Genomic DNA, 57671 nt, shown 5'->3' with positions numbered 1-57671 from the left:
GCCGGCCCGCCGGAGCGGTCCCGGGCCTGCGTGCCCTGCGGCCGTGACCGGGACTTGCCGGTCCGCGTTGTCGGTGGCGGGTCGTACGGTGGACTCGTGCGACCCATCACGAGTATCGAGCGGTCAGTGGCGCCCTTCGAGGTCGTCAGCCCCTACCAGCCCAACGGCGACCAGCCGGCGGCCATCGCCGAGCTGGAGCGCCGGATCCGCGCGGGCGAGAAGGACGTCGTCCTGCTCGGTGCCACCGGCACCGGCAAGTCGGCGACCACCGCCTGGATGATCGAGAAGCTCCAGCGTCCCACCCTGGTGATGGCGCCGAACAAGACCCTGGCCGCCCAGCTGGCCAACGAGTTCCGCGAGCTGCTCCCCAACAACGCGGTCGAGTACTTCGTCTCGTACTACGACTACTACCAGCCCGAGGCGTACGTCCCGCAGACGGACACCTACATCGAGAAGGACTCCTCGATCAACGAGGAGGTCGAGCGGCTGCGCCACTCGGCCACCAACTCGCTGCTGACGCGCCGCGACGTGGTCGTGGTGGCCTCGGTCTCCTGCATCTACGGCCTCGGCACCCCGCAGGAGTACGTGGACCGGATGGTCCCGCTCAAGGTCGGCGAGGAGATCGACCGGGACGCACTGCTGCGCCGCTTCGTGGACATCCAGTACACCCGCAACGACGTCGCCTTCACCCGCGGCACCTTCCGGGTCCGGGGCGACACCGTCGAGATCTTCCCGGTCTACGAGGAACTCGCCGTCCGGATCGAGATGTTCGGCGACGAGATCGAGGCGCTCTACACCCTGCACCCGCTCACCGGCGAGATCATCAGCCAGGACGACTCCGTCTACGTCTTCCCCGCCTCGCACTACGTGGCGGGCCCGGAGCGGATGGAGCGCGCGATCACCGGCATCGAGCAGGAGCTGGAGGAGCGCCTGGCCGCCCTGGAGAAGCAGGGCAAGCTGCTGGAGGCCCAGCGCCTGCGCATGCGCACCACGTACGACATCGAGATGCTCCGCCAGATCGGCAGCTGCTCCGGCGTGGAGAACTACTCGATGCACTTCGACGGCCGCGAGCCCGGCACGGCCCCCAACACGCTGCTCGACTACTTCCCGGAGGACTTCCTCCTGGTGATCGACGAGTCGCATGTGACGGTGCCCCAGATCGGCGCGATGTACGAGGGCGACGCCTCCCGCAAACGGACTCTGGTCGAGCACGGCTTCCGGCTGCCCTCGGCGATGGACAACCGCCCGCTGAAGTGGGAGGAGTTCCTCGGCCGGATCGGGCAGACGGTCTACCTCTCCGCGACCCCCGGCAAGTACGAGCTCTCGCGCGGCGACGGCGTGGTCGACCAGATCATCCGCCCGACCGGCCTGATCGACCCCGAGGTGATCGTCAAGCCGACGGAGGGCCAGATCGACGACCTGGTGCACGAGGTGCGCAAGCGGGTCGAGAAGGACGAGCGGATCCTGGTCACCACGCTGACCAAGAAGATGTCCGAGGACCTCACCGACTACATGCTCGGCCTCGACATCCGGGTCCGCTACCTGCACAGCGACATCGACACCCTGCGCCGGGTCGAGCTGCTGCGCGAGCTGCGGGCCGGCGAGTACGACGTACTGGTCGGCATCAACCTGCTCCGCGAGGGCCTCGACCTGCCCGAGGTCTCCCTGGTGGCGATCCTGGACGCGGACAAGGAGGGCTTCCTGCGCTCCGGCACCTCGCTGATCCAGACCATCGGCCGCGCCGCCCGTAACGTCTCGGGCCAGGTGCACATGTACGCGGACCGGATCACCCCGGCGATGGAGCTGGCGATCGAGGAGACCAACCGCCGCCGCGTCGTCCAGCAGGCGTACAACGAGAAGCACGGCATCGACCCGCAGCCGCTGCGCAAGAAGATCGGCGACATCCTGGACACCCTGGCCCGCGAGGACATGGACACCGAGGAACTGCTCGCCACCGGCTACCGCGGCAGGGAGAAGGGCAAGGGCGCTCCGGTGCCCGCGCTGGGCGCCGACCGCAAGCCGGCCAAGAGCCTCCCGGCGGCCGAACTCGCGGATCTGATCCAGCAGTTGACGGACCGGATGCACAACGCCGCGGCGGAGCTCCAGTTCGAGGTCGCGGCCCGCCTGCGGGACGAGATCGGTGAGCTGAAGAAGGAGCTGCGGCAGATGCGCGAGGCCGGGATGGCCTGACTTCTCCGCGGCGGCGAGGTCTCGTCCCCGGTGCGAGCGGGTAGGCCATCGACAGACGTGTACCCGCAGGCCCTAGGCTGGCCTGCGGGTACTCCCTCGCAGGTGCGGGGCCTGTCCGGGCGCCGGTGCCGACGGGGGAGGCGAGCACCTTGGGGGCCTCAGCCGGGGGACGGCAACGGGGTGATCCGCCGTGCAGCCGCAGCGGGCGACCTGCCCGCCGGGCTGAGGAGAGAGAGGACAGCACCGTGTCGGTGAATCTGGCCAAGGGCCAACGAGTCAGCCTGCAGAAGGGCTCGGGCGAGTCGCTGAGTGTGGTCCGGATGGGCCTCGGCTGGGCGGCGGCGCCCAGGCGCGGGCTGTTCGGCCTGCGCAGGCGGGAGATCGACCTGGACGCCTCCGCCCTGCTCTACGCCGAGAAGACCCCGTCCGACGTGGTCTTCTTCCAGCACCTGATCAGCAACGACGGCTCGGTCCGGCACACCGGGGACAACCTGGTCGGCGGGGCGGGCGCGGGCGACGACGACGAGTCGATCCTGGTGGATCTGACGCACGTCCCCGCGCACATCACCCAGATCGTCTTCACCGTCAGCTCCTACACCGGTCAGACCTTCACCGAGGTGCAGAACGCGCACTGCCGCCTGGTGGACGAGAGCACCGGCCAGGAGCTGGCCCGCTACGAGCTGACCGGCGGCGGCCCGCACACCGGCCAGATCATGGCCAAGGTCTTCCGGGAGCCCGGTGGCGGCTGGGGCATGCAGGCCATCGGCGTCCCGGCCAAGTCCCGGACGTTCCAGGACCTGCTGCCCGCGATCGAGCCCTACCTGTAGGCACTTCCCGCAGGTCCCCCCTGACAATTCTTTACCTTCTTTACCTTCTCTTGGGAGTTCTGTTAGTGTTGACGGCAGCGGAGGGGAGTATTCCCCCGCAGTTGTCCCGTCAGCACGGGTGCCCCCTTTCTGTGGTGGTGCGCCCCGGGGCGCTGGCCCGTGTGTTCTCGTGTGGGGGCACACGGGCGGAAGAGACCTCCGGCAGTGACGTGTATGACTCGCCTACTTGCCGGAGGAGCAGAGGATGGACGTTTCCGTGGGCCTTTGGGTCGGCACCATCGGTGTGCTGATCGCACTGGTCGTGGCCGATTTCTTCATCGGCGGCCGTAAGCCGCACGAGGTGTCGATCAAGGAAGCCGGGACCTGGACGGTGGTCTGGGTCGTCCTGGCGCTGCTGTTCGGCGGTTTCCTGTGGTGGCACTCCGGCTCGCAGCCGGCCGGTGAGTTCTTCGCCGGGTACATCACCGAGAAGTCGCTCAGCGTGGACAACCTGTTCGTGTTCATTCTGATCATGAGCAAGTTCGCGGTGCCCAGGATCTACCAGCAGCGGGTGCTGATGGTCGGCGTGATCATCGCGCTCGTCCTGCGCGCGGTCTTCATCGCTGGCGGCGCCGCCCTGGTGACCACCTTCTCCTGGGTCTTCTACATCTTCGGCGCCTTCCTGATCTTCACCGCCTGGAAGCTGGTCAAGGAAGCCCGCGCCGACGAGGAGGACGCGGAGTTCGAGGAGAACCGCCTGCTCAAGTCGATCGAGCGGCGCTTCCCCTCGACGGACAGGTACCACGGCACCGAGCTTCTCATCCGCGAGAACGGCAAGCGGCTGATGACGCCGATGCTGATCGTGATGCTGGCCATCGGCACCACCGACGTGCTGTTCGCGCTGGACTCGATCCCCGCGATCTTCGGCCTGACCCAGGACCCGTACATCGTCTTCACCGCCAACGCCTTCGCGCTGATGGGGCTGCGCCAGCTGTACTTCCTGATCGGCGGCCTGCTGAAGAAGCTGGTCCACCTCTCGTACGGCCTGTCGGTGATCCTCGGCTTCATCGGCGTCAAGCTGGTGCTGCACGCGCTGCACGAGAGCGGCGTGCACGTGCCGGAGATCGGTGTCCCGTTCTCGCTGGGCTTCATCGTGGCGGTCCTGGCCGTCACCACGACCACCAGCCTGATCGCCTCCCGCCGGGCGGCGCAGGAGAGCCTCGCCGAGGCGAAGGGCTAGCCGGGGGTCGGGGGCGCGGGGAACCGCGCCCCCGACCGCTCTCACCAGCCGCGCTCGCGCCACTCCCCGAGGTGCGGGCGCTCGGCGCCGAGGGTGGTGTCGGCGCCGTGGCCGGGGTGGACCCAGGTCTCGTCCGGGAGCGCGTCGAAGATCTTCTCCTGGACGTCCCGGAACAGCCGGGCGAACCGCTCCGGGTCCTTCTGGGTGCTGCCGATCCCGCCAGGGGGAGTAAAGGGCCTCCAGGGGCAAAATATGTCAGCCATGACGCCCACTCGGTTCGAGCTGCCTGAAAGCGCGTTCCTTGCCCTCGCCTACTCCCGCATCTCAGGAGATCCATTTGACCAGCGGCGCGGGGTCAAGCGTCAACAGGGAGACCTCCGCGCGCATTGCGACGCCCAGGACTGGCACCTCTACGGCGAGTACTCAGACAACGATCTGAGTGCCCTCTCGGACGAGCGACCGGACTACGACCGCCTCATGGCCGCCGCGATCGAACTCGGCCCCCGCGCGGCAGCAGCCGGCAAGAGGGTCGTTGTGTTCAGGTCCCGGGCCCGCGTCGGCCGACGGTGTTGGCGACGCCGGCCAGGATCTCCTGGTAGGTGAGCGGGCCGAGCGCGGCATCACCGGCGGGCGGCTGCTGCGCAGGGTCGGCCGCTGGGGCAGCATTCGCGAACAGCTCGCCGCCGCCACCGTCAACGACATCAGCAAGTGGCTCACCGAGGCCGCCGACCTGGCCGAGGACGAGCAGGGCCGGACCTTCGCCGCGCACGGCTGGCGCGCCTCCGGCTACAGCGCCGCCCGCACCGCCGGCGCGCCGGAGGAGAGCGCCAACCGGCACGGCCGCTGGTGGTCCGCCAGCCGGGCCGCCAGGGGCTACGACCGGGACCGCGGCGCCCCGGCCGACCACCCCATGGCCAAGGTCGCCGCACAACAGGCCGCCGCCGCTCCCCAGGACCCGGTGACCGAGGAAGTCTCCGCATGAGCCACGAACGGGACCCGGCCATCCGCCCATTGCCCTGATGCCTGGCACTGGCGAGCATCGGCCTGTAGCAGGCGCCCGGCCGCCACGAAGCCCCGCACCAGACGGTGCGGGGCTTCCGCGTTGCACCCCGGAGTCGTAGGTGCCTGTTTTCGAGGTGTGGGGTGCTACCGTCCGGGCCTCTGCGTTCAGCCGGTGCAGTCGGCGATGGAGAGCGGGCTTCCGGCGCAGTTGGTGGGGAAGTTGCCGCTGACATCGCTGGCGACGAGAGCGACGCTGCCAGCAGCGTCGCTGATGCCACCAGGCGCGTTGACCGAGGTGTTCGCGTTGACGTGGCTCTGGAAGAGGTCGGTGGCCCCGCCGCTGAAGTTGACGATCCCGCCGGCGGTGTTCGCCTGGTTGCTGTTGATCTCGCTGTCCTGCAACCGCAGGGTACCGGTATTGCCGATGCCGCCGCCCTGCAAGCCGGCCGTGTTGCCGGTGACCTGGGTGCGAATGAGGGTCAGACTGCCATCGTTGGTCAGGCCTCCGCCGTTCTGCGTCGCCTGGTTGTCCACAACCTGGGTGTTCACGAGGGTGGTGGTGGCCCCGGTGTTAGTGCCGATGCCGCCCGCGAAGTCGGCATGGCTGTTGCTGATCACGGATTCCCGGACGGTGAGGATCCCGGAGTTGGCGATGCCGCCGCCGAAGGTTCCGGTGCCGTCGCCGTTGGTGATGAAAGCCTGGCGCAGGTTGAGGTTTCCACCCGCGTCAACCACGAGCACCTGGAACGCCGGTCCGGACGACCGGGTGATCGTGCTGCGGCTGCCGTCGATGACGACACGCCCGGTGATGTGCGGCAGCGGGGTGCTCAGGGCGTAGGTGCACCCCGAGGCGAGAACGAGAGTGTCGCCCGTGGAGTTGGCGGCGGTGATCGCGGCTGCGAGGGCACCAGCGTTGCAGGGGACGGCCGTCTGCGCGGCAGCCGGGGAACTGGAGACGCCAAGGCAAACGATGCCGAGACACAGAGCTTGCGCGAGGCGCGCCGCAGGCTTACAAGCAGGCATATCTGCTCCTTCGGAAGGCGGGAGGGGGGTCGCTGTTCGTCCCAGTCATGGGCACGTGGGGAATGGCGCCCTGCCTGAGAGGACCGAGCGAGGCATTCCCCGCCTCGGGGAGAGTCAGCCAACTGCGGTCGCATTTCACCCGATCGGCTGGGCCGGCGCCTGAAATCCGTATCTACACCCTGCCCAGGGCGGCAACGTGCGCTTCGCCAAGGCCGCCGCGTCCTGGCGGACCCGCTCGGCGGCCGCTCGTGGATGCCGAGGTCGGCTCTTCAGGGTGACGGTGGTGGGTCGAGGCAGAGTCCGGTTCCGGGGGCCACCGCCGTGAGGGTCTCGGACTCGACCGGGGCGGTCAGGGCGGGGGCTCGCTTGACCTTCAGGGACGGCGCCGAGGACTTCATCGGGACCGGGCCGAGGCCGTGCTGCTTGAAGATGACGCGGATGGCGCCCAGGTCGGCGGCCCGGTTGTACTCGGCGGCGGCAGCCTCGATGTCGGCGAGGGCGGGCATGTCGTCGAGCCCGTACACGTCGGCGGGGTCTTCGGCGAGCTCGACCGGCCGGGCGGCCGGGAGCTCGAAGAGCGAGGCGGGGCGGTGACGCCGCGGACGGCGCGCGAGATGCTGCCGGCGATGTCGCGGAGCGAGGCCACGCGGGACTTGCGGGGCATGAGAAGGTAATTCACAGCTGGGCTCCCTGGCGACTCAGGTGAGTTCGGTGAGGCCCTGCCGTGGTGCGCTAACACCTTGGTGGGGCCGCCGTGCGCAGGCGGCCCCTTCAGCTGCTACCAGCCGCGAGCCCACCACTCTTGGAGCTGCGGACGCTCCGCGCCGAGAGTGGTGTCGTTCCCGTGGCCGGGGTAGATCCAAGTCTCGTCTGGCAGAGTGAAGACCTTGCCCTCCAGCGCTTCCATCAACGACTTGAAGTCTTCCGGCTGTGTCGTCCTTCCGGGACCGCCCGGGAAGAGGCAGTCACCGGTGAACACGTGCGGGTGGCCCTGCGGGTCGTCGTAGATCAGCACGATCGCGCCCGGGGTGTGGCCCGCCAGGTGGCGGACCCGCAGCTCGACCTGGCCGACCCGCAGCACGTCCCCGTCGTCCAGCAGCAGGTCGGTGGGCACCGGGATGCCCGGGGCGTCGATCCGCCCGGCCGCCGTCCGCGCACCGGTCGCGGTGACCACCTCGCCGAGCGCGGCCCAGTGGTCGTGGTGCTGGTGGGTGGTGACCACGGTGGCCAGCTGCTCGCCGACCGACTCCAGCAGCAGCGGCCCCTCGGCGGCGGCGTCGATCAGCAGCTGCTCGTCGGTGGCCCGGCAGCGCAGCAGGTACGCGTTGTTCTCGAACGGGCCGACCGCGATCTTGGTGATGATCAGGTGGGCGAGCTCCCGCACGTCCGGCGGGCCGCCGACCTTCACCGCTCCGTGGTACGTCATCGCGTCGCTGCTCCTCGTCAGTCCTGGGTCGGTGCCGGGCACCCGTACCCGGGCCCCGGCACCGGCCACTGGTCGTGCCGGTCAACTGCATCATGGCCCGCTCAGCCCAGCGGCGGAAGCTCCGGCAGTGCGCAGACGGCGTCCGGCAGCCGCTCGCCGCCGCGCCGGACCCGCAGGCCGGCTCCGGCCGAGCGGCCGGAGACCCAGGCGGTGAGCGCCCGGAGCGGGCCCTCGGCGGTCAGCTCGGGCTCGGCGCCGACGGGGCCGAGCTGCGCCCGGGTGCCGGTGTCCTCGGCGACCAGCAGTACCGCCGGGACCGACGCCACGGCGAACTGCCCTGCGAGGCGGACCAGTTCGGCGGCGGCGAAGCCCTCGGTCCAGTGCTCGGGGGCGTAGCCGGCGGCGAGGTCGACATGGTGGTACTCCAGCTCCTGGCGGCGCTTGGCGAGCAGGTGCGAGGCCGGGAAGACCGCGCCGCTGCGGTGCCGGACCGAGGCGCTCCAGGCGGCGTCGGACAGCTTGGCGGCGGCCTCGGTGAACCGTGCGTCGCTGGCCTTCAGGTCGACGAGCTGCTCGGTGAGCGGGCGGACGGCGCCGGACCGGATGCCGTCCTCGCGCTCGGTCTCGCTCGCGTACTGGGGGATGTCCCGGCCGGTCCGGGCGCCGTCCAGCAGGTTGACCAGCGAGTCGGCGTTCCGGGAGAGGTGGGCCAGCACATGGCCACGGCTCCAGCCGGGCAGCGCGGACGGCTCCCCGAGGCTCCCGGGGTCCAGCTCGGTGACGGTGCGCAGCAGCCGCCCGGTGGACTCCGCGACGGCCTTCAGGGCAGCGGTGACGGTCTCGGCATCGGCCATGGTTCCTCCAGTGCGGTGCCCGGCCGGAGCGTTGCCCGGACGGGTACGTGCTCGTTGACATTGGTGACGCTACCGGGCCGCGAGGCTCTTGAGCAGGGGGTTTCTCCCACTGGGGGAGGGGCGCGGGGGCGGCCCTTCACTCGTTCGGGTGGTCTCGGCTGGACAGGCTCGATAATCGAACGTCTGAGCTATAGGCTGACATGCGGCAAGCTGGAAGAAATCACTCGATTGCTCACTTGACTGTGGAGTCGGCCCCATCGCCGGCCGGCTGCGCAGTCGTCGAAGCCATCTCCCCCGGGAAAGGCGCCAGAAGCAGTGGCAGACCGCCTCATCGTCCGCGGTGCTCGCGAGCACAACCTCAAGAACGTCTCGCTGGACCTGCCGCGGGACTCCCTGATCGTCTTCACCGGGCTCTCCGGGTCCGGCAAGTCCTCGCTGGCCTTCGACACGATCTTCGCCGAGGGCCAGCGGCGGTACGTCGAGTCGCTGTCCTCGTACGCGCGCCAGTTCCTCGGCCAGATGGACAAGCCCGACGTGGACTTCATCGAGGGCCTCTCCCCGGCGGTCTCGATCGACCAGAAGTCCACCAACCGCAACCCGCGCTCCACGGTCGGCACCATCACCGAGGTGTACGACTACCTGCGCCTGCTGTTCGCCAGGATCGGCAAGCCGCACTGCCCGCACTGCTCCCGCCCGATCGCCAAGCAGTCCCCGCAGGCCATCGTCGACCGGGTGCTCGAACTCGCCGAGGGCACCCGCTTCCAGGTGCTCAGCCCGGTGGTGCGCGAGCGCAAGGGCGAGTTCGTCGACCTCTTCGCCGACCTCCAGTCCAAGGGCTACGCCCGCGCCCGGGTGGACGGCACCACCGTCCAGCTGACCGAGCCGCCCACGCTGAAGAAGCAGGAGAAGCACACCATCGAGGTGGTCATCGACCGCCTCACCGTCAAGGAGAGCGCCAAGCGGCGTCTGACGGACTCGGTCGAGACGGCCCTCAAGCTGGCCGGCGGCATGGTGGTGCTCGACTTCGTGGATCTGCCCGAGGACGACCCCGAGCGCGAGCGGATGTTCTCCGAGCACCTCTACTGCCCGTACGACGACGTCTCCTTCGAGGAGCTGGAGCCGCGCTCCTTCTCCTTCAACTCCCCGTTCGGCGCCTGCCCGGACTGCTCGGGCCTGGGCAACCGGATGGAGGTCGACCCCGAGCTGGTCATCCCCGACCCGGAGCGCTCGCTGGAGGACGGCGCGATCCACCCGTGGTCCCAGGGCCACACCAAGGAGTACTTCCAGCGCCTGGTGGACGCCCTCGCCGGTGAGCTGGGCTTCCGGACCGACCTCCCCTGGGCCGGGCTGCCCGCCCGGGCCAGGAAGGCGCTGCTGTACGGGCACAAGACCCAGGTCGAGGTCCGCTACCGCAACCGCTACGGGCGCGACCGCTCCTACACCACCTCCTTCGAGGGCGCGATCCCGTTCGTCACCCGCCGCCACTCCGAGGCGGAGAGCGACAGCAGCCGGGAGCGATTCGAGGGGTACATGCGCGAGGTGCCCTGCCCGGCCTGCCAGGGCACGCGCCTCAAGCCGGTGATCCTCTCGGTCACCATCCAGGACAAGTCGATCGCCGACGTCTCGGCGATGTCGATTAGTGACTGCGCCGAGTTCCTGGGCGCCATGAAGCTGACCGCGCGGGACAAGCAGATCGCCGAGCGGGTGCTCAAGGAGGTCAACGAGCGGCTGCGGTTCCTGGTCGACGTCGGCCTGGACTACCTCTCGCTGAACCGGGCCGCGGGCACCCTCTCCGGCGGCGAGGCCCAGCGCATCCGGCTGGCCACCCAGATCGGCTCCGGCCTGGTCGGCGTGCTGTACGTGCTGGACGAGCCGTCCATCGGCCTGCACCAGCGGGACAACCACCGCCTGATCGAGACCCTGGTCCGGCTGCGCGACATCGGCAACACCCTGATCGTGGTCGAGCACGACGAGGACACCATCAAGACCGCCGACTGGGTGGTGGACATCGGCCCCGGCGCCGGTGAGCACGGCGGCAAGGTGGTGCACTCCGGATCGCTGAAGGAGCTGCTGGCCAACCAGGAGTCGATGACCGGCCAGTACCTCTCCGGCAAGCGCTCCATCCCGATCCCGGCCGCCCGCCGCGACCGGGACAGGAAGCGGCAGATCACCGTGCACGGCGCCCGCGAGCACAACCTCCAGGACGTCACGGTCGGCTTCCCGCTCGGCACCTTCACCGCGATCACCGGTGTCTCCGGATCGGGCAAGTCCACCCTGGTCAACGACATCCTCTACACCCACCTCGCCCGCGAGCTGAACGGCGCCCGCAGCGTCCCCGGCCGGCACACCCGGATCACCGGCACCGACCTGGTGGACAAGGTGGTGCACGTCGACCAGTCGCCGATCGGCCGCACCCCGCGGTCCAACCCGGCCACCTACACCGGTGTGTTCGACCACGTCCGCAGGCTCTTCGCGGAGACCCAGGAGGCGAAGGTCCGCGGCTACCTGCCGGGCCGCTTCTCCTTCAACGTCAAGGGCGGCCGCTGCGAGAACTGCTCCGGCGACGGCACCATCAAGATCGAGATGAACTTCCTGCCGGACGTCTACGTCCCCTGCGAGGTCTGCCACGGCGCCCGCTACAACCGGGAGACGCTGGAGGTCCACTACAAGGGCAAGTCCATCTCCGAGGTGCTGGACATGCCGATCGAGGAGGCCCTGCACTTCTTCGAGGCCGTCCCGGCGATCGCCCGCCACCTGCGCACGCTCAACGACGTCGGCCTCGGCTACGTCCGGCTCGGCCAGTCCGCGCCGACGCTGTCCGGCGGTGAGGCGCAGCGCGTCAAGCTCGCCTCCGAGCTGCAGAAGCGTTCCACCGGGCGGACGGTCTACGTGCTGGACGAGCCCACCACCGGCCTGCACTTCGAGGACATCAGCAAGCTGATCAAGGTGCTGGACGGCCTGGTGGAGAAGGGCAACACCGTGATCGTCATCGAGCACAACCTCGATGTGATCAAGACGGCCGACTGGGTCGTGGACATGGGCCCCGAGGGCGGCAGCGGCGGCGGCACGGTGGTCGCCGAGGGCACGCCCGAGGAGATCGCCGCGACCACGGCCAGCCACACCGGCAAGTTCCTCCGCGACATCCTGGTCGACGGCCAGGTCGACGCCCCGGCACCGGCCAAGCCCAGGAAGGCCGCCCCCCGCAAGCGGGCCGCCGCGAAGAAGTAGGGGGCGCCCCGGGGCGCGGGGCCGGCCGTGCTTCCCCGCGCCCCGGGCGGGCGGCCGCCCTCCTCGGGCGTTCAAAGGTTGCGGGCATAGACTGCCGCCGGTCCTGCCCCTACCCCGCCCCGAGGGAGACGCCACCGATGTCCGAGGCCGTCGAGAACCCCACCGCCGCCACGCCCGAGACCTCCCGCCGGACGCTGCTGTGCGGCGCGAGCGCCGTGCTGGCCGTCGGCGGCGCAGTCGCGGTCAGCGGCTGCTCCTCCTCCGCTTCCCCGGCCGCCTCCGACAGCGGCTCGACCAAGTCCACCGACCAGTCGACCAAGTCCGCCGGCCAGCCGGCCGGTCCGGTCGCCGTCGGCCCGGCGGCGGACGTCCCGGTCGGCGGCGGCACGGTCTACCGCGAGAAGAAGATCGTGGTGACCCAGCCGACGGCCGGTCAGTACAAGGCGTTCAGCGCCGTCTGCACGCACGCGGGCTGCGTCGTGGACAAGGTCGCGAACGGCCAGATCCAGTGCCCCTGCCACAGCAGCCGCTTCGCGGTCGCGGACGGTGCCGTCCAGGACGGCCCGGCGCCGAGCCCGCTGCCGGAGTACAAGGTCACCGTGCAGGGCGGCAGCCTCGAGGTCACCCCCGCCTGAGCCGCCGGTCCACGCCGCTCCCTTACAACACCGGTCACCGTGACCGGTGTTCGGGACGGCCTCCGGAGTGTCGGTGCGGATCGGTACGGTAGAGGCATGGCCGACCCCTCCACGTACCGCCCGGCGCCCGGTGCGATCCCGACCTCGCCCGGTGTCTACAAGTTCCGTGACGCGCACGGGCGGGTCATCTACGTGGGCAAGGCCAAGAGTCTGCGGCCGCGCCTCTCCTCGTACTTCCAGGACATCGCGGGCCTGCATCCGCGGACGGCGACCATGGTCACCACCGCCGCCTCGGTGGAGTGGACGGTGGTCGCCACCGAGGTCGAGGCGCTCCAGCTGGAGTACTCCTGGATCAAGGAGTTCGACCCCCGGTTCAACGTCAAGTACCGCGACGACAAGAGCTACCCGGAGCTCGCGGTCACCCTGGGCGAGGAGTTCCCCCGGGTCCAGGTGATGCGCGGGGCGCACAAGAAGGGCGTGCGCTACTTCGGTCCCTACGGGCACGCCTGGGCGATCCGCGAGACGGTCGACCTGATGCTGCGGGTCTTCCCCGTCCGTACCTGCTCCAACGGCGTGTTCAAGCGCGCCCGGCAGGTCGGCCGCCCCTGTCTGCTCGGCTACATCGGCAAGTGCGCCGCGCCCTGCGTCGGAAAGGTCTCGCAGGAAGAACACGCCGCGCTGGCCGAGGAGTTCTGCGACTTCATGGCCGGCCGCACCGGCGGCTACCTGCGCCGCCTGGAGCAGCAGATGCAGGAGGCCGCCGTCGCGATGGAGTACGAGCGCGCGGCCCGGCTGCGCGACGACATCGCCGCCCTCACCCGCGCGATGGAGAAGAACGCGGTGGTCCTCGGCGACGGCACCGACGCCGACCTGTTCGCCCTCGCCGAGGACGAGTTGGAGGCCGCCGTGCAGATCTTCCACGTCCGCGGCGGCCGGGTCCGCGGTCAGCGCGGCTGGGTCACCGACAAGGTCGAGGACGTCGACACCGCCGCTCTGGTCGAGCACGCGCTCCAGCAGCTCTACGGCGGCGGCACCGAGTCCGTCCCGCGCGAGGTGCTGGTCCCCGAGCTGCCCCGGCCACTGGAGCCGGTCCAGGAGTGGCTCACCGGTCTGCGCGGCGCCCAGGCCGACCTGCGGGTGCCGCAGCGCGGCGACAAGAAGGACCTGATGGCCACGGTCCAGCGCAACGCCCAGCAGGCGCTGGCGCTGCACAAGACCAAGCGCGCCTCCGACCTGACCACCCGCAGCCGGGCCCTCCAGGAGATCACCGACGCCCTCGAGTTGGACTCCGTCCCGCTGCGGATCGAGTGCTTCGACATCTCGCACCTCCAGGGTGACGACGTGGTCGCCTCGATGGTGGTCTTCGAGGACGGGCTGGCCCGCAAGAGCGAGTACCGCCGGTTCCAGATCAGGGGGTTCGCGGGCCAGGACGACGTCCGCTCGATGCACGAGGTGATCAGCCGGCGCTTCCGCCGCTACCTCCAGGAGCGCGAGCAGACCGGCGAGTGGGCCGTCCCCGAGCAGGACGACGACACCACCGACACCGCCGCGAGCGGCCCGGTCGACCCCGAGACCGGCCGTCCGCGCCGCTTCGCCTACCCACCCCAGCTGCTGGTGGTCGACGGCGGTCAGCCCCAGGTCGCCGCCGCCAAGCGGGCGTTGGACGAGCTGGGTATCGACGACGTGGCACTCTGCGGGCTGGCCAAGCGCCTGGAAGAGGTCTGGCTGCCCGGCGAGGACGACCCGGTGGTGCTGCCGCGCAGCAGCGAGGGCCTGTACCTGCTCCAGCGGGTCCGCGACGAGGCGCACCGCTTCGCCATCACCTACCAGCGCAGCAAGCGCGCCAAGCGGTTCACGGCGGGGGAGCTGGACTCCGTTGCCGGTCTCGGCGAGACTCGCCGGAAAGCGTTGCTCAAGCACTTCGGCTCGCTGAAGAAGCTGCGCGCGGCCACCGTGGACGAACTCTGCGAGGTCCCGGGTATCGGCAGGCGGACGGCGGAAACTGTTGCCGCAGCGTTGGCCTCCCGTACACCGGCAGCACCTGCGGTGAATACCGCAACCGGCGAGATCATTGAAGACGACGCACCGCAGGAGACGCCGTGACGGCCGACGCCGCCCGTCAGTCCCCGCGCTCCGGTTTCACTCCCGCGGGTGAGACAGGGATGCCCGGGCGACGCCAGACGCGTTCTCCTCAGCAGAACCACCGAAAGCGGGGAACCGAAGTGACAGTGTCCGAGCAGGGGGGGACCTCCCAGCCGAAGGCCGGGGGCGAGAGCGTCCCAGAGCTGGTGATCATCTCCGGGATGTCCGGAGCCGGCCGCAGCACCGCCGCCAAGTGCCTGGAGGACTTGGGCTGGTTCGTCGTGGACAACCTCCCGCCGGCCCTCATCCCGACCATGGTCGACCTCGGCGCCCGCTCCCAGGGCGCGGTGCCCCGGATCGGCGTCGTGGTCGACGTCCGGGGCCGCAAGTTCTTCGACGACCTGCTGACCTCCCTGGACGAGCTGGAGAAGCGCGGCGTCCGGCTCCGGGTGGTCTTCCTGGAGTCCTCGGACGACGCCCTGGTGCGCCGCTTCGAGTCGGTCCGCCGCCCGCACCCGCTGCAGGGCGACGGCCGGATCGTCGACGGCATCAGCCAGGAGCGCGAGCTGCTGCGCGACCTGCGCGGCGAGGCCGATCTGGTGATCGACACCTCCAACCTCAACGTCCACCAGCTGCGCAGCAAGATGGACGCGCAGTTCAGCGACCACGACGAGCCCGAGCTGCGGGCCACCGTGATGTCGTTCGGCTTCAAGTACGGCCTCCCGGTCGACGCCGACCTGGTGGTGGACTGCCGATTCCTGCCCAACCCGCACTGGGTGCCCGAGCTGCGGGCCCGGACCGGCACCGACGGCGACGTCGCCGACTACGTCTTCGAGCAGCCCGGGGCCAACGAGTTCCTCGACGGCTACGCCGAGCTCCTCAAGATCGTGACCGAGGGGTACCGCAGGGAGGGCAAGCGCTACATGACCCTTGCCGTAGGCTGCACCGGTGGCAAGCATCGCAGCGTCGCGATGTCCGAGCGTCTGACGAAGCGTCTGATCGCGGACGGCGTCGAAACGGTGCTGGTCCACCGCGACATGGGCAGGGAGTGAGCCTGCGGGAGTGACACCACCGCCCCGCCGGCCGCTCACCGGGGTATGAAACAGGAACGTGGGGTCGGTGTGACGGGATACTCGCCAGTGCGGCAGCAGCTCCAGCACAGGTCTGCCGACCGGCGAGAACAGGCGGCACCCAGGCCTCGCCCCGGCGCACCCAGAATCACCGCGCTGGGCGGGGGCCAGGGGCTGTCTGCCTCGCTCTCGGCGCTGCGCCGGCTGACCACCGAGCTCACCGCCGTGGTCACCGTCGCCGACGACGGCGGATCCAGCGGGCGGCTGCGCACCGAGCTCGGTGTGCTGCCGCCCGGGGATCTGCGCAAGGCGCTGGCGGCGCTCTGCGGCGACGACGACTGGGGCCGCACCTGGTCCGAGGTGATCCAGCAGCGCTTCACCGGCGACGGCGAGCTCGGCGGGCACGCGGTCGGCAATCTGCTGATCGTCGCGCTCTGGGAGAAGCTGGGCGACCCGGTGGAGGCGCTCAACTGGGTCGGCCGCTTGCTCAACGTGCAGGGCCGGGTGCTGCCGATGTCGGCCGTCCCGCTGGACATCGAGGCCGAGGTGCGCGGTCACGACCCGGAGCGTCCGGACGAGATCAGCTTCGTCCGGGGCCAGGCCGACGTCGCCGTCACCCCCGGTACGGTCCAGTCGATCCGGCTGCTGCCCGAGGAGCCGCCGGCCGTGCCGGAGGCGGTGGAGGCCGTGCTGGAGGCGGACTGGGTGGTGCTCGGCCCGGGGTCCTGGTTCACCAGCGTGCTGCCGCACCTGCTGGTCCCCGAGCTGGCCAAGGCGCTCACCGAGACCCGGGCCCGCCGCCTGCTGACCCTCAACCTGGCCCCGCAGCCCGGGGAGACCGAGGGCTTCACCCCGCAGCGTCACCTGGAGGTGATCGCCGACCACGCTCCGGAGCTGGCGGTGGATGCGATCCTGGTGGATGAGCGGGCGGTCACCGGCGGGGCCTTCGGGGTGGCCGATCTGGCGGGCCTGGAGAAGGCCGCCGAGCGGATGGGCGCCGCCCTGGTCCTCGGCAAGGTGGCCAGGACCGACGGGACGCCGCGACACGACCCGGAGCTCTTGGCGGCTGCGTACGACCGGATTTTCCGGACACATGGAAGGATCGGCCCATGGCGATGACGGCAGCGGTGAAGGACGAGATCAGCCGGCTCCCCGTCACCCGGGCCTGCTGCCGCAAGGCGGAGGTCTCGGCGATCCTGCGATTCGCGGGCGGTCTGCACATTGTGAGCGGCCGGATCGTGATCGAGGCGGAGCTGGACACCGGCATGGCGGCGCGGCGGCTGCGCAAGGACCTGCTGGAGATCTTCGGACACTCCTCGGACCTGGTGGTGATGGCCCCCGGCGGCCTGCGACGCGGCAGCCGGTACGTGGTGCGGGTGGTGAAGGACGGCGAACTGCTGGCCCGGCAGACCGGGCTGGTGGACGGGCGTGGGCGGCCGATCCGGGGTCTGCCCCCGGCGGTGGTCTCCGGGGCGACGTGTGACGCGGAGGCGGCCTGGCGCGGGGCCTTCCTGGCGCACGGCTCGCTGACCGAGCCGGGCAGGTCCTCCTCCCTGGAGATCACCTGTCCGGGTTCCGAGGCGGCCCTGGCGCTGGTCGGCGCGGCCCGGCGGCTGGGCATCCCGGCCAAGGCCCGCGAGGTGCGCGGGGTGGACCGGGTGGTGATCAGGGACGGCGACGCGATCGGCGCGCTGCTGACCAGGCTGGGCGCGCACGAGTCGGTGCTGGCCTGGGAGGAGCGCCGGATGCGCCGCGAGGTGCGGGCCACCGCCAACCGGCTGGCCAACTTCGACGACGCCAACCTGCGCCGCTCGGCCCGCGCGGCGGTCGCGGCCGGTGCCCGGGTGGCCCGCGCACTGGAGATCCTCGGGGACGAGGTGCCCGAGCACCTGGCCGCCGCGGGTCAGCTGCGGATGCAGCACAAGCAGGCCTCGCTGGAGGAGCTGGGGGCGCTGGCCGACCCGCCGCTGACCAAGGACGCGGTGGCCGGACGGATCCGCCGGCTGCTGGCGATGGCCGACAAGCGCGCCGCCGAGCTGGGCCTGCCCAGCACCGAGGCCAACCTGACCGACGAGATGGCGCTCAACTGACCGGATCCGATTGACGGATCCTGTTGACGGAGTAGCACCGTTTCATTGTCCGAACGGCCGGTGTCCCACATCGTGGGCACCGGCCGTTCCGCGTCCGGGCGGCCGACCCCGTTCCGCCCCCCCCGCGTCACCGGCGCAGGTCGCAGGCTGTCCGGCGGGCTTGACCAACTGCCCTGCCGGGGTGGGACCGAGGGCTCGGGGAGGGCCTGCGGGGCCGCCACACCATGGGCTTGACGGAGAGGCGATGTGCCCAGGCGAGCCCGGGAGAGGTAGGGTCATGGGTGGTCGGGGACATCCCAAATTCCACCCCGTCGGCAATAGCGCCGACGTACCTAATAAGGAGATCGGTTCGTGACGATCCGGGTAGGCATCAACGGATTCGGCCGCATCGGCCGCAACTTCTTCCGTGCGGTTAAGGCCCAGGGCGCGGACATCGAGATCGTCGGTGTCAACGACCTGACCGACACGAAGACCCTGGCACACCTGCTCAAGTACGACTCGATCCTGGGCACCTTCCCGGGCGAGGTCAGCCACACCGCCGACAGCATCACCGTGGACGGCAGGACCTTCAAGGTCATCGCCGAGCGTGACCCGGCCAACCTCCCCTGGGCCGAGCTGGGCGCGGACGTCGTCATCGAGTCCACCGGCATCTTCACCAAGGCCGAGGCGGCCAAGAAGCACGTCACCGCCGGTGCCAAGAAGGTCATCATCTCGGCGCCCGCCACCGACGAGGACGTCACCATCGTCATGGGCGTCAACGACGACAAGTACGACCCGGCGAACCACACGGTCATCTCCAACGCCTCCTGCACCACCAACTGCGTGGCGCCGCTGGCGAAGGTGCTGAACGAGAGCTTCGGCATCGTCAAGGGCATGATGACCACGGTCCACGCGTTCACCAACGACCAGGTCACCCTGGACTTCCCGCACAAGGACCTGCGCCGCGCCCGCGCCGCGTCGATCAACATCATCCCGACCTCGACCGGTGCCGCCAAGGCCACCGCGCTGGTCCTGCCGGAGCTCAAGGGCAAGCTGGACGGCACCTCGCTGCGCGTCCCGGTCCCGACCGGCTCGATCACGGACCTGGTCGTGACCCTGGAGCGCGAGGTCACCGTCGAGGAGGTCAACGCGGCCTTCCAGAAGGCGTCCGAGGGCAGCCTCAAGGGCATCCTGCAGTACACCGAGGACCCGATCGTCTCCTCCGACATCGTGAACTCGCCGTTCTCCACGATCTTCGACTCCCTGATGACCATGGTCCAGGGCAACCAGGTCAAGGTCTTCGGCTGGTACGACAACGAGTGGGGCTACTCCAACCGCCTCGTCAACCTGACCACCCTCGTCGGTGGCCAGCTCTGACCTTCCGGAGCTGACGTGATGTAAGGGGCAGGGCCCGGAGGGCAGTTGAGCCGTCCGGGCCCTTCCTCTGCGCACCCTCACTCTTCCCCACGGCACGGTGCTGTGCCGTCGCCAGGCGCTACCTTCTCCCCGGGAGACCGAAGTTGAAGACCATCGAAGACCTGGACGTCGCCGGTAAGCGGGTGTTCGTCCGCGCCGACCTCAACGTCCCGCTGTCCGACGGCAGGATCACCGACGACGGCCGGATCCGCGCCGTCGCCCCGACCATCGCCAAGCTGCTGGAGTGCGGCGCCCGCGTGGTCGTCGCCTCGCACCTGGGCCGCCCGAAGGGCGAGCCCGACCCGCAGTTCTCCCTCGCCCCGGTCGCCGTGCGCCTGGGTGAGGTGCTCGGCACGTCCGTCTCGTTCGCCACCGACACGGTCGGCGAGAGCGCGAAGGCCACCGTCGCCGCCCTGGCCGACGGCGAGGTCACGCTGCTCGAGAACCTGCGTTTCAACGCGGGCGAGACCAGCAAGGACGACGCCGAGCGCGGTGCCTTCGCCGACCGGCTGGCCGGCCTGGCCGACGTCTACGTCGGCGACGGCTTCGGCGCGGTGCACCGCAAGCACGCCTCGGTCTACGACCTGCCGGCCCGCCTGCCGCACGCCGTCGGCGACCTGATCGCCACCGAGGTCGGTGTGCTCAAGCGCCTGACCGACGAGGTCGCCCGGCCGTACGTGGTGGTGCTCGGCGGCGCCAAGGTCTCGGACAAGCTCGGCGTGATCGACAGCCTGCTGGGCAAGGCCGACAAGATCCTGGTCGGCGGCGGCATGGCGTACACCTTCCTCGCGGCCCTGGGCCACGAGGTCGGCATCTCGCTGCTGCAGAAGGACCAGATCCCGACCGTCCTGGAGTACCTGGAGCGGGCGAAGGCCGACAACGTCGAGTTCGTCCTGCCGGTGGACGTCGCGGTCTCCGCGCACTTCCCGGACACCAAGACGCACGCGCCGGTCGCGGACTTCGAGATCGTCGACGCGGACAAGATCCCCGCGACCAAGGAGGGCCTGGACATCGGCCCGAAGACGCGGGAGCTGTTCGCCTCGAAGCTGGCCGACGCCGCGACGGTGTTCTGGAACGGCCCGGTGGGCGTCTTCGAGCACCCGACCTTCGCCGAGGGCTGCAAGGCCGTCGCCCAGGCCCTGCTGGACAGCGACGCATTCACCGTGGTCGGCGGCGGCGACTCCGCCGCGGCCGTCCGCATCCTGGGCTTCGACGAGACGAAGTTCGGGCACATCTCGACCGGCGGTGGCGCGAGCCTCGAGTACCTGGAGGGCAAGACTCTTCCCGGTCTCGCCGCCCTGGAAGGCTGATCGTATGACCACGCGTCTCCCGCTGATGGCGGGCAACTGGAAGATGAACCTCAACCACCTCGAGGCCATCGCCCACACCCAGAAGCTGGCCTTCGCGCTGGCCGACAAGGACTACGAGGCGGTCGAGGTGGCGGTCCTGCCGCCGTTCACCGACCTGCGTTCGGTGCAGACCCTGGTCGACGGCGACAAGCTGAAGATCAAGTACGGCGCCCAGGACCTCTCGGCGCACGACTCCGGTGCGTACACGGGTGAGATCTCCGGCCCGATGCTCGCCAAGCTGAAGTGCACCTACGTGGCCATCGGCCACTCGGAGCGCCGCCAGTACCACGGCGAGAACGAGGAGATCGTCAACGCCAAGGTCAAGGCGGCCTACCGCAACGGCCTGCTGCCGATCCTGTGCATCGGCGAGCCGCTGGAGATCCGCAGGGCCGGCACCCACGTCGAGTACACCCTGGCGCAGCTGGACGGCGCGCTGAAGGACATCCCGGCGGCCGAGGCCGAGCAGATCGTCGTCGCGTACGAGCCGGTCTGGGCGATCGGCACCGGCGAGGTGGCGACCCCGGAGGACGCCCAGGAGGTCTGCGCGGCGATCCGGGTCCGCCTGGCCGAGCTGTACGACGCCGAGCTGGCCGACAAGGTCCGTATCCTGTACGGGGGTTCGGTGAAGTCCTCCAGTGCGGCCGGTCTGATGGCCAAGGCCGACATCGACGGCGCCCTGATCGGCGGCGCCTCGCTGGACGCCGACGAGTTCGTCAAGATCGTGCGCTACCGCGAGCAGGCAGTAGGCTAACGCCGCCGCAGCAACGTAGGCTTTGGGGCCGGACCGCTTCTTGCGGCCCGGCCCCTTCGCCGAAGATTACGAGAGAGTTGGTCCCCGCCGTGGTTCTCGGGTTCTCGATTGCCCTGATCATCTTCAGTCTGCTGATGGTCCTCCTGGTGCTGCTGCACAAGGGGAAGGGCGGCGGCCTGTCCGACATGTTCGGTGGCGGCGCGATGTCGGCCGGCGGCGGCTCCGCGGTGGCCGAGCGCAACCTCGACCGCATCACCATCATCGTGGGCATCGGCTGGTTCGCCTGCATCGTGGTGCTCGGCCTGCTGCTCAAGTACAAGTAGTCCGGCTGCGGTTGCCCGCGCGCAACCGGTCTTCCGGCCCGGCCGGGTCGACCGAGGATCTGACGGTGTGTCTCCCGGGCGCTTATGCTGAAATGCGCCCGGAGGCGGTGGTGGCAGATCCTTAACTCCCGCTTACACTGGGACGACTTCGCCACCGTCCGCAGATAGCGGCGGGCGGCAGTGGATACGCAGGGAGTCAGACCGTGGCAAGTGGCAACGCCATCCGTGGCAGCAGAGTAGGCGCCGGCCCGATGGGCGAGGCGGAGCGCGGCGAGTCCGCCCCCCGTAACCGGATCTCCTTCTGGTGCGCCAACAAGCACGAGACGCGTCCCAGCTTCGCGGCCGAGGCTGCGATCCCGGACACCTGGGACTGCCCGCGCTGCGGCTTCCCGGCCGGCCAGGACGAGCACAACCCGCCGGCGCCCTCGCGCAACGAGCCGTACAAGACCCACCTCGCGTACGTCCGCGAGCGCCGTACCGACGCGGACGGCGAGGCCATCCTGGCCGAGGCGCTCGCCAAGCTGCGCGGCGAGATCTGAGCGAGCGTCACCGCAGTAACCAGGGCTGGGCCGTTGGCCCGGCCCTATTTTTTTCACCTCGATGAGCCCCGTCGTCGGCTTCGGTTGACGAGCGGGGCTCTCTTGCACCACCATTCCACTAATCAATTAGTGAAACGGTGGTGCAAGTGGTCGACTTCCGCATCGACCGGCGAAGTGGTGTCGCCACCTACCTCCAGATCGTGCAGCAGACCAAGCAGGCGCTCAGGCTCGGCCTGCTGGTGCCGGGGGACCGGCTGCCGACCGCCAAGCAGGTGGTGGAAGCCACCGCCATCAACCCGAACACGGTGCTGAAGGCCTACCGGGAACTCGAACGCGAGGGGCTCGTCGCCCCCCGCCCCGGTCTCGGCACCTTCGTCCTGCGCACGCTCGCGCACGAGGAGGCGGCTCCCGACTCCCCGCTGCGGGCCGAACTGGCGGCCTGGGCCGCCAGGGCCCGGCAGGCGGGGCTGGACCGGGACGACGTCACCGCGCTGGTCGCGGCCGTGGTCGACGAGGAATTCACGGCCGGTCCAGGGGACGCGGCCGGGAAAGACAAGGGGAACCTATGACCGAGCTGTACTCGGGCGACTTCGGCGAGCACGCCGAGACCCGGCCGACCGCCCTGGAGGCCGACGGCCTCGGCAAGCGCTACCGGCGCGGCTGGGCCCTGCGCAACTGCTCCTTCCGGCTGCCCGCCGGGCGGATCTGCGCCATGGTCGGCCCGAACGGTGCCGGCAAGAGCACCCTGATGTCGATCGCCGCGCACCTGCTGGCGCCCACCGAGGGCACCGTCGAGCTCTTCGGCCGCCCGCTGGACGCCCCGGAGAACCAGGGCCGGATCGGGTACGCCGCCCAGGACAAGCCGCTCTACGGCGGCTTCACCGTCGCCGAGACCCTGCGCCTGGGCCGCGACCTCAACCCCAGCTGGGACCAGGCCAAGGCGGAGGCACTGCTGGCCGGCGGCCGCTTCCCGCACTCCGCCAGGATCGGCTCGCTCTCCGGCGGCCAGCGCACCCGGGTCTCGCTCGCCGTGGCCCTCGGCAAGCAGCCCGACCTGCTGATCCTGGACGAACCGATGTCCGACCTCGACCCGCTGGCCCGCCACGAGCTGATGGGCCTGCTGATGGCGGAGGCCGCCGAACGCGGCACCACCGTCCTGATGTCCTCGCACGTGGTCGCCGAGCTGGAGGACGCCTGCGACTACCTGGTCCTGCTCGCCGACGGCAAGGTCCTCCTTGCGGGTGACATCGAGGAGCTCCTCGACGCCCACCTGCTCGTCACCGCGGCCGTCACCGAGGACGGGACGCCGGCCGAACTCGCCTCGCACCAGGTGATCGAGACCCGCCGCAACGGCCGCCAGCTCACCGCACTGCTCCGCCCGGACGGTCCGCTGCCCGGCGGCTGGCACGCCGAGACGCCCACCCTGGGGGAACTCCTGCTGGCCCACCTGCGCGCCTCCGGCGTGCCCGCCCTGCTCACCGACGAGGCCCGCCCGGCCGCTGCGGCGGTGGCGGCATGAGCATGAGCACCCACCCGGGCACCGCCACCGGCACCGGGACGCGTCCACCGGCCCGTCCGCAGTCGGGCCCGCAGAGCCTCCGCTGGCTGATGTGGCGCCAGCAGCGGCTGACGGTCGTCCTCTGGCTGGCCGTCATCGCCGTGGCCGCCGTGGCCTTCCCGTTCCTGCGCAGCGAGATGGTCGGCTACATCGACAGCAACCACATCGCCGGCTGCGCCGAGATCAGCGCGGACTCCCGGTGCCAGGTGCCGGGCATGCAGCAGGCGGTGGCGAACTTCCGGGGGAGCTACGGTCTGCTGCTCAAGGGGATCGGCTTGCTGCTCCTGCTGCTGCCCGCGACGGCCGGAGTCTTCGTGGGGGCACCGCTGTTCGCCCGGGAGCTGGAGAGCGGCACCTGGCGGCTGGTCCTGGCCCAGTCGGTCGGCCGACTCCGCTGGACGCTCGCCAAGCTGGTCACCGTCGGGCTGATCGGGGCGGTCGGCTCCGCGGCGCCGGTGCTGCTCTACCGCTGGCTGTGGCAGCCCTCCGCCAACGACGTCTCCGGGGTGGCCTGGTCCAGCCGGGCGTTCATCGTCTCCGGCGGGCCGACGCTGATCGCCACCGTGCTGCTGGCGCTGGCGGTCGGCGCGACCGTCGGGGCCCTGCTGGGCCGGGTGGTCCCGGCGATGGGCGTCACCCTCGCGGTGGTCGCGGCACTCCAGTACGGGATGTCCATGGTCCGTCCGTACCTGTGGAGTGGGGAGACCGTGCTGATCCCGCAGTCCGCCCTGCCCAACGACATGTGGGGCTTCGGCCAGGGCTACCTGCGCCCGGACGGCACCCGGCTGCCGATCGACGCCTGTACCTCCAGCACCGACTACGCGGCCTGCCTGGGCGACGCCAGGGAGTACAGCGACGTGCACCGCGCCTCGGACTACTGGCCGCTGCAGGGCGTCGAGTCCGGCATCTGCCTGGTGCTGGCCGCCGCGCTGGTGGTGTTCCTGCTGGTCCGTACCCGCCGGTCGCTGTAGACAGTGCGCCGGACGGCGGAACGGGGCTGAACGGCGGTGCGGGGCACCGCTGTTCAGCCCCGAGTGCCCCCGGCGGCTAGGCCGGCGGGTAGAGGCCGGTCGGGATCTTCGCGGCCGCCGTGCGGTCGAGGAGCCACAGGGTGCGGCTGAGACCGCGGGCGCCGGAGGCCGGCGCCTGGATCTCGCCGGGCCCGGAGAGCGCCATCGCGACGGCGTCGGCCTTGTCCTCGCCGACCGCCAGCAGCCAGACCTCGCGCGCCGCCCGGATGGCCGGGAGGGTGAGCGAGATCCGGGTGGGCGGCGGCTTGGGCGCCCCGCGCACGCCGATCACGGTCAGCTCGCTCTCCCGGACGCCCGGGTGCTCGGGGAAGAGCGAGGCGACATGGGTGTCCGGGCCGACGCCGAGCAGCAGCACGTCGAAGGCCGGGACACCGGCGTGGTCACCGGGGCCGGCCGCATGGGCCAGCTCCTGGGCGTAGCGCGCGGCGGCGGCCTCCACGTCGGAGCCGTCCACCCCGTCCGAGGCGGGCATCTCGTGCACCCGCGCCGGGTCGAGCGGGACGGAGTCGAGCAGTTCGGCCCGTGCCTGGACGGCGTTCCGGTCCGGGTCCGCGGCGGGGACGAAACGCTCGTCGCCCCACCAGAGCTCCAGGTTGGCCCAGTCCACCGCGTCGCGCGCCGGGGAGGCGGCGATCGCGGCGAGCAGGGCGTTGCCGTTGCGCCCGCCCGTGAGCACCACCGAAGCGGTGCCACGGGCGGCCTGGGCGTCCACGATCCGGGTGATCAGCCGGGCGGCGGTCGCCTCGGCCATCAGCTCCTTGTCGCGGTGGACGACCAGCTGCGGGGTGGCGGCAGCCGTCACGATGCCGACCGCTTCCGGGGCGCCGCCTTCTTCGCGGCGCCCTTCTCGGCCTTGTCGTCCGCCGCTGCATCGGCTGCATCGGCTGGATCGGCTGCGCCGTCCGCCGCCTCGCCGTCCGTGCTCGCGGCCGGCTGCGGGTCCGCCGACTGCGGGTCCGCCGGAGCGGGCTCCTGCAGCCGGTCGACCGGGGTGCGGACGGCCGTCGCGTAGATGTCGTCCGGGTCGAGGCGGCGCAGCTCCTCGGCGATCAGCTCCGAGGTCTCCCGGCGCTTGAGCGCGACCTGGCGGTCGGGCGAGCCGGGCATGGAGAGCGTGCCCATCAGGCCGTCCGGGCGGTCCAGGACGATGGCGCCGTCCTTGGTGCGCAGGGTGACCGAGGTGATCCCGGGCCCTGCCGTGACCACCCGCTCGACCGGGACGCGCAGCCGGGTCATCAGCCACAGCCCGAGCAGCTCGACGCTCGGGTTGTAGGGCTCGCCCTCGACCACGGCGGAGACGATCTTCGCCGGGTGCTGGTCCAGGGCCGCGGCCAGCATGGAGCGCCAGCCGGTGATCCGGGTCCAGGCCAGGTCGGTGTCGCCGGGGGCGTAGCTCTCGGCCCGCTGGGCGAGCTGGCCGACCGGGGACTCCGCGGTGACCGCGTCGGTGATCCGGCGCTGGGCGAGCGCGCCCAGCGGGTCCTGCGCCGGGTGCTGCGGTGCGTTCTCCGGCCACCAGACCACCACGGGGGCGTCAGGCAGCAGCAGCGGCAGCACCACCGACTGGGCGTGCGCGGTGAGTTCACCGTGCATGCGCAGGATGACGGTCTCGCCCGAACCGGCGTCCGAGCCGACCAGGATCTCGGCGTCCAGCCGGGTCTCGGCCCGGGCCCGGGGCGAGCGCCCGGCGCGCTTGATCACCGCGAGGGTGCGGTTCGGGTGCTCGCGCGAGGCGTCGTTGGCGGCCTTGAGCGCGTCGTAGGCACTGCCCTCGTCGGTGACGATGACGAGGGTGAGCACCATGCCGGCGGCGCCGGCTCCGCTGGCCCGACGGGCGTCCATCAGCGAAGCGTTGATCTTGCTGGACGTGGTGTTGGTCAGGTCGATCTTCATGGCCGACGCCAGCTCCTGCCGTCTCGTGCGAGCATCTCGTCCGCCTCGGCGGGCCCCCAGGTCCCGGCCGGGTACTGGGCGGGCTTGCCGTGGGTGTCCCAGTACTTCTCGATCGGGTCGAGGATCTGCCAGGAGAGCTCGACCTCCTGGTGCCGGGGGAACAGGTTGGCGTCGCCGAGCAGGACGTCCAGGATGAGCCGCTCGTACGCCTCCGGGCTGGACTCGGTGAAGGACTCGCCGTACTGGAAGTCCATGGTGACGTCGCGCACCTCGAAGGAGGTGCCGGGCACCTTGGAGCCGAACCGCACCGTCACGCCCTCGTCCGGCTGCACCCGGATGACCAGCGCGTTCTGCCCCAGCTCCTCGGTCGCGTAGGCGTCGAAGGGCAGGTACGGGGCACGCTTGAAGACCACCGCGATCTCGGTGACCCGGCGGCCCAGGCGCTTGCCGGTGCGCAGGTAGAACGGGACCCCGGCCCAGCGGCGGTTGTTGATCTCCAGCTTGATCGCCGCGTAGGTGTCGGTCTTGGAGTTGGGGTCGATGCCGTCCTCGTCCAGGTACCCGAGCACCTCCTCGCCGCCCTGCCAGCCGGCCGCGTACTGGCCGCGCACGGTGTGCTTGCCCAGGTCGGTCGGGAGCTTGACCGCGCTCAGCACCTTGAGCTTCTCGGCGACCAGCGCCTTCGGGTGGAAGGACGCGGGCTCCTCGATCGCGGTGAGGGCCATCAGCTGGATCAGGTGGTTCTGGATGACGTCCCGGGCGGCGCCGATGCCGTCGTAGTACCCGGCGCGGCCGCCGATGCCGATGTCCTCGGCCATGGTGATCTGCACGTGGTCGACGTACGACCGGTTCCAGATCGGCTCGAACATCGTGTTGGCGAACCGCAGCGCCAGGATGTTCTGGACCGTCTCCTTGCCCAGGTAGTGGTCGATCCGGAAGACCTCGTCCCGGGGGAAGACCTCGTGGACGATCCGGTTCAGCTCCTGGGCGCTCTCCAGGTCGTGACCGAACGGCTTCTCGATCACCGCGCGGCGCCAGGAGCCCTGCGGCGGGTCGGCCAGGCCGTGCTTCTTGAGCTGCTGGACCACGATCGGGAAGGACTTCGGCGGCACCGACAGGTAGAAGGCGAAGTTGCCGCTGGTGCCCTGCGCGGCATCCAGGTGCTCGATCGTCTTGCGCAGGTGCTCGAAGGCGTCGTCGTCGTCGAAGCTGCCCTGGATGAAGCGCATGCCCTTGGCGAGCTGCTGCCAGACCTCCTCCCGGAAGGGAGTGCGGGCGTGCAGCTTGACCGCGTCGTGGACCTCCTTGGCGAAGTCCTCGTCCTCCCACTCGCGGCGGGCGAAGCCGACGAGCGAGAAGCCCGGCGGCAGCAGACCGCGGTTGGCGAGGTCGTAGATGGCCGGCATCAGCTTCTTGCGCGACAGGTCGCCGGTGACACCGAAGATGACCAGGCCCGACGGCCCCGCGATGCGCGGGAGCCGTCGGTCTGCGGGATCCCGCAGGGGGTTCGAGGACACGAGCGGGGGTTCGCCCTGCTCGACCTCGGGGAAGTCAGTGCTCACTGGAGTGGCTCCGCTTTCGGTGGATGTGAGCGGGTGAGATCACTTCTCGGTGGCGAAGCCGGCCAGGCTGGCGGTGACGGTGTCGAGCAGCTCGTTCCAGGACTGCTCGAACTTCTGCACGCCCTCGTCCTCCAGCACCTGGACGACATCGTCGTAGTCGACCCCGGCGGCGGCGATGGCGTCCATCACGGCCTTGGCGTCGGCGTAGTTGGTGGTGATGGTGTCACCGGTGACCTGACCGTGGTCGTCGGTGGCGTCCAGGGTGGCCTCGGGCATGGTGTTCACGGTGCCGGGGGCGACCAGCTCGGTGACGTACATGGTGTCCGGCAGGGCCGGGTCCTTGACGCCGGTGGAGGCCCACAGCGGACGCTGCGCCTTGGCACCGGCGGCCTCCAGGGCCTTCCAGCGGTCGCTGGAGAACACCTCCTCGTACGCCTGGTAGGCGAGGCGGGCGTTGGCCACCGCGGCCTTGGAGCGGAGCTGCTTGGCCTCGCCGCCGATCTTGTCCAGGCGCTTGTCGATCTCGGTGTCCACGCGGGAGACGAAGAACGAGGCGACCGACTCGATCTGCGAGAGGTCGAGACCGGCGGCCTTGGCCTGCTCCAGACCGGTCAGGTAGGCGTCCATCACCGCACGGTAGCGCTCCAGGGAGAAGATCAGCGTGACGTTGACGCTGATGCCCTTGGCGAGCACGGCGGAGATGGCGGGCAGACCGGCCTTGGTGGCGGGGATCTTGATGAACACGTTCGGACGGTCGACCAGCCACCACAGCTGCTTCGCCTCGGCGACGGTCGGCTCGGTCTCGTGCGCCAGGCGCGGGTCGACCTCGATGGAGACCCGGCCGTCGCGGCCGTTGGAGGCGTCGTAGACCGGGCGCAGCACGTCGGCCGCGTCGCGCACGTCCGAGGTGGTGATCATGCGGACGGCCTCGTCGGTGGTGACCTTGCGGACCGCCAGGTCCTTCAGCTGGCCCTGGTAGGCGGCGCTGCCGCCGCCGATGGCCTTCTGGAAGATGGTCGGGTTGGTGGTGACGCCCACCACGTGCTTGCTCTGCACCAGTTCGGCCAGGTTCCCGGTGTTCAGCCGGTCGCGGCTGAGGTCGTCCAGCCAGATCGCCACGCCTTCGTCGCTGAGGCGCTTCAGTGCGTCAGTCATGGTGCTTCATCCTCTTCTTCGTCTTCGTTCGTCTGCTGTGGGGTGGTCAGACGGGCCGGGGTACCCGATGTGCGGTCGGCTGCCCCGGCCCAGGTGCCTCTTAGCGGGAGACGGCCTCGACCGTGCGGAGCGAGGCGCGGGCGGCGTTGGCAACGGCGTCGGCGGTCAGGCCGAACTCGTTGAACAGCACCTTGTAGTCGGCGGAGGCGCCGTAGTGGTCCAGGCTGATGATCCGTCCGGCGTCGCCGACCAGCTCGCGCCAGCCCTGGGCGATGCCGGCCTCGACCGAGACCCGGGCCCGGACGTTCGGCGGCAGCACGCTGTCGCGGTACGCCTGGTCCTGCTCGTTGAACCACTCGATCGAGGGCATGGACACCACGCGGGTGGCGATGCCGTCGGCCTCCAGGGCCTCGCGCGCCTGGACGGCGAGCTGGACCTCGGAGCCGGTGCCGATCAGGATCACCTGCGGGGCGCTGGTGGACGCCTCGGCCAGCACGTAACCGCCCTTGGCGGCGCCGTCGGCCGAGTGGAAGACCTCGCGGTCGAAGGTCGGCACGCCCTGGCGGGTGAGCGCCAGGCCGACCGGGCCGGGGCGGCTGGCGTGCCGCTCGGTGATGGCGCGCCAGACGACCGCCGTCTCGTTGGCGTCGGCCGGGCGGACCACCGACAGGCCGGGGATGGCGCGCAGCGCGGCCAGGTGCTCGACCGGCTGGTGGGTCGGGCCGTCCTCGCCGAGGCCGATCGAGTCGTGCGTCCAGACGTAGGTGACCGGGAGCTTCATCAGCGAGGCGAGGCGGACGGCCGGGCGCATGTAGTCGGAGAACACCAGGAAGGTGCCGCCGTAGACCCGGGTGTTGCCGTGCAGCGCGATGCCGTTCATGGTCGAGCCCATGGCGTGCTCGCGGATGCCGAAGTGGATCGTCCGGCCGTAGGGGCTGGCGGACTTCAGCCCGTTGCCCTCGGGCAGGAAGGAGCTGTCCTCGTCGATGGTGGTGAGGTTGGACTCCGCGAGGTCGGCCGAGCCGCCCCACAGCTCCGGGATCACCGCGCCGAGCGCCTTGAGGGTGTCGCCGCTGGCCTTGCGGGTGGCGACGTCCTTGCCGGCCGGGAAGACCGGGACGGCCTTCTCCCAGCCGTCGGGGAGCTCGCCGGCGGTGATCCGGTCGAACTCGGCGGCGCGCTCCGGGTTGGCCTCGCGCCAGGCGTGGAAGCCCTTCTCCCACTCGTGGCGCTTCGCCTTGCCGCGCTGGACCACCTCGCGGGCGTGGTTGACGACCGCCTCGGAGACCTCGAAGTGCTTCTGCGGGTCGAAGCCCAGCACCTTCTTGGTGGCGGCGATCTCGGCCTCGCCGAGTGCCGAGCCGTGCGCCTTGGCGGTGTCCTGGGCGTTCGGGGCCGGCCAGGCGATGATGGTGCGCATCGCGATCATCGAGGGACGGCCGGTCTCGGCGCGGGCCGCGTCCAGCGCGGTCGCCAGGGCCTGCACTTCGATGTCGCCGTCGGCCTTCGGCGTGACCCGCTGGACGTGCCAGCCGTACGCCTCGTAGCGGGCCAGGACGTCCTCGGAGAAGGCGGTCTCGGTGTCGCCCTCGATCGAGATGTGGTTGTCGTCGTACAGCGCGACCAGGTTGCCCAGCTTCTGGTGGCCCGCCAGCGAGGACGCCTCGGCGGAGATGCCCTCCTCCAGGTCGCCGTCGGAGACGATGGCCCAGATGGTGTGGTCGAACGGGGACTCGCCCGCCGGGGTCTCGGGGTCGAACAGACCGCGCTCGTAACGGGCGGCCATCGCCATGCCCACCGCGTTGGCGATGCCCTGGCCCAGCGGGCCGGTGGTGGTCTCGACGCCGGCGGTGTGGCCGTGCTCCGGGTGCCCCGGGGTGCGGCTGCCCGCGACGCGGAAGGCCTTGAGGTCGTCCAGCGACAGCCCGTAGCCCGAGAGGTACAGCTGGGTGTACAGCGTCAGCGAGGTGTGCCCGGGCGAGAGCACGAAGCGGTCGCGGCCGACCCAGGAGGGGTCGGTGGGGTCGTGGCGCAGGAAACGCTGGAAGATCAGGTACGCCGCGGGGGCCAGCGACATGGCCGTCCCCGGGTGGCCGTTGCCCACCTTCTGGACGGCGTCCATGGCCAGGACCCGGGCGGTGTCGACCGTCCGCTGGTCCAGGTCGGTCCACTCGAATGTGTTCGTCGGCGTGGTGCTCACCCTGAGTCAGGGCTCCTTCCATAAATGAAGAGTGACCCCGTGAGGGACCGGTCGGCCACGTCATTGTGGGCCTGACGTTATTTAGGTGCCGGTCACGGAGGGTTGATCCCGCTTCTCTGTGCGAGCCTACCGCCAGAGCGGGCCTCACCCTGCGTGCCGGGACAACCAGGAGTTCGTGGCCGCGATTCCCGGAGGAGGCCGCACACACCTTGTCCTACCCTGACCCGGATCGGTCGGCTTTGCGCGTCCACAGGACAAGACGGGCGAGCGGGCGGTTTGCGGGGGTTCACCCGGCGGTGTGCGCGTGCGCCTCGCCGGGGTACCCCGAGGCCGGTGCGGAGATATGGAGCGTCTAAGGTGGCGTGGTACGCGCAGCGCGGTCGTGACGGCAACCAAGCGGTCCCAAGGGCGCCTGTGAAGATTCATCTTGAGTTGGGGTGTTCGTGACCGCCGTCGAGAGCCGCCCTGCCGGGGCGGTCGGGGCGAGCCCTGCGCGCCGGCCGTTCGGGGCCCGCGTAGGGGCATTCGTCGCACTGACCAAGCCTCGGATCATCGAGCTGCTGCTGATGAGCACCGTCCCGGTGATGTTCCTGGCGCAGCGTGGGGTGCCCAACCTGCTGCTGGTCCTGTATGTCGTGGTCGGCGGCTATCTGTCGGCCGGTGGCGCCAACGCGCTCAACATGTACATCGACCGCGACATCGACGCGGTGATGTCCCGGACCGAGCGCCGCCCGATCGTCACCGGGATGGTGTCGCCGCGCGAGGCGCTGGTCTTCGGCATCGCGCTGGCGGTCGGCTCCACGCTCTTCCTCGGACTGCTGGTGAACTGGCTGTCCGCCGGGCTGGCGCTGTCCGCTCTGCTGTTCTACGTCTTCGTCTACACGCTCGGCCTGAAGCGGCGCACCACCCAGAACATCGTCTGGGGCGGTATCGCGGGCTGCATGCCGGTCTTCGTCGGCTGGGCGGCGGTGACCGACTCGCTGTCCTGGTCGGCGCTGGTGCTCTTCCTGGTGATCTTCTTCTGGACGCCGCCGCACTACTGGCCGCTCTCGATGAAGGTCCGTGAGGACTACGAGCGGGCCGGGGTGCCGATGCTCCCGGTGCTCAAGGGCAACCTGGCGGTGGCCAGGCAGATCGTCATCTACTCCTGGGTGATGGTGGCCGTCTCGCTGGCCCTGTGGCCGCTGGCGCACACCACGCTGCTCTACCCGGTCGCGGCGGTGGTGCTCGGTGCCTTCTGGCTCAAGGAGGCGCACGGCCTGTACGCCCGGGCCAAGGCCGGGATCGTGGGAGCGGCGCTGAAGGAGATGCGGCTCTTCCACTGGTCCATCACCTATCTCTCACTACTCTTCGTAGTCGTCGCGGTGGATCCGTTCCTCTGATCGACCCTCCGGAAAGGCCCGACCTGCCCAGGTCGGGCTTTTCTGTGTCAGATGGCCGGAGGTTCTCCGTCAGATGCCGCCGGTGCCGCCGGTGCCGCCGGGGGTGTCGGCGGGAGGACGGTGGGGCGTGTGGCCCGCCGCACACGGCGCTCCCGTCGCCAGTCCGACTACCGGTCGGTAGCATGCGGGCATGAGCAGCGCAGAGACCGTCACCACCGCCCCGCAGGACGCGCGCGCCGAGCGCCGCGCCAAGCGCATCGCCAAGCACATCGACAGCTTCGCCCGGCAGCACGGCGGCAGCGCCGAGGGCGTGGTCGAGTACGTCGGCCGGACCGCCACCCGGATCGTCCTGGTCGGCGCGGACGGCGCGTGGGGCGACCAGGTCGCCCCGACCTACGCCATCGGCCGCCGGGCCGCCGAACTGTCCGGGCTGACGCTGCACGACAGCTTCGAGGGCGAGCTGGGGCTCAAGGTGAAGACCGGCGCGTACGAGTGGAAGCGGATGGCCGGGATCCAGCTCGGCGGCTGAAGCTCCCCCGCCGGGAAGCCCGGCAGAGCACACAGGGGCGCGGGGACCTGCGCGAAAGCGCGGTCCCCGCGCCCCTGGCGCGTCTCTTCTGCTCTTCGTGCTCTTCTTGCTCAGGCGGCCTGGAGGGTCTTCTCGGCCGGGGCGGCCGGGACCGGCTCGCCGGCGCGGGTGCGCAGGGCGAGCGGGACGCGCAGGACGGCGGCCCACACCAGGGCGGCGCCCAGCATGTGCAGGCCGACCATGACCTCGGGTGCGTCGGTGAAGTACTGGACGAAGCCGAGCAGGCCCTGGGCGAGCAGCAGGACCAGCAGCTCGCGGACCCGGGTGCGGGCCGCCGGCGGAGCCTTCACCGCGGCGAAGACGAACACCGTGGCGATCACCAGGCCGACCGAGAGGAACACCAGGTCGGCATGGGCCTGGACGAGCCGGTCGTAGTCGATCGGGATCCGGTCCACCGGCTTGCCGCCGTCGCTGGAGGAGCCCGGGTGGTGGCCGGCTCCCGTCACCACCGTGCCGACCAGCACCAGCAGGCCGATCACCGCCACCATCGCCTGGGAGAGCCGCACCAGCGGCTGGGAGGCCAGCTGCTGCGGGGCGCCGTCGCCCTCCTTGCCGCGCTCCCACATCAGCAGGGCGACCCAGACCAGTCCCATCGCGGCGACCATGTGGACCGCGACGATGTACGGGTTGAGGCCGGTCAGCACGGTGATGCCGCCGATCACGGCGTTGCTCATCACCAGCCAGAACTGGGCCCAGCCGAGCCTGGTGAGGCTGCGCCGCCACGGGCGGTGGCAGCGGGCGGCCAGGGTGGCCCAGGCGATCGCCGCGCACAGCACGTAGGTGAGCATCCGGTTGGTGAACTCGATGATGCCGTGCACGCCCATCTGGGGCGTCGGCGTCAGGCTCTCGCCGGTGCAGCGTGGCCAGGTGGTGCAGCCGAGGCCGGAGGCGGTCAGCCGGACGGCGCCGCCGGTGAGCACGATCACTACGCTCATCACCAGCGCGGCGAGCGCGGCCCGGCGAACGGTCTCGGCGGACGGCTGCCAGCGGTCGGCGAGGAGGGAGGAGGGGGTACGCACCCGTTCATCCTAGGTCGGCTTATGCCGGATCTTGGTGCGGGGCCGCACCTGGCGGCGCGGGCCGATCCGGGCCGCGGCCGGACCGGGGCGGGGCGCCGAGGTGATGCACGGCAACGGTGCCCACGCCGGGGAGCAGGTAGGCTCTGGGCGTCCGGAGGCGCGTACCGGGGCGGCCCCTGCGGGCTCGTCCCCGATCGACTTCGCGGCCGGGTTCGCCGACACGTGCGTGCTGCCTCGGCCGCGCCGACCTCGGCCGCCCCTCCGCCAGCGCCACGGTCACGGCCGAAGACAGCGGAGGCGGCAGCCGATCACCCTCCCCGACGGCGGGCCGCAGGGCCCGGTGACGTGCCCGGGCGACGTGCATGCACACCGCCCGGTCACGTTCTCTGTTGTCGCAGGTGCCGGAGTCCCTTGCTGCGGTGGGCTGTTGGCCCACGGACATTCGGAGTCCGACGGGGTGGCACCGTGCGCCCGGACCGGTAGAGCGCCCCACCGCAGGCCCTGGCTCCGGGTGGTCGGAACTGTCAACGCCCGTCCATGGCAAGGTCGTTCGGGAGGGAACACGGGCATGGCGGGACAGCGGCGGATGCGGCACGGCGGGACCGTTGGCGCTGGCGGACTGCTGTTCGCCACCCGCCGCCGGTCGCGCCGCCACTGACCGAACTACCGCTCGGGGAGCTCGCTCGGGCCGACGTGGTGGTCGAGCCAGTCCTTCAGGGGCCGGGAGGCGCGCAGGAAGGCGGTGATCCGCTCGACGGCGGTGCGGGTGCCGAGCCAGGCGGCCGGTTCCCACTCCTGCCAGGCGACCAGGCCCTTGTAGCGGAGGAGTTCGATCCGGGGGTGGTCCTTCGGGTAGCCGCGCGGCGCGGTCTTCAGGGCGTCCCGGCCGTGCACGCCGGGGCCGGCCTGCTCGACCTCGGCGATGACGCGTTCCAGTTCGGCGCCGGTGATGTCCTCGGCAACGGCGGTGCGGTAGCGGGCCAGCTGGTCGGAGGCGAGCTGGTACATGCCGTTGCCGCAGGCCAGGCCGTCGGCGGAGAGCTGGATGTAGCCGCCGGCGCGCAGGTATCCGCCGATGTGGGTCTTGTACGGCGACTTGTCGGCGCTGAACCGGACGTCGCGGTTGGGCCGGAAGATCTTGCCGGGGCCGAACTCGTCCTCCAGCTCGTCCAGCAGATCGGCCATCGGGGCGCGGACGTGCTCCTCGTACGTGGGGCGGTGCGCGTCCCAGAAGGTCCTGGAGTTGTCGGCTTCCAGGTGCTCGTAGAACTCGAGCGCCTCGGCCGGCCAGCCATGAAAGGTCACGTACCCACGATAGAGAAGAGCGAGCGCATCCAGGGCACTCGGATCACCACTCAGCGGCGTGGGGAACTGCGCGGGGCGGAAGGCACGGGGCCGCACCTCAACCCGATCGAGCGAGTTGCACGTGCAACTGTCCGATCGGGTTCAGCTGCGCGAAGTGCCCTTCCGATTCGCGCAGTTCCCCGCGCCCCTGACTGGTCACCCCTCGACGGTGCTACTCCCAGCGGAAGAAGCGGGCCGCCGCGCCGAGGCCCAGGACGGCCCAGACGGCGAGGATGCCCAGGTCGGACCAGGGGATGCCGGAGCCGTACTGGAGGACCGAGCGCAGGCCGTCGGAGAGGGCGCTGATCGGGAGCAGCTCCAGGGCCGACCGGACGGCGGACGGGAACTTGCTGAGCGGGACCACCACGCCGCCCGCCAGCAGCAGCAGGATGAACACCAGGTTGGCCGCGGCCAGCGTGGCCTCCGCCCGCAGGGTGCCCGCCATCAGCAGGCCGAGGCCGGAGAAGGCGGCGGTGCCCAGCACCAGCAGGCCGGCCACGGCCAGCGGGTTGCCGTGCGGGGACCAGCCGAGGGCGAGGGCGATCGCCGAGAGGAGCAGGACCTGGAGGATCTCGGTGATCAGGACGCAGCCGGTCTTGGCGGTCAGCAGTGCCCAGCGCGGCAGCGGGGAGGCGCCGAGCCGCTTGAGGACGCCGTAGCGGCGCTCGAAGCCGGTGCCGATGGCCTGGCCGGTGAAGGCGGTGGACATCACGGCGAGGGCCAGCAGGCCGGGTGCCAGGAAGTCCACCCGTCTGCCGGGTCCGTCCACCGAGACCACGTCCACGGCGCTGAACAGCACCAGCAGCACGGTCGGGATCACCACGGTGAGCAGCAGCTGTTCGCCGTTGCGCAGCAGCATCTTCGTCTCGAAGGCGGTCTGCGCCAGCAGCATCCGGCCGACCGGTGCGGCGCCCGGGGCGGGGGAGTAGGAGGTGGTCATGAGCGCAGGTCCCGTCCGGTCAGGTCGAGGAAGACGTCTTCGAGGCTGCGCAGCTGCACCGTGAGCCGTTCGGGGGCGGCACCGGCCAGGGCGCACCATTCGGTGATGGCCGAGAGCACCTCGGGGCCGAGCTTGGCCTCGACCCGGTAGCGGCCGGGGCTGATCTCGTCGGCCGCGACGCCCTCCGGCAGGAGTTTGCGCAGGGCGGCGAGGTCGAGCCCGGCGGGAGCCTCGAAGCGCAGGCTGCTCTCGCCCTCGGGGCCGCGGAGCTCCGCCGGGCTGCCGGTGGCGATCACCCGGCCGCGGTCGACGACGGCGACCTGGTCGGCGAGCTCCTCGGCCTCGTCCATGTGGTGGGTGGTGACGATCACGGTCACGCCGTCGCGCTTCAGTTCGCGGACCAGGTCCCAGGTGGCGCGCCGGGCCTGCGGGTCGAGCCCGGCGGTGGGCTCGTCCAGGAAGACCAGTTCGGGGCGGCCGACCACGGCCATCGCCAGCGCCAGGCGCTGCTGCTGGCCGCCGGAGAGGCGGCGGTAGCTGGTGCGGCCGCAGGAGCCGAGGCCCAGGCGCTCGACCAGGGCGTCCACGTCCAGCGGATCGGCGTGCAGCCTGGCGGTGTGCCGCAGCATCTCGACGGCGCGGGCGCCCGCGTAGACGCCGCCGGCCTGGAGCATCACGCCGACCCTGGGGCGCAGCTGCCGGGCGTCGGCGATCGGGTCGAGGCCGAGCACGCGGACGGCGCCGGCGTCGGGGCGGCGGTAGCCCTCGCAGGTCTCGATGGTGGTGGTCTTGCCCGCGCCGTTGGGGCCGAGCACGGCGGTGATCGCGCCGCGCGGGACGGTCAGGTCGAGGCCGTCCACGGCGGTCTTGTCGCCGTACCGCTTGACCAGCCCGGTCACCGCGACAGCCGGTTCGTTCTGCATACCGGCGAGTGTAAGAGGACCGCCGGAGGCGGCCCGACACCGCGTGCCGTGATCGTTTTCGCAGGTCAGGTAAGGCTTGCCTGCGTGATGGATGCCATGGATGAGGCGTGGATCACGGCTTGTCTCCGAGGAAGGAATTACGCAACAATCGTGTTGTGAAAAACATGCGCGAGCAGGTTGATCAGCAGGAGGCCGAGTCGGCCCCCGGCTGTGCCGTGCCCGCGACGGCGACCGAGGTCCTGCTGGACGGCCACCGCGCCACCCGGGACCGGGTGGCCCGGTCGATCCTCGACCACGGGCCCTCCTCCGCCGCCGACCTGGCCAGCCGGCTTCAGCTGACCACCGCGGCCGTCCGCCGCCACCTCGACGGGCTGCTCGCCACCGGTCTGGTCGAATCCCGCGAACAGCGGGTCTACGGCAACCGGGGCCGGGGCCGCCCCGCCAAGGTGTTCGTCCTCACCGAGTCCGGCCGGGACGCCTTCTACCAGGCGTACGACCAGCTGGCCGCCGACGCCCTGCGCTGGATCTCCGACGCGGTGGGCGGCGGAAAGGCCGGCGAGGAGGCGGTCGCCGCCTTCGCCCGCGCCCGGTTCGGCAAGCAGGGCCAGAAGTACCTCACCGTGCTCGGCCAGGCCGGGCCCGAGGAGCGCACCGAGGCTCTCGCCCAGGCGCTGAGTGCCGACGGGTACGCTGCCACCGTGCGGCGAGTGCCGTCCCCCGCTGCCGCGAAGGCTCCGGCGGGAGCCCAGCTCTGCCAGCACCACTGCCCGGTCGCGCACATCGCCGAGCAGTTCCCCCAGCTCTGCGAGGCGGAGACCGAGGTCTTCTCCCAGTTGCTGGGCACCCACGTGCAACGGCTGGCCACCATCGCCCACGGCGACGGGGTCTGCACCACCTATGTGCCGGCACCCGGTGCCGCATCGTCGCCCGGCCCACGCCAGGCGCCCGATGCCGTGCCGACTGCCGGTACGTCTACGTCTACCGATCAGAATTCAGCGTCCGCGCGGAGGAACCTCGCATGACTGACACCGTTTCGCACCCGGAGCTCGAGGGCCTGGGCACCTACGAGTACGGCTGGGCGGACCCGGATGTCGCGGGTGCCGAAGCCAAGCGTGGGCTCAGCGAGGACGTCGTCCGGGACATCTCGGCGAAGAAGTCCGAGTCCGAGTGGATGCTCAACCTGCGGCTCAAGGGCCTGAAGCTGTTCGGCAAGAAGCCCATGCCGACTTGGGGCTCCGACCTGTCCGGCATCGACTTCGACAACATCAAGTACTTCGTCCGCTCGACCGAGAAGCAGGCCGAGTCCTGGGAGGACCTGCCCGCGGACATCAAGGCGACGTACGACAAGCTGGGCATCCCGGAGGCGGAGAAGCAGCGCCTGGTCGCCGGTGTCGCCGCGCAGTACGAGTCCGAGGTCGTCTACCACCAGATCCGCGAGGACCTGGAGGAGCAGGGCGTCATCTTCCTGGACACCGACACCGCGCTGAAGGAGCACCCGGAGCTCTTCAAGGAGTACTTCGGCACCGTCATCCCGGCCGGTGACAACAAGTTCGCCGCGCTGAACACGGCCGTGTGGTCCGGCGGTTCGTTCATCTACGTGCCGAAGGGCGTGCGCGTCGACATCCCGCTGCAGGCCTACTTCCGGATCAACACCGAGAACATGGGCCAGTTCGAGCGGACGCTGATCATCGTCGACGAGGACGCCTACGTCCACTACGTCGAGGGCTGCACCGCGCCGATCTACTCCTCGGACTCGCTGCACAGCGCCGTGGTCGAGATCATCGTCAAGAAGGGCGGCCGCTGCCGCTACACGACCATCCAGAACTGGTCGAACAACGTCTACAACCTGGTCACCAAGCGCGCCGTGGCGTACGAGGGCGCGACCATGGAGTGGGTCGACGGCAACATCGGCTCCAAGGTCACCATGAAGTACCCGGCCGTCTACCTGATGGGCGAGCACGCCAAGGGCGAGACCCTGTCGATCGCGTTCGCGGGCGAGGGCCAGCACCAGGACGCCGGCGCCAAGATGGTCCACATGGCGCCGAACACCTCCTCCAACATCGTCTCCAAGTCGGTGGCGCGCGGCGGTGGCCGGACTTCGTACCGCGGTCTGATCGAGATCGGCGAGGGCTCCAAGGGCGCCAAGTCCAACGTGCTCTGCGACGCGCTGCTGGTCGACACCGTCTCCCGCTCGGACACCTACCCGTACGTGGACGTCCGCGAGGACGACGTGTCGATGGGCCACGAGGCGACCGTCTCCAAGGTCAGCGAGGACCAGCTCTTCTACCTGATGAGCCGCGGCATGACCGAGTTCGAGGCGATGGCGATGATCGTCCGCGGTTTCGTCGAGCCGATCGCCCGTGAGCTGCCGATGGAGTACGCGCTGGAGCTCAACCGGCTGATCGAGCTGCAGATGGAGGGTTCGGTCGGCTGACGCCCGGCCGCACGCCGTCCATCCACACTTTTGAGGAAGAGAGCACTACGAACAGCCATGGCTGACGTTCAGAACACCTCCGGTGCCACCACCGCCGGTTCGATCGAGGTCGGGACCACCGGAGCCGGTGACAAGCTGGCCGGTCCCGGCACGGGTCGGGCCACCGTCCAGCAGCCGATCGACGCCCGCGTCGCGGTCAAGCCCTCGTTCGACGTGAACGACTTCCCGCTGCCGACCGGCCGCGAGGAGGACTGGCGCTTCACCCCGATGCACCGCCTGGGCGGGCTGCACGACGGCACCGCTGCCGCCGCCGCGCGGGCCGGCGAGGGCACCGACAAGATCGAGCTGGCCCTGCCGGACGGCGTCACCGCCGAGACCGTCGGCCGCGACGACGCCCGCCTGGGCAAGGCCGGTACGCCGGTGGACCGGGTCGCCGCGCAGGCGTTCAGCGCCTTCGCACAGGCGCTGGTCGTCACCGTCCCCAAGGAGACGGTGCTCACCGAGCCGGTGAAGATCGACGTGCACGGCGAGGGCGGCGTCCGCTTCGCGCACGTGGTGATCGAGGTCAAGCCGTTCGCCGAGGCCGTCGTGGTGCTGAACCACACCGGTAGCGGCACCCGCGCCGCCAACGTCGAGCTGCTGGTCGGCGACGGCGCCAAGCTCACCTTCGTCTCCGTCCAGGACTGGGAGCGCGACGCGGTGTACACCGCCCAGCAGTCCGCCCTGGTCGGCCGGGACGCCTCGCTCAAGTCCGTGGTCGTCACCTTCGGCGGCGACCTGGTCCGGATCCACCCCCGGGTGCGCTACGCGGGCCCCGGCGGCGAGGCCGAGCTCTTCGGCCTGTACTTCGCCGACGCCGGCCAGCACCTGGAGCACCGCCTGATCATCGACCACGACACCCCGCACTGCCGGTCCAACGTGGTCTACAAGGGTGCTCTGCAGGGCCAGGACGCGCACGCGGTCTGGGTCGGCGACGTGCTGATCCGCGCCGCCGCCGAGGGCACCGACACCTACGAGCACAACCGCAACCTGGTGCTCACCGACGGTGCCCGGGTCGACTCGATCCCGAACCTGGAGATCGAGACCGGCGAGATCGTCGGCGCCGGGCACGCCTCGGCCACCGGCCGCTTCGACGACGAGCAGCTCTTCTACCTGCAGGCCCGCGGCATCCCGGCGGACGAGGCCCGCCGCCTGGTGGTGCGCGGCTTCTTCGCCGAACTGGTCCAGCAGATCGGCGTCGCCGAGATCCAGGACCACCTGATGGAGAAGATCGAGGCCGAGCTGGAAGCGGCGGTCGGATGAGCTTCCTGCGCGCCTGCTCGCTGAGTGACCTCCACGAGGACGTGCCCAAGCGCGTCGAGCTCAACGGCGTGCCGGTGGCCCTCGTCTTCACCGAGGGCGAGGTGTTCGCGATCAACGACATCTGCTCGCACGCGAACGTCTCGCTCTCGGAGGGCGAGGTCGAGGACTGCATGATCGAGTGCTGGCTGCACGGCTCCAGCTTCGACCTGCGTTCCGGCAAGCCGTCCGGGCTGCCCGCCACCAAGCCGGTCGCCGTCTACCCCGTAAAGATCGAAGGGGACGATGTGCTCGTCTCCGTCAACCAGGAGTCCTGAGTACACATGGCAACGCTTGAAATCCGTGACCTGCACGTCTCCGTCGACGCCGAGGGCGGCCCGCGCGAGATCCTGCGCGGCGTCGACCTGACCGTGAAGCAGGGCGAGACCCACGCCATCATGGGCCCGAACGGCTCCGGCAAGTCCACCCTGGCCTACTCGCTGGCCGGCCACCCCAAGTACACCGTCACCAGCGGCTCGGTCCTGCTGGACGGCGAGAACGTGCTGGAGATGTCCGTCGACGAGCGCTCCCGGGCCGGCGTCTTCCTGGCGATGCAGTACCCGGTCGAGGTCCCGGGTGTCTCGGTCTCCAACTTCCTGCGCACCGCCGCCACCGCCGTCCGCGGCGAGGCCCCCAAACTGCGTACCTGGGTGAAGGAGGTCAAGGAGGCGATGGCCGCCCTCCAGATGGACCCGGCCTTCGCCGAGCGCAACGTCAACGAGGGCTTCTCCGGTGGCGAGAAGAAGCGCCACGAGATCCTCCAGCTGGAGCTGCTCAAGCCGAAGATCGCGATCCTCGACGAGACCGACTCCGGCCTGGACGTCGACGCGCTGCGGATCGTCTCCGAAGGCATCAACCGGGTCCGCTCCACCGGCGAGGTCGGCACCCTGCTGGTCACCCACTACACCCGCATCCTGCGGTACATCCAGCCCGACTACGTCCACGTCTTCGCGGGCGGCCGCATCGTCGAGTCCGGCGGCGCCGAGCTCGCCGACAAGCTGGAGAACGAGGGCTACGAGGCTTACGTGAAGGGCGGCGCTTCCGAGTGACAACCCATACCGGCTCGGCGCTGACCGGGCTGCTCGACACCGATGCGATCCGCAAGGACTTCCCGGTCCTGCAGCGGGTGCTGCACGACGGCAAGCCCCTGGTGTACCTGGACAACGCGGCGACCTCGCAGAAGCCCCGCCAGGTGCTGGAGGCCCTCACCGCGTACTACGAGCGGCACAACGCCAACGTGCACCGCGGTGTGCACGTGCTGGCCGAAGAGGCCACGGCGCTGTACGAGGGTGCCAGGGACAAGGTCGCGGCCTTCATCAACGCGCCGAGCCGGGACGAGGTGATCTTCACCAAGAACGCCTCGGAGTCCCTCAACCTCGTTGCGAACATGCTGGGTTGGGCCGACGAGCCGTACCGGGTGGACGCGGACGCCGAGATCGTCATCACGGAGATGGAGCACCACTCCAACATCGTTCCGTGGCAGCTGCTCTCGCAGCGCACCGGCGCGAAGCTGAAGTGGTTCGGGCTGACCGACGAGGGCCGGCTCGACCTCTCCAACATCGACGAGCTGATCACCGAGAAGACCAAGGTGGTCTCCTTCACCCTGGTCTCCAACCTGCTGGGCACGGTCAACCCGGTCGAGACCATCGTCCGCAAGGCCCAGTCGGTCGGTGCGCTGGTGCTCATCGACGCCTCGCAGGCCGCCCCGCACATGGTGCTGGACGTCCAGGCGCTGGAGGCCGACTTCGTCGCCTTCACCGGGCACAAGATGCTGGCCCCGACCGGCATCGGCGTGCTCTGGGGCCGTCAGGAGCTGCTGGAGGACCTGCCCCCGTTCCTCGGCGGCGGCGAGATGATCGAGACCGTCACCATGGGCTCGTCCACCTACGCCCCCGCGCCGCACAAGTTCGAGGCGGGCACCCCGCCGATCGCCCAGGCGGTCGGCCTCGGTGCGGCCGTGGACTACCTGTCGAACATCGGCATGGACAAGATCGCCGCGCATGAGCACGCGATCACCGAGTACGCGGTCGAGCGCCTGCTGGAGATCCCCGACCTGCGGATCATCGGCCCCCGTACGGCCGTCGACCGCGGTGCCGCGATCTCCTTCACCCTCGGCGACATCCACCCGCACGACGTGGGCCAGGTGCTGGACGAGCAGGGCATCGCCGTGCGCGTCGGCCACCACTGCGCGCGGCCGGTGTGCCTGCGGTACGGAATTCCGGCGACCACCCGAGCGTCGTTCTATCTGTACTCGACGCCGGCGGAGGTCGACGCGCTGATCGCCGGCCTGCACCACGTCCGCAACTTCTTCGGCTGAGGGCTGGATTCACCGATATGAAGCTCGACTCGATGTACCAGGAGATCATCCTGGACCACTACCGCAACCCCCACGGCAAGGGGCTGCGGGACGGCGATGCCGAGGTGCACCACGTCAACCCGACCTGCGGTGACGAGATCACCCTGCGGGTCAGGCTCGACGGCTCCGTGGTCGCCGACGTCAGCTACGAGTCGCAGGGCTGCTCGATCAGCCAGGCCAGCGCCTCGGTGCTGAACGACCTGGTGGTCGGGAAGACCGTGGGCGAGGGCCAGGTCATCCAGGAGGCCTTCCTGGAGCTGATGCAGAGCAAGGGGCAGGGCGAGGGCGACGAGGAGGTGCTGGAGGACGCGGTCGCGTTCGCCGGTGTCTCCAAGTACCCCGCCCGGGTCAAGTGCGCCCTGCTGAGCTGGATGGCCTGGAAGGACGCCACCGCCAAGGCGCTCGCCGAGCAGCCCGCCATCAACGACTGAAGGACTGATCCATGAGCGAGACCGAGACCCCGGCTGCCGACAGCAGCCCCGACGGGCCGGTGGGCACCAGCGCGGGCACCGTGTCCGTCGAGGACCTGACCGAGGCCCTGATGGACGTCGTCGACCCCGAGCTGGGCATCGACGTCGTCAACCTGGGCCTGATCTACGGCGTCCACATCGACGAGGACGACGTGGCCACCATCGACATGACGCTCACCTCGGCGGCCTGCCCGCTGACCGACGTCATCGAGGACCAGGCCAAGACCGCCACCGACGGTCTGGTGAAGGACCTGCGGATCAACTGGGTCTGGATGCCGCCGTGGGGCCCCGACAAGATCACCGACGACGGCCGCGACCAGCTCCGCGCGCTCGGCTTCAACGTCTGATCCACTGAGCTGCACCACTGCCGCGTGATCCCGAGGGATCACGCGGCAGTGGCATGTCGGGGGGCGTTCCGTGGCGTCGGCCCTGCCCCCCGGTGTGCCTAGGCGGACGGGCTCCGCCTGACCACCGCACCCGCCAGGCCCAGACAGGCCAGCGCGGCGAGGGCCGCGAAGCCGCTGACGGCCGGGAGCAGGCCGTAGGAGCGGACCAGGGCGCCGACGGCGACGATCGGCAGCGAGCTGCCGAGGTAGACGATGACCCAGAGGGCGGAGAGCTCGCTGCCCCGGCGTTCGGGGTCCATCGCGGCGACCGCGCTGGTGAACAGCGAGCGGAACGCCACACCCTGGCAGGCGCCGCCGAGGACGCTGCCGATGAAGAGCAGCGCCGGGGTGCCGCTGTATCCGGCGGCGACCACCATGCCCAGGCCGGCCGCCAGACCGGTCATGCCGAGGGCGATCACCAGGCGGTCGGCGGTCGGCGGGACCAGCAGCTGCGCGAGGGCCGAGGAGCCGAGCAGCAGCGCCGCGACCACCGCGCCGGTCAGGTGCGAGCCGCTGTGCAGCAGCGTGGCGGAGAAAGCGGGCGCCAGGCTGAGGTAGACCCCGAAGACCGCGTACGAGACGAAGCCGGCCCCGGCGGCGAGCAGGAACTCGCGGCGGCCGGTGGCGGGCAGCGCGAGCCGCCTGGGCCGCAGGTGGGCCGGGGTGGTGATGCGGGGCGGGGTGGCCTCGGGGCGCATCCCGCCGGGCATCCTGGGGTGGACCAGCGCCAGCGGTATGCAGAGCGCCAGCAGGGCCACCGCGTGCACCAGGAACGGCGTGAGCAGCGGGTTGCTGCCGCCCGCGAGCAGGGCCCCGACGATCGGGCCGAGCGCGACACCGCCCGCCGAACAGGCCAGGGTGAGTTTGGCGGCCAGGGTCTGGTGGTCCGGCAGCAGATCGCCGAGGGCGGCCCCGGCGGCCCCGGTGGAGAGCCCGACCGCGATGCCCTGGACGGCCCGGCCCGCGGCGAGCTGGCCGAAGCTGCCCGCGGTGGCGAAGAGCGCGTCGCCAGCGGCGGCCAGGGTCACGGCGGGCAGGATCATCGCCCGTCGCCCGAGGTGGTCCGACCAGTGGCCGACCGCGGCCAGGACCGGTACCAGGGCGAAGACGTAGACGGTGAAGAGGATGGTGGTGTCGAGCGCGGTGAGCCCGAGGCGCTGCTGGAGCACCGGGTAGATCGGGGTCGCCAGATTGGCGCCGATCAGCAGAAGCAGCAGGGCGGCGGCGACGAGGCCGACGCGGATGCCGCGGACCGCGTTCCAGCGGCTGATCGCGGCGAGCTGGAGCTGCGTGCGTGGTGCGAGCTCCAGGGGAAGCAGGGCCTCCGAGAGCCGGCGTACCGGGTACTGCGCTGTGGGCAGTCCGGGGCCGGCAGGGGAGAGGTCCGCCATGGCAGGGGTCTCCTGTGGCCGGGCGCAACCGGGCCCGGGCAGGGCCTGGGGTGGTGGCCCGGAGTCGGAGTCGCCGGCGGCGCGGGTGAGCGATACCCCCTCCTGCCGGATCCGTCCCGACGACCCGTGGGCGGGCATGGGGAGGGGGCGGCGCGGAGGGTGGGGTGGGCGTCGTTGCCCGGTGGCGGTGCGGGGTTGTGCACTGCGCCAAGCGAAGGATACGTGCTGGTACTGTCCGGCGGCGGCGCGAGGGCCGATCGGCCGGGCACACGGGCGCCCCGACGGCTACGCTGAGTAGATGGACCGGCACCCACCCGGCCCTGTGGTGCGGTGACCGCCGCTACGGCGGACGCGGCCACTGCGAGGCTCTGTGAGCACCACCACTACGACAATGTCAGTACGGGAGAACGCGCACGATGGCCGGACGACGTCGCACCAAGCCCGACAACCCGGCGGAGAGCGGGCCCGGCGCGAAGGCCGAGGGTCTGCTGCCCGCCGACTACGAGCTGGCAGATCTGTACGGGGCGTTCGCGGCGCACGGCCGCGAGGAGGACGACATGGACGACGCGGTCGTGCTCGTCCCGCCGGTCCTGCTGCCGCCCGAGGCGGAGCTGGCGGCCGCAGCGCTCGCGGTACCGCTGATCGACCACGCACTGAAGCTGGCCCGCTGGGCCGCACCGCACCGTCCGGTGGACGAGTTCGGTGACCTCACCGGGCCGGACCGCGCCCCGGCCGCCCGGCTGCTCGGCCTGGCCCCGGAGCAGGGGGACGCGCCCGAGGAGGCCGTGATCGAGGCGATGCGGGCCTGGTCCCTCGCCTGCGACCTGGAGCTCGTCGAGATCGGCACCACCGCCGACGGTGAGCACGTCGCGATCCCGGGCCCCGATCTGGCGGACGCCGAGCAGGGTGACCCGGAGACCGTCCTCGAACTGTGGCTGACCGCCGCCGGGATCGTCCGCGAGCTGTCCGCCGAGGCCGACTCGCTCCCGCTGGAGGGCGAGGGTGAGGGCGAGGAGGGCGCCGAGGCGGCGGAGGAGACCGACGAGGCCGGGCTCGCGGAGCTGGAGGAGTCCCGGCAGGCGGCCGCCGAACTGCTGGACGAGGCGCTCCAGGTGCTCTACGAGACCACGGCCTTCGCCGAGCCGGGGCAGGAGACCGTGCCGCTCGGGGTGCTGGCCGCGCTGCTGGTCGTGCCCGAGGGCGAGGAGCCCGACGAGGAGATGCTCGGCGAGATCACCGACCTGATGGTGACGCTGGACCCGATGCTCGGCGACCTGGCCGAGCTCGGGCTGCTGGAGCACCGTCCGATCGACCCCGAGCTGTTCGAGGAGGAGTCGGGCGAGGAGCCCGCGGTGGACGGCGAGGGCCCGCTGGACGAGGCGGAGGCCGCCCGGTTCGGCATGGTCAGGCTCACCGCGCTCGGCCAGTACGGCGTGCGGCAGTGGCTGCTGGAGGACGGCTTCGAGGCCCCGCTGGTCGGCGAGCTGGCCGCAGGGACGGCGGAGGAACTGCTGCGCGGGATCTCCGAGACCGACAACGTGCTGCCCGAGCGGGAGCTGGCCGTCTGGCTGGCCGACCGCGAGCCGGTCCGGGCGGCGCGCGAGCTGCTGGCGGCGGCCCGGGGCACCGACCCCTACGGTCCGGTGCGGCGGATGCTCTGCCTGTCCGCGCTGGAGCAGCTCGGGGCCGGGGCCCGGCCCGCCGCCCAGGAGGTGGTGGACGACCCGCAGTTGGCCGGCGGGGTCCGGGCCTGGCTGCTCGAACAGGGGCTGGAGGTCGCCGCGCCCGAGTACGGGGTGGTGCTCTGGACCATCGTGGACACCTTCGCCGCGCAGCTGCTGACCGGCGAGGGTGAGAGCGAGGCGCTGCGGCAGCTGGTGGACGGGCTGCCGGTGGACGACGACCCGGCGGGCTTCTTCGCCGAGCTGTGGCGGATCGAGCACCCGTACACGGCGGAGGTGCTGGACGCGGTCGGTGAGCTGCACCGGGACCGGGGCGTCGCCAAGGAGGCCAGGAAGGCGGCCTTCAAGGCCCGCTCCCGCCGGGGCAAGTAGCCCCGCACCGGGGTGTGGGGAACCGTGCGGGTGGCCGGGTGGGTTCACCGGGCCGGCCGCGCGGTTCCCTGCCCCCGGCCGCCGCGCCGCTGCCGGTCAGGCGAGGTGGGAGCGGAGGCCGCGCTCGCCGGCCCGCATCATGGCGGCGTGGTTGGCGAGGAAGAGGGGGCGGGCGATCAGGGCGAGGCGGCGCATCAGCGGCTTGGCCGGGCGGACCTCCTCCTCGAAGCGCACGAGGGTGCCCGCGCCGTGGCCGGCCGGGCTCACCCGCCAGCGTGACCAGCCCTGGAGGTCGCCCCCGAGCGCGGCCTGGAGCAGACCGGCCGCCGGGGCCCGGTGCTGCTCGCGCACGGTGATGCGCAGCGTGTAGGGGAGGGCCGAGCGGATCGTCAACTCACCGGTGTGCTCGTCCAGTTGCCGTATCGTACGGACCTGCGGCCACCACTGCGGGTAGCGGGCGACGTCCTCCAGGGCCCGGTAGACCCGCTGCGGCTCGGCGGGCACCCGCCAGACGGAGGTGAGGTGGTAGTGGTTGGGATCCAACGCTGCCCCCGGGGTGGCGAGCCGTCACGGCAGGTCGAGGCTGCCGCTCTCGGTGAACGGGAAGAACGGGTTGTGGCAGAGCTCCCAGAGGTGGCCGTCCAAGTCCTCGAAGTAGCCGGAGTAGCCGCCCCAGCCGCTGCCGGACGGGGGCTTGACCACCGTGGCGCCGGCCGCGACGGCCGTTTCGAGGGCGGCGTCAACCGACTCGGGTGATTCGAGGTTCACCGCGAGAGTGACACCGCGGAAGGACGGCTCGCCCGTCACCGGCACCCCGGCGTCGGCCGCGAGCGCCTCGGTGGGGAAGAGGCCGAGGGCCGAGTCCGCGGTGCGGAACCAGACGATCTCCGGGCTGGAGGCGCTGGACCGCTGCCAGCCAAGGGCCTCGTAGAACTCGGTGCTGCGCTGCAGGTCGGCGACTCCGAGGGTGACGATGCTGATCCTGGCGGGGAAGTTCTTCGGTGCTGTCATGCCGCTCAGGGTAGGCAAGGCTACTGACAATCCGGCCCGAACGTGGCCGGGTGGGCCATCTGACAACCGTACGAGGGAAGCTGATGGCCCAGCAGGTGCTTCCGACGTATCGTGGGGCGGACGCGGCCCCGGTGCGCCGGGCCAGGCCCGGAGCAGTGGTGGCCGGGACCGACGGCCAGGCGAACACGCGGGGGTGCGGCACAGGATGAAGAGGCAGAGCGCGAGCAGGCCCCAGGGACCGGAGGACTTCTACGCCGACCACGAGGAGTACAGCCGTCAGGTGCTCGGGGACGCGGACTTCCCGGTCTACGGGGTGGATCGCGCTTCCAGGGGTGGGGGAGTGCACCGCGCGGACCCGGCGCCCGGCGGCGAGAGTGCGCCGTCCAGCGGTGACGCCGAGGTGGCGGAGGGCAGCCAGGACAGTGACGCGCTGGCCGAGTACGAGTTCCGCAGCGGCGAGTTGGGCTGGGTCGAGGTGCGCTCCGGCGACTGGAGCTCGGCCGAGGGGCCGTATGTGACCGTCCGCACCTACCGGCCCGGGACCGATGCCGACCGGCTGCCGGAGCTGGAGGACGTGGTCGAGGACGAACGCGACCGGGTCTTCGAGCAGTTGGGCATCGACGAGGGCGACGGTCCGGGCAGCGTGCGGGCCCTGCGCGAGTGGATCACCGTCGAGGGCGAGCCGAGGGCCGTCCAGATCCACGAGGACCGGGCCAGGGACGAGGGCCGCGCCCGGAGCGCGGACCGTGAACTCGCCGAGGCGGTCTCGGAGGCGGTCTCCGGAGTGGAGCCCGGCGCCGAGGAGTCCCGCGGCGGCGCGGCGGAGAGCCGCCGGAAGCCGGTCTGGGCCGGGCGTCTGCGGGTGGACGGCATCACCGTCACGGTGACCGGGCGCGGGGTGCCGCCGGGCGGTATCGAGCTGAAGCGGATCGAGGACTTCGAGCGCTACATCCTGGGCCGGACCGACCTGATGCGGAAGCTGGCCGCCCAGCAGGCCCGCCGGGTGGCCCTGGAGGAGCGCGAACTGCCGCCCGTGGTCGGCCTGGAGGCGCACCGGGCGGTGGTGGAGCACGCGGTGCGGGAGTCGCTCGCGATCGCCGCCCAGATCCGCGACGACCGGCCGCCCCGGGTGCCGCGGCGCTCGCGCGGCGAGGCGGCGGCGGTCCGCTGGGAGGCCGCCGTGCGGCAGCAGATGAAGCTCGCCTCGGAGAGCAGGGACGAGGCGGGCGAGTCGATCACCACCATGGTCAACCACCTCACCAGGCTGGCCCAGCAGGCGGATTGGGCCGTCGGCACCCCGGAGGGCCGGGCCGCGGTGGAGGAGGTGGTCCGGTACACGGCGTTCGCGAGCGAGGTGCCGAGCCTGCCGGCCCAGCGGGCCTGGACCCGGATCTGGTCGGACGGTACACGGAACGCCACCGGTGCCCAGGAGGCCTGGCTGACGGCGTGGGAGCAGTGGCGGGTGGAGCGCACGCAGCACTGAACCGGCCGGTGGCGCCCGGGGGTTGGACCCCGGCGCACTGTTCGGACGCGCTGTCGGCTCGGGCGTGCGGGTGCCCGCGCCGAGGGCACGTCCGAGCAGTGCGCCCGGGGCGGTTTCATGATGCGCCGGGGAAACCTGGTAAAGCAATAGTCATGTGCAGGGAATCGGTTGGCAAAAGGCCATGGGGGTGTGGGGCCGGATTCATGCCGGGTTCACCGGCGGCGCGGAGTCTGCTCGACGTCGCACCGCCGCCACCGGCCGCCGCCGGCCGGGCGGCGACCCCACGCCACCACTCAGGAGTGACCGCCGTGCCGCTGTCCCGACGGGACTTCGTCCACCGTTCCACGCTGCTCGGGGCCGGTGTGCTCGTGGCCGGCAGCGCCGAGGTGCTGGCCTCCGCCCCGGGCGCGATCGCCGCTCCGGCCGGTGGCGAGGCCGCCGCCGCCCGGGGAGGCGGGACCGCTCTCGGCTACGGCCCGCTGGTCGCCGACCCGAAGGGCCTGCTGGCGCTGCCCAAGGGCTTCTCGTACCGGGTGATCACCCAGACCGGGAAGACCAGGCTGGTCACCGGCGAGTCCACCCCGAGCAACCACGACGGCACCGCGGCCTTCGCGGGCCACCACGGCAGCACCCTGCTGGTCAACAACCACGAGCTGAAGGGCCCGCGGGCCGACTGGCCGCACCCGGTGCCGCTGCTGGAGGGCCACGTCTACGACCCGGGCGCGGCGGGCGGCTGCACCGTGGTGGAGGTCCGCAACCACGGGCGGCAGGTCACCGAGTGGGTCGGCATCGCCGGCACCTCCACCAACTGCGCCGGTGGCCGCACCCCGTGGGGCACCTGGCTGAGCGGCGAGGAGACCGAGGACCGGGCCGGCCAGAACGGCATGACCAGGGACCACGGCTACATCTTCGAGGTCGACCCGTACGACCAGTCCGCCAACCGCGACCCGCGGCCGATCAAGGCCCTCGGCCGCTACGCGCACGAGGCCGTCGTGGTGGACGAGCGCCGGGGCCACCTCTACCTGACCGAGGACGCGTCCAACCCGAACGGCCTGCTGTTCCGCTGGACCCCGCCGGCCGGGTTCCGGCACGGCAAGGGCAGGCTGCGCACCCTGGCGGCCGACGCCGGTGTGCTGGAGGCGTTCAAGGTCTTCGACTCGCACGGCAAGCTGGTCGACGACCTGTCCCGGGCGGCCGGGATCGGCACCACCTATGGCGTGGACTGGGTCAAGGTGCCGGACCGGGACGCCCGCACCACCTCGGTGCGCAAGCAGTTCAAGGACGGCGAGATCACCAGGGCCCGCAAGCTGGAGGGCATGTGGTGGGGTGACGGCGGCTGCTACTTCGTCTCCAGCTTCGCCCGCTCGGAGAGCCCGGTGCAGCACGACGGCCAGGTCTGGTTCTACAACCCGAGCCGGCGCACCATCACCCTCAAGGTCCTGCTCGGGGTCAACGCCGACCCGGCGGGCGACCACGGCAACTTCGACGGCCCCGACAACATCACCGTCTCGCCGTACGGCGGACTGGTGATCGCGGAGGACGGCGAGGGGGTGCAGCACCTGTTCGGCACCACCGACGACGGGCGGACGTTCCCGATCGCGCGCAACGAGCTCAACCTCGGCACGGCCGAGAAGCCCGAGTTCAGCGAGTTCACCGGGGTGACCTTCTCCGAGGACGGGGACACGCTGTTCGCCAACATCCAGGAGCCGGGCATCATGCTGGCCATCACCGGCCCCTGGCAGCGCTGCCACCGGGGCTGAACCGGTCGGCTCGGACCGACCGGCTCAGTGGCCCGACTCCTCTGCGGGGAGGCGGAGTTGGAGCATGGCGAGCAGGCGCTGCTGGGGCTGGGCGAGGTCGATACCGGTCAACTGCTCGGCACGGCGGACCCGGTAGCGCAGGGTGTTGGGGTGGATGTGCAGGGAGTCCGCCGCCACCCGGACCTCGCCGAGGGCGTCCAGCCAGGCCAGGACCGACTCGGCGAGCCGGGTGCCGTGCCGGCGGTCGTACTCGGTGAGCGCCGACAGTCGGGGGTCGCGCAGGCCCTGGCGGTCCTGGAGGAGCGCCAGCACCTCGCTGACCAGGACCTCGGCCTGGACGTCGATCAGCGCGGCGACGTCCAGGTCGACCCCGCCGCGGCGCATCGCGTCCAGGATCCGGTCCGCCTGCGCCCGGGACTCCGGTACCGCCGCCAGGCCGTCCACCGTCGAGCCGATCGCCGCCCGCAGCCGCACCCCCAGGTGCTCGCCGGCGGCGGCCACCACCTCCTGGGCCCAGCTGCGCACGGTGGCCATCGGCAGTCCGGCGGGCAGCTCGGGGAGCAGGACGTACACCCGGGACTCGATCGGGGCGAGCAGCGCGCTGCGGTGCCGGGCGGCGGTGTGCACCGAGATCAGGCCGGTGACCTCGCTCATCGCGAGTTCGAGGCTGCGGCCCTCGCCCGGGGAGCCCGCCGCGTAGGCCAGCACGGTGGCCGGGCGGCGCAGTTCGAGCCCCAGGTGGGTGGCCAGCGACTGCGGCCCGGTGGAGCCCTCCAGCAGGCCGGTGAGCAGGGTCCGGGTCAGCCGGACGTCCGCCGACAGCTCGCGTCTGCGCCGGACCAGCTGCGCCGCCGCCACCCGGGCCGCGCCGACCAGCGCCTGTTCGGCCAATGGGGCGAGTGGCTGGGCACCCTCCTGCACCCAGATGGTGCCGAGCGGCTGGGCACCCGCGCGGATGCCGATCGCCAGGCGTCGGCGCAGGCCCAGCTCCGGGTGCGGCTCGACCGCGATCACACTGTCCGAGCTGCGCAGGTGCTGGAAGATGCCCCACTCGCGGAGCTTGGACAGATACGGCTCCGGACCCTGCCAGCCGAGGATGGAGAGCCTGCGCAGGTCGTCGACCTCGTCGGAGTCGGAGGAGCGCGAGTAGGCGAGGACGCGGCTGGAGGTGTCCTCGATGGAGACGATGCCGCCGGTCAGCACCGAGACCGTCTGGGCGAGCGAGAAGAGGTCGCCGGCGTTGTGCTCGGGGGTCTCGGGGGCGTCCGGACCGGCGATGATCGCCCGGGCGAGGGAGTCCAGGTGCTCCCAGCGGGTCTCCCGGCGGACCGAGAGCAGCGCCACCCCCGCATCGGTGGCGGCCTCGCGCAGCGCGTCCGCCTGGCCGGGGGCGTCCAGTTTGACCGCGACGGCCGCGGCTCTGGCCCGGCCGGCCGCGCGCAGCGCGGGCAGTGCGGCCCGGCCCCGGGCGCCGATCGCCAGGACGAGTTCGCCGGGGGCGGCGGTGGCCGGGTCCTCCGGGTCGAGGATCGCCACGTCCCGGACGGGGACGTCCAGGCCGGCCGGGGCCGCCTGGAGCTCCACCAGGGGCTCGCCGAGCGACATCAGCAGCTGCCGCAGCGGCAGCCCGGAGACGGCGGCTGGGGGCGAGCCGGGGGAGGGAGCCTGCGGAGTTGACATGCGGTCGGCCCTCCTTCGTCCGGTCGGACAACTCTGTCCGAATGACTTTAGCCGCCCGGCCAATCAAGTGCTCCGGCCTGGGGGAATACGGTTCGTCCATGGCCGACGTGCGACCCTCGTCGGCTCCCATGACGAGAAGGAGAGCGTGCGCCATGGATGCTGTGACCCAGGTCCCCGCGCCGGTGAACGAGCCGGTCCACAGCTACGCCCCCGGCAGCCCCGAACGGGCTCGCCTGGAGGCCAAGCTGAAGGAGCTGGGCGGCCAGGAGCCGATCCAGCTGACCATGACGATCAACGGTGAGCGCCGCCTCGGCGGCGGCTCCGAGATCCACGTCGTCCAGCCGCACAACCACGCGGCTCGGCTCGGCACCCTGCGCAACGCCACCCAGGACGACGCGCGGGACGCCATCGACGCTGCGCTGGCCGCCGCCCCGGCCTGGCAGGCGCTCTCCTTCGACTCGCGCGCCGCGATCTTCCTCAAGGCCGCCGACCTGATCGCCGGTTCGTGGCGCGAGACGCTGGCCGCCGCGACCATGCTCGGCCAGTCCAAGACCGCCCAGCAGGCCGAGATCGACACCCCCTGCGAGCTGGTCGACTTCCTGCGCTTCAACGTGCACTTCGCCCGGCAGATCATCGCCGAGCAGCCGATCTCCTCGCCCGGCGTGTGGAACCGCAGCGACCACCGCGCGCTGGAGGGCTTCGTCTACGCGATCACGCCCTTCAACTTCACCGCCATCGCGGCCAACCTGCCCACCGCCCCGGCCCTGATGGGCAACGTGGTGCTCTGGAAGCCGTCCCCGACCCAGCAGTTCTCCGCGCACCTGCTGATGCAGGTCTTCGAGGAGGCCGGCCTGCCCAAGGGCGTCATCAACATGGTGACCGGTGACGGCCTGGCCGTCTCCGAGGTCGCGCTCAAGCACCGGGACCTGGCGGGCATCCACTTCACCGGCTCCACCGCGACCTTCCAGCACCTGTGGCGCGAGGTCGGCACCAACATCGCGGGCTACCGCACCTACCCGCGGATCGTCGGCGAGACCGGCGGCAAGGACTTCCTGGTCGCCCACCCGTCCGCCGACAAGGGCGTGCTGAAGACCGCGATGACCCGCGGCGCCTTCGAGTTCCAGGGCCAGAAGTGCTCGGCGCTCTCCCGCGCCTACGTCCCGGCCTCGCTCTGGGCCGAGCTCAAGGACGAGTTCCGCGCCGAGGTCGACGGCCTGACCATGGGTGACGTCACCGACCTGGCGAACTTCATGAGCGCCGTCATCGACGAGCGGTCCTTCGCCAAGAACAAGGCCGCGATCGACCGCGCCCAGGCCGACCCCGAGGTCGAGGTCCTGGCCGGCGGCACGTACGACGACTCGGTCGGCTACTTCGTCCGCCCGACCGTCCTGGTCTGCGAGGACCCGGCCGCCGAGTACTTCCGGGACGAGTACTTCGGCCCGATCCTCTCGGTGTACGTCTACGAGGACGACAAGTACGACGAGATGCTCACGCAGATGGAGTCGGTCTCCTCGTACGGTCTGACCGGCGCGGTCATCGCCCAGGACCGCGAGGCCGTCCAGTACACCATGCACAAGCTGCGCAACGCGGCCGGCAACTTCTACATCAACGACAAGCCGACCGGCGCCGTCGTCGGTCAGCAGCCCTTCGGCGGCGGCCGGGCCTCCGGCACCAACGACAAGGCCGGCGCCAAGCAGAACCTGACCCGCTGGACGTCCACCCGCTCCATCAAGGAGACGTTCGTCCCGCCGACCGACTACCGCTACCCGCACATGGGCTGACCAGGTCCGATCCTGGGCCCGGCCGGCCAAGAGCCGACCGGGCCCGCCCCGGGGACGGCGGTCCTCCCACCCTCGGCCGCCGTCCCCGCTCCTCTCTCCCCTGCCTGCTGAACCGTCTCCAGGAGTACCGATGCTCCGCTCCGCCCTCCTCGCCGCCTCCCGCTCCCCGCAGGTGCGCACCGTCGTCGAGAAGTTCCCGCCCACCCACGCGATAGTCGAGCGCTTCGTCGCCGGTGAACTGCTGGACCAGGCCGTCACCGCGACCGACGATCTGGTGGCCACCGGCCGCAAGGTCACCCTCGACCACCTCGGCGAGGACACCAAGGACGCGAGCCAGGCCGCCGACACCGCCAAGGCGTACGAGTACCTGCTCACCGCCCTCAAGGAGACCGGCCTCGCCGCCGACGCCGAGGTCTCGGTCAAGCTCTCGGCGGTCGGCCAGTTCCTGCCGGTGGACGGCGAGAAGATCGCGCTGGAGAACGCCCGGCGGATCTGCGAGGCGGCCAAGGAGGCCGGCACCACGGTCACCCTGGACATGGAGGACCACACCACCACCGACTCCACCCTGGCGATCGCCCGCGAGCTGCGCGCCGACTTCCCGTGGCTGGGCGTCGTGCTCCAGGCGTACCTGCGCCGCACCGAGGCCGACTGCCGGGACTTCTCCGGTCCCGGCTCGCGGGTGCGGATCTGCAAGGGCGCCTACAAGGAGCCCGAGTCGGTCGCCTTCCAGGGCAAGCACGCGGTGGACCTGGCCTACGTCCGCGCGCTCAAGGTCCTGATGGCGGGCGAGGGTTACCCGATGGTGGCCTCGCACGACCCCAACATGATCAAGATCGCCGGCCAGCTGGCCGAGTGGAACGGCCGCAGCCGGGACAGCTACGAGTACCAGATGCTCTTCGGCATCCGCCCGGAGGAGCAGCTGCGGCTGGCCGACGCGGGCAACACCATGCGCGTGTACCTGCCGTACGGGCAGGAGTGGTACGGGTACTTCATGCGCCGTCTCGCCGAGCGCCCGGCCAACCTGACGTTCTTCCTCCGTGCGATGGCCACGCGCGGCTGACGCACACCCTGGACGACCGAGGGCGGCATTCCCGATGGCAGGGGGGCCGCCCTCGGTGTTTCTTCGGCCGTCGGAGCCCCGGAGGCCCACGGTGGCCGAGCCGACACCTCGGCAGCCTGCCCCCGAAGGGTGTGCGCCCCTCGGGGGCAGGCTGCCCCGGACGGTCCGTCAGAGCATGGCGGCCGCAGGCTTGACCATGGCGCGGGCGGTCTTGGCGTCGACGTACTCGCCGACCGCGGTCATCACCCACTCGCCGGAGAACTGGCGGATCAGCTTGCACATCACCACGCCGGTCCTCGCCTCGGCGTGGCTGAGGTCGAAGCGGACCAGTTCCTGGCCCGAACCGGCGTCCAGCAGACGGCAGTAGGCGTTCTTGACGTCGGTGAACTTCTGGCCGGAGAAGGAGTTCACCACGAAGACCAGGCCGCAGACCTCCGGCGGCAGGCCGTCCAGGTGGACGGTGATCGCCTCGTCGTCGCCCGTGCCCTCGCCGGTGAGGCTGTCACCGGAGTGGGCGATGGCGCCGTTGAAGACGTTCAGCTTCATGAACCAGGCGGTCTCGATCTTGTTCCGCTGGGCGTCGAAGGCGATGCAGGAGGCGTCCAGGTCGATGTTGCGGCCGCGCCCGGCGGCCTCCCAGCCGAGGCCCATCCGGACCGAGGAGAGGAAGGGCTTGCCGTTCTTCTCCAGCGAGACCGAACCGCCCTTGACCAGGTTGACCTTGCCCTTGTCCAGGGTGACCTTGGTCAGTGCGCCCGGCGCGGCGGGCGGGACGACCGGCTTCGGGGGCGCGGCGGCGGCCGGTGCCGCCGCCCGGCCCGGCTCCTCCACCGAGACGCCGAAGTCCGTGGCGATGCCCGCCAGTCCG

General features: G+C 71.2%; 52 protein-coding genes and 1 pseudogene. 34 read left to right on the top strand and 19 right to left on the bottom strand.

Annotated elements, in window-relative coordinates:
• The first annotated feature begins 96 nt into the window (after positions 1-96).
• The 3 genes from uvrB to UK12_RS06575 all read left to right on the top strand — a co-directional run bounded on the left by uvrB (position 97) and on the right by UK12_RS06575 (position 4236).
• A complete protein-coding gene (gene uvrB, locus UK12_RS06585) occupies positions 97-2190 on the top strand; it encodes an excinuclease ABC subunit UvrB (protein ID WP_045300669.1) in 2094 nt (697 codons plus the stop codon).
• A 245-nt stretch (positions 2191-2435) separates the two neighbouring features.
• The gene (locus UK12_RS06580; RefSeq protein ID WP_045300600.1) at positions 2436-3017 is read left to right on the top strand and encodes a TerD family protein; all 582 of its coding nucleotides are present in this window, start codon (positions 2436-2438) and stop codon (positions 3015-3017) included.
• A gap of 244 nt (positions 3018-3261) precedes the next feature.
• Complete coding sequence (locus UK12_RS06575) at positions 3262-4236, top strand: TerC family protein (RefSeq protein ID WP_045300598.1); 975 nt, start codon at positions 3262-3264, stop codon at positions 4234-4236.
• 41 nt (positions 4237-4277) lie between these two features.
• On the opposite strand, the pseudogene UK12_RS06570 reads toward UK12_RS06575, so the two are convergent.
• Positions 4278-4460: pseudogene (locus UK12_RS06570) on the bottom strand (MBL fold metallo-hydrolase); the annotation flags it as partial.
• Between the two features lie 28 nt (positions 4461-4488).
• Here UK12_RS06570 and UK12_RS44960 point away from each other — a divergent pair.
• Together UK12_RS44960 and UK12_RS39445 are read left to right on the top strand one after the other, a co-directional pair.
• Positions 4489-4839 carry a recombinase family protein gene (locus UK12_RS44960; protein WP_082119363.1) on the top strand — a complete coding sequence of 117 codons (351 nt, stop codon included), beginning with the start codon at positions 4489-4491 and terminating at the stop codon, positions 4837-4839.
• Positions 4769-5218: a hypothetical protein gene (locus tag UK12_RS39445; RefSeq protein WP_045300594.1), complete on the top strand. Its 450-nt coding sequence runs from the start codon at positions 4769-4771 to the stop codon at positions 5216-5218. The genes UK12_RS44960 and UK12_RS39445 overlap by 71 nt, the downstream gene beginning before the upstream one ends.
• Before the next feature lie 185 nt (positions 5219-5403).
• Here UK12_RS39445 and UK12_RS06560 read toward each other — a convergent pair whose 3' ends face one another.
• The 4 genes from UK12_RS06560 to UK12_RS06545 form a co-directional block, all read right to left on the bottom strand.
• Positions 5404-6261: a hypothetical protein gene (locus UK12_RS06560; protein ID WP_045300592.1), complete on the bottom strand. Its 858-nt coding sequence runs from the start codon at positions 6259-6261 to the stop codon at positions 5404-5406.
• Positions 6262-6530: 269 nt separating this feature from the next.
• Positions 6531-6785: a hypothetical protein gene (locus UK12_RS06555; RefSeq protein WP_045300590.1), complete on the bottom strand. Its 255-nt coding sequence runs from the start codon at positions 6783-6785 to the stop codon at positions 6531-6533.
• 254 nt (positions 6786-7039) lie between these two features.
• Positions 7040-7687, bottom strand: a complete 648-nt coding sequence (locus UK12_RS06550) for an MBL fold metallo-hydrolase (protein ID WP_045300588.1) — start codon at positions 7685-7687, stop codon at positions 7040-7042.
• Positions 7688-7788: 101 nt separating this feature from the next.
• The gene (locus UK12_RS06545) at positions 7789-8541 is read right to left on the bottom strand and encodes a maleylpyruvate isomerase family mycothiol-dependent enzyme (protein ID WP_045300586.1); all 753 of its coding nucleotides are present in this window, start codon (positions 8539-8541) and stop codon (positions 7789-7791) included.
• Positions 8542-8856: 315 nt separating this feature from the next.
• Here UK12_RS06545 and uvrA point away from each other — a divergent pair, with 315 nt between their 5' ends.
• From uvrA to UK12_RS06475, 14 genes are all read left to right on the top strand, one after another.
• Positions 8857-11769, top strand: coding sequence for an excinuclease ABC subunit UvrA (gene uvrA / locus UK12_RS06540; protein WP_045300584.1), 2913 nt, complete (start codon positions 8857-8859; stop codon positions 11767-11769).
• Positions 11770-11906: 137 nt separating this feature from the next.
• Entirely contained in the window at positions 11907-12404 is a 498-nt protein-coding gene (locus tag UK12_RS06535) for a Rieske (2Fe-2S) protein (protein ID WP_045300582.1), read from the top strand.
• Between the two features lie 96 nt (positions 12405-12500).
• Positions 12501-14507 carry an excinuclease ABC subunit UvrC gene (uvrC, locus tag UK12_RS06530; protein ID WP_045300580.1) on the top strand — a complete coding sequence of 669 codons (2007 nt, stop codon included), beginning with the start codon at positions 12501-12503 and terminating at the stop codon, positions 14505-14507.
• A gap of 119 nt (positions 14508-14626) precedes the next feature.
• Complete coding sequence (rapZ, locus tag UK12_RS06525; protein ID WP_156178570.1) at positions 14627-15538, top strand: RNase adapter RapZ; 912 nt, start codon at positions 14627-14629, stop codon at positions 15536-15538.
• 165 nt (positions 15539-15703) lie between these two features.
• Positions 15704-16675, top strand: a complete 972-nt coding sequence (locus UK12_RS06520; RefSeq protein ID WP_156178576.1) for a gluconeogenesis factor YvcK family protein — start codon at positions 15704-15706, stop codon at positions 16673-16675.
• Complete coding sequence (gene whiA / locus UK12_RS06515; protein ID WP_045300574.1) at positions 16666-17646, top strand: DNA-binding protein WhiA; 981 nt, start codon at positions 16666-16668, stop codon at positions 17644-17646. The genes UK12_RS06520 and whiA overlap by 10 nt, the downstream gene beginning before the upstream one ends.
• 351 nt (positions 17647-17997) lie before the next feature.
• Positions 17998-19002, top strand: a complete 1005-nt coding sequence (gap, locus tag UK12_RS06510; protein ID WP_045300572.1) for a type I glyceraldehyde-3-phosphate dehydrogenase — start codon at positions 17998-18000, stop codon at positions 19000-19002.
• 143 nt (positions 19003-19145) lie between these two features.
• Positions 19146-20351: a phosphoglycerate kinase gene (locus UK12_RS06505; RefSeq protein ID WP_045300570.1), complete on the top strand. Its 1206-nt coding sequence runs from the start codon at positions 19146-19148 to the stop codon at positions 20349-20351.
• A 4-nt stretch (positions 20352-20355) separates the two neighbouring features.
• Positions 20356-21141 carry a triose-phosphate isomerase gene (tpiA, locus tag UK12_RS06500; protein WP_045300567.1) on the top strand — a complete coding sequence of 262 codons (786 nt, stop codon included), beginning with the start codon at positions 20356-20358 and terminating at the stop codon, positions 21139-21141.
• 89 nt (positions 21142-21230) lie between these two features.
• Positions 21231-21464, top strand: coding sequence for a preprotein translocase subunit SecG (gene secG, locus UK12_RS06495; RefSeq protein ID WP_045300667.1), 234 nt, complete (start codon positions 21231-21233; stop codon positions 21462-21464).
• A 203-nt stretch (positions 21465-21667) separates the two neighbouring features.
• Positions 21668-22003, top strand: a complete 336-nt coding sequence (locus tag UK12_RS06490) for an RNA polymerase-binding protein RbpA (protein ID WP_082119361.1) — start codon at positions 21668-21670, stop codon at positions 22001-22003.
• A gap of 146 nt (positions 22004-22149) precedes the next feature.
• A complete protein-coding gene (locus UK12_RS06485; RefSeq protein WP_045300563.1) occupies positions 22150-22572 on the top strand; it encodes a GntR family transcriptional regulator in 423 nt (140 codons plus the stop codon).
• Positions 22569-23522: an ABC transporter ATP-binding protein gene (locus UK12_RS06480; RefSeq protein ID WP_045300561.1), complete on the top strand. Its 954-nt coding sequence runs from the start codon at positions 22569-22571 to the stop codon at positions 23520-23522. Before UK12_RS06485 ends, UK12_RS06480 begins: the two co-directional genes overlap by 4 nt.
• Positions 23519-24532 (top strand): ABC transporter permease, encoded by a 1014-nt coding sequence (locus UK12_RS06475; protein ID WP_045300558.1) that lies wholly within the window; start codon positions 23519-23521, stop codon positions 24530-24532. The genes UK12_RS06480 and UK12_RS06475 overlap by 4 nt, the downstream gene beginning before the upstream one ends.
• A 76-nt stretch (positions 24533-24608) precedes the next feature.
• Here UK12_RS06475 and pgl read toward each other — a convergent pair whose 3' ends face one another.
• The 5 genes from pgl to tkt form a co-directional block, all read right to left on the bottom strand.
• On the bottom strand, positions 24609-25394 hold the full coding sequence (pgl, locus tag UK12_RS06470; RefSeq protein WP_442973776.1) for a 6-phosphogluconolactonase: 786 nt from the start codon (positions 25392-25394) through the stop codon (positions 24609-24611).
• The gene (gene opcA / locus UK12_RS06465) at positions 25391-26485 is read right to left on the bottom strand and encodes a glucose-6-phosphate dehydrogenase assembly protein OpcA (RefSeq protein ID WP_045300556.1); all 1095 of its coding nucleotides are present in this window, start codon (positions 26483-26485) and stop codon (positions 25391-25393) included. Before opcA ends, pgl begins: the two co-directional genes overlap by 4 nt.
• The gene (gene zwf, locus UK12_RS06460) at positions 26482-28047 is read right to left on the bottom strand and encodes a glucose-6-phosphate dehydrogenase (protein WP_231591067.1); all 1566 of its coding nucleotides are present in this window, start codon (positions 28045-28047) and stop codon (positions 26482-26484) included. Before zwf ends, opcA begins: the two co-directional genes overlap by 4 nt.
• Positions 28048-28086: 39 nt before the next feature.
• Positions 28087-29202, bottom strand: coding sequence for a transaldolase (gene tal, locus UK12_RS06455; protein WP_045300555.1), 1116 nt, complete (start codon positions 29200-29202; stop codon positions 28087-28089).
• A gap of 100 nt (positions 29203-29302) precedes the next feature.
• On the bottom strand, positions 29303-31402 hold the full coding sequence (gene tkt / locus UK12_RS06450) for a transketolase (RefSeq protein WP_045300553.1): 2100 nt from the start codon (positions 31400-31402) through the stop codon (positions 29303-29305).
• A gap of 437 nt (positions 31403-31839) precedes the next feature.
• Here tkt and UK12_RS06445 point away from each other — a divergent pair, with 437 nt between their 5' ends.
• Together UK12_RS06445 and UK12_RS06440 are read left to right on the top strand one after the other, a co-directional pair.
• Complete coding sequence (locus tag UK12_RS06445) at positions 31840-32784, top strand: heme o synthase (RefSeq protein WP_063838216.1); 945 nt, start codon at positions 31840-31842, stop codon at positions 32782-32784.
• A 190-nt stretch (positions 32785-32974) separates the two neighbouring features.
• A complete protein-coding gene (locus UK12_RS06440) occupies positions 32975-33313 on the top strand; it encodes a hypothetical protein (protein ID WP_045300551.1) in 339 nt (112 codons plus the stop codon).
• A 110-nt stretch (positions 33314-33423) separates the two neighbouring features.
• Here the strand turns inward: UK12_RS06440 and UK12_RS06435 are convergent, their stop codons facing one another.
• From UK12_RS06435 to UK12_RS06420, 4 genes are all read right to left on the bottom strand, one after another.
• A complete protein-coding gene (locus tag UK12_RS06435) occupies positions 33424-34392 on the bottom strand; it encodes a COX15/CtaA family protein (RefSeq protein WP_045300549.1) in 969 nt (322 codons plus the stop codon).
• Positions 34393-35055: 663 nt separating this feature from the next.
• Positions 35056-35697, bottom strand: coding sequence for a DUF2461 domain-containing protein (locus UK12_RS06430; protein WP_045300547.1), 642 nt, complete (start codon positions 35695-35697; stop codon positions 35056-35058).
• Positions 35698-35908: 211 nt separating this feature from the next.
• On the bottom strand, positions 35909-36676 hold the full coding sequence (locus tag UK12_RS06425; protein WP_045300545.1) for an ABC transporter permease: 768 nt from the start codon (positions 36674-36676) through the stop codon (positions 35909-35911).
• Positions 36673-37599, bottom strand: coding sequence for an ABC transporter ATP-binding protein (locus UK12_RS06420; RefSeq protein ID WP_045300543.1), 927 nt, complete (start codon positions 37597-37599; stop codon positions 36673-36675). The genes UK12_RS06425 and UK12_RS06420 overlap by 4 nt, the downstream gene beginning before the upstream one ends.
• Positions 37600-37763: 164 nt before the next feature.
• On the opposite strand from UK12_RS06420, the gene UK12_RS06415 reads away from it, so the two are divergent.
• From UK12_RS06415 to UK12_RS06380, 8 genes are read left to right on the top strand one after another with little or no spacing between them, the layout of a single operon-like run.
• The gene (locus UK12_RS06415; RefSeq protein ID WP_045300541.1) at positions 37764-38621 is read left to right on the top strand and encodes a helix-turn-helix transcriptional regulator; all 858 of its coding nucleotides are present in this window, start codon (positions 37764-37766) and stop codon (positions 38619-38621) included.
• Entirely contained in the window at positions 38618-40033 is a 1416-nt protein-coding gene (gene sufB, locus UK12_RS06410; protein ID WP_045300539.1) for a Fe-S cluster assembly protein SufB, read from the top strand. The genes UK12_RS06415 and sufB overlap by 4 nt, the downstream gene beginning before the upstream one ends.
• 57 nt (positions 40034-40090) lie before the next feature.
• Complete coding sequence (gene sufD / locus UK12_RS06405) at positions 40091-41335, top strand: Fe-S cluster assembly protein SufD (protein WP_045300537.1); 1245 nt, start codon at positions 40091-40093, stop codon at positions 41333-41335.
• The gene (locus tag UK12_RS06400) at positions 41332-41649 is read left to right on the top strand and encodes a non-heme iron oxygenase ferredoxin subunit (protein ID WP_045300535.1); all 318 of its coding nucleotides are present in this window, start codon (positions 41332-41334) and stop codon (positions 41647-41649) included. The genes sufD and UK12_RS06400 overlap by 4 nt, the downstream gene beginning before the upstream one ends.
• A 6-nt stretch (positions 41650-41655) precedes the next feature.
• Complete coding sequence (gene sufC / locus UK12_RS06395) at positions 41656-42420, top strand: Fe-S cluster assembly ATPase SufC (RefSeq protein WP_045300533.1); 765 nt, start codon at positions 41656-41658, stop codon at positions 42418-42420.
• Positions 42417-43688: a cysteine desulfurase gene (locus UK12_RS06390; RefSeq protein WP_045300531.1), complete on the top strand. Its 1272-nt coding sequence runs from the start codon at positions 42417-42419 to the stop codon at positions 43686-43688. Before sufC ends, UK12_RS06390 begins: the two co-directional genes overlap by 4 nt.
• 17 nt (positions 43689-43705) lie before the next feature.
• The gene (gene sufU / locus UK12_RS06385) at positions 43706-44158 is read left to right on the top strand and encodes a Fe-S cluster assembly sulfur transfer protein SufU (RefSeq protein ID WP_045300529.1); all 453 of its coding nucleotides are present in this window, start codon (positions 43706-43708) and stop codon (positions 44156-44158) included.
• A gap of 11 nt (positions 44159-44169) precedes the next feature.
• The gene (locus tag UK12_RS06380) at positions 44170-44544 is read left to right on the top strand and encodes a metal-sulfur cluster assembly factor (RefSeq protein WP_197084604.1); all 375 of its coding nucleotides are present in this window, start codon (positions 44170-44172) and stop codon (positions 44542-44544) included.
• Between the two features lie 98 nt (positions 44545-44642).
• Here UK12_RS06380 and UK12_RS06375 read toward each other — a convergent pair whose 3' ends face one another.
• Positions 44643-45974, bottom strand: coding sequence for an MFS transporter (locus tag UK12_RS06375; RefSeq protein WP_197084603.1), 1332 nt, complete (start codon positions 45972-45974; stop codon positions 44643-44645).
• 416 nt (positions 45975-46390) lie between these two features.
• On the opposite strand from UK12_RS06375, the gene UK12_RS06370 reads away from it, so the two are divergent.
• On the top strand, positions 46391-48028 hold the full coding sequence (locus UK12_RS06370) for a hypothetical protein (protein WP_052681635.1): 1638 nt from the start codon (positions 46391-46393) through the stop codon (positions 48026-48028).
• 96 nt (positions 48029-48124) lie between these two features.
• On the opposite strand, the gene UK12_RS06365 is transcribed toward UK12_RS06370, so the two are convergent.
• A complete protein-coding gene (locus tag UK12_RS06365; RefSeq protein ID WP_045300527.1) occupies positions 48125-48571 on the bottom strand; it encodes an SRPBCC family protein in 447 nt (148 codons plus the stop codon).
• Between the two features lie 24 nt (positions 48572-48595).
• Positions 48596-49039, bottom strand: a complete 444-nt coding sequence (locus UK12_RS06360) for a VOC family protein (protein WP_045300525.1) — start codon at positions 49037-49039, stop codon at positions 48596-48598.
• Between the two features lie 205 nt (positions 49040-49244).
• Here UK12_RS06360 and UK12_RS06355 point away from each other — a divergent pair, with 205 nt between their 5' ends.
• Positions 49245-50522 (top strand): hypothetical protein, encoded by a 1278-nt coding sequence (locus UK12_RS06355; protein ID WP_045300523.1) that lies wholly within the window; start codon positions 49245-49247, stop codon positions 50520-50522.
• A 308-nt stretch (positions 50523-50830) separates the two neighbouring features.
• On the top strand, positions 50831-52282 hold the full coding sequence (locus UK12_RS06350; RefSeq protein ID WP_045300521.1) for an alkaline phosphatase PhoX: 1452 nt from the start codon (positions 50831-50833) through the stop codon (positions 52280-52282).
• Between the two features lie 24 nt (positions 52283-52306).
• Here UK12_RS06350 and UK12_RS06345 read toward each other — a convergent pair whose 3' ends face one another.
• On the bottom strand, positions 52307-53962 hold the full coding sequence (locus tag UK12_RS06345; RefSeq protein WP_045300520.1) for a PucR family transcriptional regulator: 1656 nt from the start codon (positions 53960-53962) through the stop codon (positions 52307-52309).
• A 152-nt stretch (positions 53963-54114) separates the two neighbouring features.
• Between UK12_RS06345 and pruA the strand changes: the two genes are divergently transcribed.
• On the top strand, positions 54115-55743 hold the full coding sequence (gene pruA, locus UK12_RS06340; protein ID WP_045300518.1) for an L-glutamate gamma-semialdehyde dehydrogenase: 1629 nt from the start codon (positions 54115-54117) through the stop codon (positions 55741-55743).
• A gap of 130 nt (positions 55744-55873) precedes the next feature.
• On the top strand, positions 55874-56803 hold the full coding sequence (locus UK12_RS06335) for a proline dehydrogenase family protein (protein WP_045300516.1): 930 nt from the start codon (positions 55874-55876) through the stop codon (positions 56801-56803).
• Positions 56804-56971: 168 nt separating this feature from the next.
• On the opposite strand, the gene UK12_RS06330 is transcribed toward UK12_RS06335, so the two are convergent.
• The coding region (locus tag UK12_RS06330) for a TerD family protein (protein WP_045300514.1) at positions 56972-57671 on the bottom strand (700 nt) is incomplete at its 5' end.

This window comes from Saccharothrix sp. ST-888 (assembly GCF_000955975.1).
Classification (GTDB): domain Bacteria; phylum Actinomycetota; class Actinomycetes; order Streptomycetales; family Streptomycetaceae; genus Kitasatospora.
Note: the sequence above shows the minus strand (reverse complement) of the source record. Positions and strands in the feature narration are given on the sequence as shown.

Excerpts from the sequence above, each read along its gene's own strand:
- UK12_RS06575 (WP_045300598.1), top strand. The coding sequence starts at position 3,262 with ATGGACGTTTCCGTGGGCCTTTGGGTCGGCACCATCGGTGTGCTGATC.
- UK12_RS44960 (WP_082119363.1), top strand. The coding sequence starts at position 4,489 with ATGTCAGCCATGACGCCCACTCGGTTCGAGCTGCCTGAAAGCGCGTTC.
- UK12_RS06560 (WP_045300592.1), bottom strand. The coding sequence starts at position 6,261 with ATGCCTGCTTGTAAGCCTGCGGCGCGCCTCGCGCAAGCTCTGTGTCTC.
- UK12_RS06550 (WP_045300588.1), bottom strand. The coding sequence starts at position 7,687 with ATGACGTACCACGGAGCGGTGAAGGTCGGCGGCCCGCCGGACGTGCGG.
- UK12_RS06545 (WP_045300586.1), bottom strand. The coding sequence starts at position 8,541 with ATGGCCGATGCCGAGACCGTCACCGCTGCCCTGAAGGCCGTCGCGGAG.
- UK12_RS06535 (WP_045300582.1), top strand. The coding sequence starts at position 11,907 with ATGTCCGAGGCCGTCGAGAACCCCACCGCCGCCACGCCCGAGACCTCC.
- uvrC (WP_045300580.1), top strand. The coding sequence starts at position 12,501 with ATGGCCGACCCCTCCACGTACCGCCCGGCGCCCGGTGCGATCCCGACC.
- whiA (WP_045300574.1), top strand. The coding sequence starts at position 16,666 with ATGGCGATGACGGCAGCGGTGAAGGACGAGATCAGCCGGCTCCCCGTC.
- tpiA (WP_045300567.1), top strand. The coding sequence starts at position 20,356 with ATGACCACGCGTCTCCCGCTGATGGCGGGCAACTGGAAGATGAACCTC.
- UK12_RS06480 (WP_045300561.1), top strand. The coding sequence starts at position 22,569 with ATGACCGAGCTGTACTCGGGCGACTTCGGCGAGCACGCCGAGACCCGG.
- UK12_RS06475 (WP_045300558.1), top strand. The coding sequence starts at position 23,519 with ATGAGCATGAGCACCCACCCGGGCACCGCCACCGGCACCGGGACGCGT.
- opcA (WP_045300556.1), bottom strand. The coding sequence starts at position 26,485 with ATGAAGATCGACCTGACCAACACCACGTCCAGCAAGATCAACGCTTCG.
- tal (WP_045300555.1), bottom strand. The coding sequence starts at position 29,202 with ATGACTGACGCACTGAAGCGCCTCAGCGACGAAGGCGTGGCGATCTGG.
- UK12_RS06440 (WP_045300551.1), top strand. The coding sequence starts at position 32,975 with ATGAGCAGCGCAGAGACCGTCACCACCGCCCCGCAGGACGCGCGCGCC.
- UK12_RS06425 (WP_045300545.1), bottom strand. The coding sequence starts at position 36,676 with ATGACCACCTCCTACTCCCCCGCCCCGGGCGCCGCACCGGTCGGCCGG.
- UK12_RS06420 (WP_045300543.1), bottom strand. The coding sequence starts at position 37,599 with ATGCAGAACGAACCGGCTGTCGCGGTGACCGGGCTGGTCAAGCGGTAC.
- UK12_RS06415 (WP_045300541.1), top strand. The coding sequence starts at position 37,764 with ATGCGCGAGCAGGTTGATCAGCAGGAGGCCGAGTCGGCCCCCGGCTGT.
- sufB (WP_045300539.1), top strand. The coding sequence starts at position 38,618 with ATGACTGACACCGTTTCGCACCCGGAGCTCGAGGGCCTGGGCACCTAC.
- sufD (WP_045300537.1), top strand. The coding sequence starts at position 40,091 with ATGGCTGACGTTCAGAACACCTCCGGTGCCACCACCGCCGGTTCGATC.
- UK12_RS06400 (WP_045300535.1), top strand. The coding sequence starts at position 41,332 with ATGAGCTTCCTGCGCGCCTGCTCGCTGAGTGACCTCCACGAGGACGTG.
- sufC (WP_045300533.1), top strand. The coding sequence starts at position 41,656 with ATGGCAACGCTTGAAATCCGTGACCTGCACGTCTCCGTCGACGCCGAG.
- sufU (WP_045300529.1), top strand. The coding sequence starts at position 43,706 with ATGAAGCTCGACTCGATGTACCAGGAGATCATCCTGGACCACTACCGC.
- UK12_RS06380 (WP_197084604.1), top strand. The coding sequence starts at position 44,170 with ATGAGCGAGACCGAGACCCCGGCTGCCGACAGCAGCCCCGACGGGCCG.
- UK12_RS06375 (WP_197084603.1), bottom strand. The coding sequence starts at position 45,974 with ATGGCGGACCTCTCCCCTGCCGGCCCCGGACTGCCCACAGCGCAGTAC.
- UK12_RS06370 (WP_052681635.1), top strand. The coding sequence starts at position 46,391 with ATGGCCGGACGACGTCGCACCAAGCCCGACAACCCGGCGGAGAGCGGG.
- UK12_RS06360 (WP_045300525.1), bottom strand. The coding sequence starts at position 49,039 with ATGACAGCACCGAAGAACTTCCCCGCCAGGATCAGCATCGTCACCCTC.
- UK12_RS06355 (WP_045300523.1), top strand. The coding sequence starts at position 49,245 with ATGAAGAGGCAGAGCGCGAGCAGGCCCCAGGGACCGGAGGACTTCTAC.
- UK12_RS06345 (WP_045300520.1), bottom strand. The coding sequence starts at position 53,962 with ATGTCAACTCCGCAGGCTCCCTCCCCCGGCTCGCCCCCAGCCGCCGTC.
- pruA (WP_045300518.1), top strand. The coding sequence starts at position 54,115 with ATGGATGCTGTGACCCAGGTCCCCGCGCCGGTGAACGAGCCGGTCCAC.
- UK12_RS06335 (WP_045300516.1), top strand. The coding sequence starts at position 55,874 with ATGCTCCGCTCCGCCCTCCTCGCCGCCTCCCGCTCCCCGCAGGTGCGC.